Origin of the sequence: Paraburkholderia sediminicola (assembly GCF_046026855.1) — a bacterium.
In the GTDB taxonomy this organism is placed as follows: Bacteria; Pseudomonadota; Gammaproteobacteria; order Burkholderiales; family Burkholderiaceae; genus Paraburkholderia; species Paraburkholderia sediminicola_A.
In genome coordinates, this window is the sequence record NZ_JAQQET010000051.1 from 1 (window position 1) to 45,392 (window position 45,392).

The following is a 45,392-nucleotide window of genomic DNA, read 5'->3' on the forward strand; positions in this document are numbered from 1 at the left end:
TGCAGTATCAGAAACCCCACCCCTCAACGGTGGGGTTTCTGCGTTTACAGCAGCGAAAACGCCGCTCGCTCTCTCCCGATCCGCAACGCGTTCGCATAACCCGTCAGTTCCAGATAAGCGTGTCCAACGTCCGCACCGTCGCGACTCACCCGCACCGCACCTTCCCATAGTACGAACTCTGGTTTTGTTCGCTTGGCAGCAGTGCCAAAGAACAGCTCTCCCGTAGGCGAAAAACCTGCAAAAACAAAAACAGCTTTACCCCCTTTTCATTTCCTTCCTGCGCGCGGTTCGTTACGTCGCCTTGTCTTAACACTCACCTCAAAGTACTGTATAAATATACAGTGATGACTCGTCGCCCCATGCTTACCCGATGCCGGGTAGGGCCGAGCATTCCCTATTGAACGAGCGTATCTATGGCAGCAGCGATTCACCTGGCGACGACGACACTGCCGTCGCAATTGCGGCGTCAGGTGTGGCAGGGCAATGAGCTTGCCGAGGCGGACTCGCGGGTGATTTCCAGCGGCTATGCCGCGCTGGATCAACTGCTGCCTGGACAGGGCTGGTCGGCCGGTGGCCTGACGGAATTGTTGATTGAACACGAAGGAGTCGGCGAACTGCGCCTGTTGGCTCGGGCGCTTCGGCATCTTACGGCACAAGCCGAACGGCACGTCATGCTCGTGGCGCCCCCTTACCAGCCCAGTGCTTCGGCACTGAGGGCTTGGGGTATCGACGTCGAGCGTGTCTTATGGGTGCGTTCGAGTGACGACCAGGCGCTGTGGGCTGCTGCTCAGGCATTGAAGCAGGATGGCATCGGCGCAGTGCTGGTATGGCTGCCGAATGCGCACGCCGATAAGGTTCGGCGTCTGCAGGTGGCCGCTCAGGAGTCGGCATCGCTGGCATTTTTGATCCGACCTGTCGAGGCGGCTACGCAATCTTCGCCGGCGCCATTGCGAATGATCTGCGAGCCACTCTTGCCGGCTAATGCGCAGACGATCAACCGTCGTCAATGGTTGCAGGAGATTGGTATCTCGATCGACATCTTCAAGCGCCGTGGGCCACCGCTAGCTGAACCTCTGCGGCTCATTTTGCCGTTACAAAGCGTCTTGTTGCCGGAAAGCAGAGTCGGCAGCAATCAACGACGAGAGATCAAACATGTTGTGGATTGCAGTCACATTGCCACTCTTGTCGCTGGAAGCGGTGAAGCCTCTCGCGTCGCTCCCGGATGGTTCACGCGCGAAGCAGAATCGGTGTGAGCCCGGCGATGCGGCAAGCCAGCCTCCAGGTGCTGAAGACGTCACCGAGGTGCGCTGCTGCTATGCGCTGGCCGATCACGCGCACATCCTGATTCCGGATTTGGACGCCTTGCGTGCTGGTGTGCATGTGGGCCATTCGCGCTCGTACGCATTGGCTTTGGCTCCTGGTCTCAAGATGCTTGCCGCGGATGCAGACCGCGAAACCCAGGCATTCGAAGCGATGGCGCTCGCTTTGCTGACGTACACGCCGAAGGTGTCGCTCGCGCACGCGCACACCTTGTTGCTGGAAGTCGGCTCCGGTTTGCGGTTGTTTGGAGGCTTGCGCGCGTTGTTGTCACGGGTATCCGCGACGGTGGCCGAATTCGGCTATACGGCGCGCCTCGCATGCGCACCAACCGCCTGGGGCGCATGGCTGTTGGCGCAGGCGCATGCCGATCGCCAGGGGCATCGTTGGCACGTGATAAAGGAAACGTCGCTTGCACGGGTGCTCGACCGCGTATCTGTGTCGTTGCTGCCGGTTGCACAGACGCATCGCGATGCGTTTGTGCATGTCGGTTGTACGACATTGGCCGATTTGCGTCAGTTGCCAAGGTCGGGCGTTGTACGGCGTTTCGGCAGTGGCATTCTGGATTTGCTGGCGCAAGCCTATGGCACGCGTCCGGATCCGCGCGAATCGTTTCGTGCGCCGGCATCGTTTCATGCGCAGTTGGAGTTGCCGTCGCGGGTCGATAATGCCGATGCATTACTGTTCGCCGCGCGTCGGCTGATTGTGCAACTGGCCGGATGGTTGAGCGCACATCATGCAGCGCTCAGCGGTTATACGTTGGTGCTCGAACATGAATTGGCATCCAGTCATGCGCCGAAAACGTCGAGTCTGAAGGTCGCATGGGCCATACCGTCGCGTGATGCCGAGCATCTGATCTGGCTGTTGCGTGAGAAGTTGAATCAGACGACTCTGGTGGCGCCCGTGATCGAGTTGAAGCTGGTCGCGGATCAGATCGGTGAATATGCAGCGCGGTCGGACACCTTGTTTCCAATGCCTGAATCAGACGGCGATTCGATTGCACGTCTGCTCGAACGCTTAAGCGCGCGTTTGGGGCCGGAGAACGTGCTGCAGATGTCGGTACAGGATGATCATCGGCCTGAGCGGACAATGCGCGTCGAGGCCTACCAGGCGCAAGCGTTTTCGCGCAAGAAGCGTTCGTCTGCGAAAGCTAAGACAAAAATCAAAGCGGATAAAACCTGGCTGACCGATGAGTTGCAGCACGCTGCATTGGAAAGTGTGCATGCACGCGGCGATGCGGTGGAACTGGCAGAACATATATCACGACAGCCTGAAAAAACGAGTGACGCTAAAAGCAGCCGCATATTCGTAACACAACCGGCCGATGCTCAAGCTTCGTTCGATCTACCCGGCGGTGCATTGCCATCGCAACCTCGTCCCGTCTGGATGCTCGACAAACCGCTGCGCCTGATGGTGTGCGACCAGCGACCGATCTATCGTCGGCCGCTAAAAATGCTCACGCGTACCGAACGGATTGAAGCAGGGTGGTGGGACGGTAACCGCGTCGAGCGGGATTACTACATTGCGGCAGACGATCGTGGCCATATGTTCTGGGTGTATCGAGAACGTCTTGGCGGCGAGTGGTATTTGCAGGGTTTGTTCGGCTGAGCATCATGGCAAATTCCCGGCCCACATTTTTAGTCGAGCAGGCACTTGCGGCTCAATTGCCGCTGTATGCGGAACTGCATTGCCAGACTAATTTCTCGTTTCTGCGCGGCGCTTCGCATCCGTATGAACTGGTCGAGCGGGCGATGTCGTGCGGCTATAGCGCACTCGCGATTACCGATGAATGCTCGCTGGCGGGTGTCGTGCGAGCGCACACCGCGGTGAGAGAAATCAAACAGGAGCGGGACCGCCAAAAGAAGGAACGCGAAGACAAGGCGAAAGCCGAGCAAGCAGGAACGTCTTTAGAAGAAGCAACAAAGTCGACGACTACAAAGCCAGCGAGCTCACAACAGGAAGCCTTGCAGCAGGAGGCCCCACAACAGGAAACCTCACAACAGGAAACCACTGATCAGGAGGCGCTAAAACCGATCCCTCACCTCATCATCGGCAGCGAACTCAATCTGACGGACGATGCAGGCGAACCGTTCTGCACACTGGTTGCACTCGCAACCAACCGTAATGGCTACGGCAACCTCTCCGAACTGATCACGCTCGCTCGCTCGCGTGCCGACAAAGGCAGCTATCGCCTCAGCCCGTCCGATTTCACCGATACGTTGCCGCATCTCGAGCATCTCAGGACCTTGCCCGATTGCGTCCTGATCCTCGTGCCGCAACGCACGGCGACGCTCTCACACACGCTGTGCTGCGCGCATTGGCTCGCCTCATTGGCTCCGCAACGCTCATGGATCGCACTTGAACTCTGGCAAACCGGCAGCGACGATCTGCAGATCGACGCGTTGCGGATGATTTCGAAAACGAGTGGATTGCCTCTGGTGGCGGCAGGTGGCGTCCTGATGCATGTGCGCTCGCGCAAACCGTTGCAGGACACCTTGACCGCGATAGGCCTCGTCACACCGCTATCGGCGTGCGGTCACGCGCTCGAGGCCAATGCCGAGCGGCACATGCGCACTCGCGTGCGGCTCGCCAAACTGTACCCGCGCGATACGCTCGAAGAAACGCTACGTATTGCAGCCCTATGCCGCTTCTCGCTCGACGAACTCAAGTACGAGTATCCGGAAGAACTGGTGCCGGCCGGTGAATCGCCATCGAGTTATCTGCGCAAGCTGGTCATGGCCGGTGCAATCGAGCGTTGGCCGGACGGCATGAATCTCAAGCGGATCGAGCAGATCGAAAAAGAGTTACTGCTGATCGCCGAACTGAAATACGAAAAATATTTCCTGACGGTGCACGATATCGTGAGCTTCGCGCGCTCCAGAAACATTCTGTGCCAAGGTCGCGGTTCGGCGGCAAATTCGATTGTGTGTTACTGCCTGCATGTGACGGAGATCGATCCGATAAACATGAATATGCTGATCGAACGGTTCATCTCGCGTGCACGCAACGAACCGCCTGATATCGACGTCGATTTCGAGCATCAGCGCCGTGAAGAAGTGATTCAATATATCTACGGCAAGTATGGCCGTCATCGGGCGGCGTTGACTGCCTCGCTGATTACGTATCACGCGCGCAGTGCGCTGAAGGATGTCGGCAAGGCATTGGGACTCGAAGCGTCATTGATCGAACGGATCAGTAAATCGCAGCAATGGTGGGATGGTACGGATGCGGTCGCCAAATACCTGGCTGAAGCGGGCTTTGATGCCAACTCGCATATCACGCAGAATCTGATTCGCCTTACCAAAGAGCTGCGCAATTTCCCGCGTCATCTATCGCAACACGTCGGTGGTTTTGTGATCGCGAAAGACAGGCTGTCGCGACTCGTGCCGATTGAAAACGCGACGATGAAAGACCGCAGTGTAATCGAGTGGGACAAGGACGATATCGATGCGCTCAAGTTATTGAAAGTCGACGTACTGGCACTCGGCATGTTGTCGGCTATCCGGCGCGCGTTGGAGTTCGTCGCATTGCGGCGTGGCTTTCCGGAATTCAGGATGCAGGATATTCCGCGAGAGGATCGGGCCGTCTACGAAATGTGCGGACATGCCGACACGATCGGCGTATTCCAGATTGAATCGCGTGCGCAGCAAAGCATGTTGCCGCGGCTGAAACCGACCAAATACTACGATCTCGTGATCGAAGTCGCGATCGTGCGACCCGGGCCGATTCAGGGTGGAATGGTGCATCCGTATCTGCGCCGCAAGCAAGGTATCGAGCCGGTGGACTACGCAAAGGATGAATTGCGGCCGGTGCTCCAACGCACGCTTGGTGTGCCGATTTTCCAGGAGCAGGTGATGCACCTCGCGATGGTTGCGGCGAAATACACCGGTGAGCAGGCCGACCAGTTGCGACGCGCGATGGCCGCGTGGCGGCGCACCGGCAACCTGGCGAAGTATCAGAAGGATCTGAACGACCGGATGTCGGCGCGTGGTTATGAAAAGGACTTTATCGACCGGATCTGCAGACAGATCGAAGGCTTTGGCGAGTACGGCTTTCCGGAGAGTCATGCAGCGAGCTTCGCGTTGCTCGTCTATCTCAGCGCGTGGCTGAAGCGTTATGAGCCGGCCGCTTTTCTGGCGGGGTTGCTCAACAGTCAGCCGTTGGGATTTTATTCGCCGTCGCAACTGGTGCAGGACGCGAAGCGTCATGGTGTCAAAGTATTGACGCCCGATGTAACCTTGAGCGATTGGGAGTCGACTTTCGAAAGACGCGGCCATGAAGGGCAGCGGATTTCATCGAGCGAGACCTCCTTGCGTCGTCAGCAGGGCGTATTATCCGCGCAGCAATTTCGCGATCTGTCGTTGCGACGCTTCACGGTGGCCCGGACGATCCGGCACGCGGCAAAACAGCTGACCGCACGTGTATTCCAATCGTCGAAAACCTATGGGGCGCGCGGTCCGGCCGTGCGTATCGGCATGCACCTGATCAAAGGTCTTTCACAGGTGGCTGCCGAACGGATCGTGGCGGCCCGCAGCGACGCGCCGTTTACCAATGTCGACGATCTGACGCGTCGCGCAGTATTGACGCGGCGCGATCTCGAAGCGCTCGCTGCGGCGAACGCGCTGGTCAGCATCGCAGGCCATCGGCGCGAAGCGTGGTGGGCGGTGACCGCGCAGCACGCGGTGCCCAAGCTGCTGCGCGATGCGCCGATCGCCGAAGCGCCGTTGGCATTGCCGCAGGCAACCGAAAGTCGCGAGATCGTCGATGATTACGCGAGCATCGGCCTCACGCTCAATCGCCATCCGCTTGCGCTATTGCGCGAGCGTCTTGCCAAGCAGCGCTTTCGCACGGCGGCCGAACTTGCCGCGTGTAGGCACGGCACGCTGGCGCGCGCCTGCGGGATCGTCACCGTGCGGCAGCGGCCGGGCACGGCAAACGGCACGGTGTTCGTTTCCATCGAAGACGAAACCGGTTCGATCAATGTAATCGTCTGGCCATCGCTGGTGGAAAAGCAGCGCAAGGTGCTGCTGGGTTCGTCGTTGCTGGCGGTGTATGGTGTCTTGCAGCGCGACGACGGCGTGTCGATCGGGGGTGACAGCGTCGGCAATGTGGTGAACGCAAATAAAGCGGGCAGCGCGAAACGGAAACAGAACGGCGAGGTGGTTCATCTCGTCGCGCATCGACTTGAAGATCACAGCGAATGGCTCGGCGAACTGGCCACGGCGAGCCGCGATTTTCATTGATGCTGAGCTGACCCGACCCGACCCGACCCGACCCGACCAGCCATAGCCAGGCCCGCATGCCCGGGCGCCATGCCGCCGTACCGGCGGGCTATGGCCACGCGGGCAGAACGTGCCGTGGCTAGGCTTGCTGCCGGGAACTACACCGGCGTATCGCCTCGCAACGGAAACGCGGCCAGCACTTGCCGGATCGCAACGTCAAACGGCGTGCGGCGGCCAATGCCGAGTGCCTCGAGCCGATCCGATGCCAGGTGGCAGTTATGCGGACGTGGCGTAGCGTCGGTGGGCGTGTGCTGTGGTGTCAGTTGTGCATCGACTTGCAGCGCTTCTGCAAGCCGCACTGCGATTTCATACTTGTTCATCGGCTCGTCTCCCGACCATTGCACGATGCCGCGGATCGCTTCGCCACGCGCATGCCGTTCGAGCATCTGCCGGATCACGAATGCGACGTCAGGCGTAAAGGTCGGATAGCGAATCGCCCATGCATCCATGACGGCTGCCTTGCCTTCGTGTGAAGCCGATACGGCAATCGCCGGCACGAGACTCGTCACCGCCGATTCTGCCCAATCGACGATCGGCCCATATAGCAACGGCAAACGCAGCACGCAGCCGAGATCGGTGGATTCCGTCAGCGCGCGCTCGCCTTCAAGTTTGCTGCGGCCATAGGCATTGAGCGGCGCGGGCGCGGAATCGTGCTGATAGGGCGGGTGAATGCCGTCGAACACGTAATCGGTTGAGATCGAGAGCGCCCATGCGCCGCGCCGCTTTGCCGCCGCGGCCAGGGTTCGCACCGCATCGACATTCAATGCCCGGGCGAGCGCAGGATCGTGCTCGCACACATCCGGCCGGCGTTCCGCTGCGGCAATCACGAGTGCGTCCGGCGCTTCGCGTTCGACAAATTGTTCGACCGCTCGCTCGTCGCGAATATCCAGCGCGACCGTGTCTGGACCCGGCCGGCTGAACGCCGTGGCAACAACTTGCCAACCGGCCTGCTGCGTCAGTTCGTCGACGAGCGTCCGGCCGAGCAGCCCGGAAGCACCAATGACGGCAACTTTGAACATAACGGTCGCTCGCTTAGCGTGTCGAGTCGCTGGTCACGCCGGTAACCGTGTAGCCGGCCTCGTCGATAGCGGCCTTTAGCGTGTCAGCCGGTTGCGCCGATTCGACCGCCACGCGGCCGGATGCCAGGTCGACCCGGACCTGAGCGACTTCATCGTGCTCACGGATCGCGTTCGTGACCGCAGTCACGCAATGCTGGCAGCTCATGCCTTCTACCTGGAATTCGATCGTCATTGGGATTGTCTCGAAAAAATGAAGGTTGCGATGGTTGAATTATGCCTGCCGATGCGCAATTGAGTGGCTGACCTTCCCACGGTGGGAAGGTGTACGATCAAAGCCCACATTGGGGAAACAGTCATGAACATCGGTGAAGCGGCCCGCGCGTCGGGCGTCACGGCGAAGATGATTCGCTATTACGAAAGCGTGGACTTGCTGGCGGCAAAGGCGCGCACGAGTGCCGGTTATCGCGTATACGGGCTGCAAGAGGTTCATTCGTTGCGCTTCATCCGGCAGGCACGCCGTCTTGGTTTTCTGGTGGAAGACATCCGCCGTTTGCTGGCGTTGTGGCACGACCGGTCACGCGCCAGCGCCGAAGTGAAGGCGATTGCGCTGGAGCATGTCGCGGAACTCGATCGCCGCATTACTGAGCTGACCGACATGCGCGACACATTGGCGCATCTGGCCGATCATTGTCACGGCGACGATCGCCCGGATTGCCCGATTATCGAGCGGCTCGCCGACACTGGTCTGGTGTCGGGGAAGGGTTGTCATCCGATCTGAACCCACTGGGTGCAACCTGTTGCGAGACTTGTCGCAACGGATTGACCGAATGCACAATAATGGTGCTAAATAATTAGGGGTAGCATCAGTAATCTCGAAAAGGCCATCCTGAATTTAGCTAAATCAATGACTTAAGTGCACCATGGGCGTGCACCATTCCAAAACGGAATGCACGTCATGCGGGCATTTCACTAGCAAGGTTGCACCATAGGGATATAATTCGGGTTAACCCTTTTGAGGGAAATCCCTGATGCAAAACTCACCGGGGATTCAATCTGATCCTTGGAGAACATCATGTTTGCATACGTACTTGAAAAGTTGAGCACCTGGTTTGAAACTGCAGAGCGCAGCCGTCGTGAAGCCTATCTGGCGTCGTCGTCGGACATCGTTCAGCTCGAACAGCGCATCCGCTCACTCGAAACCAACGGCTACTCGCTGTAAGTTTCAGCTGTATCAGGTTTGACCTGGCAGCGTTTCGTGCGCGGCCATTGCAGTAAAGTGTTGAGCCCCGTATAAACGGGGCTTTGTCACATCTGGACCGCGAAAATTTCACGGCAGGTGGGCTGCAAGGCGATTCATGGCCAATAACGACTAGCCTGACGGTTGCGGCCGCGGTAAGGTAAGACGCTTTCTGCGCAATCCGGCATTCTCAAACTCAACCGGTCCGCCCATGCTTCCTGTCCGCTTGCCCAAATCTGTCCTGGCCACGGCCGTCGCGGCTTCGCTGACAATGGCCTTCGCAGTACCAGCGGCTTTCGCCGCGTCGAGCAACGACGCCCGTAAGCCCGTGATACTCGACTCGCAGAGCGGGATAAGCGACGGCCAGAGCGGTACTGTGCTGCAGACCGCGCCGCTCTCGCGGCAGCCGATCGTCGGGGCACAGCCCATCGCGACGCCCACAGAGTTGGCGCCGAATTCGTCGATACCGATCGTTGTCGCGCCCTACATCCCAGTGCCGGTTGGCGGTGGCAAGCCGTCTCCACAACCGCTGCCGCAACCCCGTTCAGTACCTCGTGCGCAATAAGCGTCTCCGGCGCGATATCTCCCAGTAGTTTCTTTTCCGTCCATTCACGCATCGAGCCGCGGGTCCTCTGTCGTGCCGCCACATGCGTACGCGCGCCTTCGGCCAATGCGCGAGGCAGGGCAGACGCCATTCGGGTTTCGGCGCATGGCGTGTGCGAAACCGTCCGACGACAATCGTGGCGCGCTCTCTCGCGAACGATGTGGGCCATGCACCGTGCGCAGCGCCATCGCATCGCATCGAATGAAAACAGAACAAGGAGACATCAAATGCCTACTCACTGGATGTGGCGTGCTGCCAGCACCTGTGCCACGTTGATCGCGCTGGCCATACCCGCGGCGCTGCCCGGTGTCGCGCTCGCCAAAGACCTACCGGAAAAGCCCACGTTGACGATGGCCGTCGGCGGTTTGCCGGGTCTTTACTATTTGCCGGTACTCGCCGCACAGCAGTTGGGCTACTTCAAGGACGAAGGGCTCGACGTCACGCTCGAAGATTTCGCGGGCGGATCGAAGGCGTTGGAAGCGGTCGTAGGCGGCAGCGCTGACGTCGGGGCCGGCGCATTCGAGCACACGCTGTTCATGCAGGCCAAGGGGCAGCACTACCGTGCGTTCGCGCTGATGGGCCGCGCGCCGCAGATCGTCGTCGCGGTGGTGAAGTCGAAGGCGGATCAGATCAAGACGTTGGCGGACTTCAAGGGGGCCAAAGTTGGCGTGAGCGCGCCGGGTTCGTCGACGGATCTGGTGCTCACCGTGGCTTTGCGCAAGGCGGGCGTACAGCGCAACGAGATTTCGGCGATCGGTGTGGGCAGCGGCGCCACGGTCCTGGCCGCGGTGAGCGGTGGTCAGATCGACGCGCTATCTAATGTCGATCCGATGATGACCAAACTGACGCGCAGTGGTGCGATCAAAGTGCTGGTCGATACGCGTACTGTGAAGGGCGCGCAGGAAGTATTCGGCGGGACGATGCCGGCTGCGACGCTCTACGCATCGGAGACTTTCATCCAGAAGTATCCGAAGACGACGCAGGCGCTCGCCAATGCGATCGTACGCGCGGACCACTGGTTGCAGACCGCGAGCGATGCTGACTTGCTGAAGATGGTGCCGCCGGCATATTTGCTCAACGATTCAGCTCTCTATGTGGCGGCATTTCACAATGTGCGCGACGCATATTCGCCGGACGGCTTGATGCCCGCGGATGGTCCGGCGACCTCATTGCGCGCCTTGTCGTCGTTTGATACCCGCCTTGATCCGAAAAAGATCGATCTGAACGCGACCTATACCAACGACTTCGCCCGTAAGGCAGCGGCGCAACTCAAGTAAGCGGTCTGGGGGGCGATTTACCCGGTCGCGCGCGTGTGCGACCGGGGCGCGGCTCAATCGCCGCGATATTCGACCTTGAATTGCGCGGCCTTGTCCTCGCCGAGTGTTTGGACCAGCCAGGGCATCTGGTCTTTGAGCGTTTTTGCCAGCGTATACGGCGGGTTCAGGATGAACATGCCGCTGCCGAACAACCCGAAGCCATCGGTTGGCGGATTGCTGACGGTCAGGCTCACATGCAGCCAGTTGCGCTCCTGCAGCTTCTTCAACTGATCGGGGAAGCGCTGCGATTCAAGGCGTCTTACCTGCGGATACCAGACCGCGTAGGTGCCGGTCGGAAAACGCTTCAGGCTTTCTTCGACGCAGCGCAGCGTACGTGTGTAGTCGCGCTTATCTTCGTACGACGGATCGAGCAGCACCAGCGCGCGGCGCGGCGCCGGCGGCAGCAACGCGAGGATGCCATCGAAGCCGTCGCCCGCATACAGCATCGCGCGGCGGCCCGCGTCGCGGAAGTTGTGGCGCAGCACGTCGATTTCAGTGGTGTGCAGTTCGAACAGGCGCATGCGGTCCTGCTCGCGCATCTGCCGCCACGCGATATACGGCGAGCCCGGGTAAAAGCGCAACTGGCCGTCCGGATTCAGCGCGCTCACTTCGTCGACGTAATCCGCGAAGATCGACGGCAGGTCGTTACGCGCCCATAGTTTGGCGATGCCGGTCTGGAACTCGCCAGTTTTGGTCGCGTAGCCTTCCTTCAGCGAATAGACGCCGGCGCCCGCGTGCGTGTCGATGTACCAGTAGGATTTGTCCTTCTGGCCGAGGTAGCGCAGTAGCTGTAACACAACGGCGTGTTTCAGAACGTCGGCGTGATTGCCTGCATGAAAGGCGTGGCGGTAGCTGAGCATGATGAGGAGACGCTGAAAGAGGGCGTGCCGGTCCAGGGCGGATTCGGCGATGCGAGTGCAATGCGGCAGCACAACTGAAGTGCAGCGCGGTCGCGTATTGTACGCGACGCCGCGTTGCACCCCGTAGTGCGTTGCGCGTGACACGACCCTGATGGTACGCGAGCCATGTTTCGCGGTCCGGCGAGCCGCCGGTCGGTCAGTCGTAGGCGTCGCCGATGATCTCCTCGATCCGCTGCTTGATCTCCGGTGTGATCCGCTCGGCCACATCGGCGGATTTCATGTTCTCACCGATCTGTTCGACGCGCGACGCACCGGTGATGACCGTGCTCACATGGGGATTCTTCAGAATCCATGCAATCGCCAACTGGCCGACCGTGCAGCCCAGTTCGTCGGCTACTTCGCCTAGCTTACCGACCACGTTGTTCTTGCCGGCATCGGTGACCTGCTTGCGCAGCCAGTCGTAGCCTTGCAACTGTGCCCGGCTATCGGCAGGCACGCCGCCGCGGTACTTGCCAGTGAGCAGGCCGGACGCGAGCGGACTCCATGTGGTGAGCCCAAGGCCGATATCCTCGTAAAGCCGTTTGTATTCCTGCTCGACGCGCTTGCGATGGAACAGGTTGTACTGCGGCTGCTCCATGACCGGTTTGTGCAGATGATGCCGCTCGGCGATCTCGTAAGCAGCGCGGATTTCGTCGGCGCTCCATTCGGACGTGCCCCAGTACAGTGCCTTGCCGCGCGTGATCATGTCGCTCATGGCCCAGACGGTTTCTTCGACCGGCGTGTTTGGGTCAGGACGATGACAGAACACCAGATCGACATAATCGAGCTGCAGCCGTTTGAGCGATGTGTCGATCGCGTTCAGTAAATATTTGCGGTTCAGCGTGTGGTACTGGTTCGGTGCTTCGTTGAGCCCCCAGAAGAATTTCGTCGATACCACGTAGCTTACGCGCGGCCACGCCAGTTCCTTGAGCGCCTGGCCCATGATTTCTTCGGATTGGCCGGCGGCGTAAACCTCCGCGTTGTCGAAGAAGTTGACTCCCGCATCGCGCGCGGCCGCAAGCGATTCGCGCGCCGCACGGTGATCCACCTGATTGCCGTAGGTGACCCATGAGCCGATGGACAGTTCGCTGACTTGCAGGCCGGAACGGCCCAGACGTCGATAATTCATGCATTCCTCCTTGGTAGTGATGCCGCCGGAATCCCGCCGAAAGGTCTAGTTTAAAGAGATAAGGTTCGATGTGCGTTTTACGGATGTTGTTCACACGGTTCATGCACAATAGCAGCGTTGGCCGCAGTGCAGCATTCGGCCAAACGGCCTATGCCGTTTGGCTGACTTCACGCCGCCCGCGGCCCGTGGTCTCATTGCTCATCAACTGCATGGAGGTTCTGGATGTCGTCACTGAACACGAATCTGAATGGCAAGGTTGCCGTGGTTACCGGCGCCGCGAGCGGCATCGGCAAGCAGATTGCGCTCACGCTTTCCGCTGCGGGCGCGGCGATCGCGATCGCCGATCTGAATCAGGACGGTGCGAACGCCGTTGCTGAAGAAATCAAAAAGGCCGGCGGCAAGGCAATCGGCGTGGCGATGGACGTCACGAACGAAGACGCCGTCAACCAGGGCATCGACAAAGTCGCGGCCGAGTTCGGCTCGATCGACATTCTGATTTCCAACGCCGGCATCCAGATCGTCAATCCGATCGAAAACTACTCGTTTTCCGACTGGAAGAAGATGCAGGCCATCCATGTGGACGGCGCTTTTCTAACCACCAAGGCCGCGCTCAAGCACATGTACAAAGACGATCGCGGCGGCATCGTGATCTACATGGGCTCGGTCCATTCGCACGAAGCCTCGCCGCTGAAGTCCGCCTATGTGACGGCCAAGCATGCGTTGCTGGGGCTCGCGCGTGTACTGGCCAAGGAAGGCGCGAAACATAACGTGCGCTCGCATGTGGTGTGTCCGGGTTTCGTGCGTACGCCGCTTGTTGACAAGCAGATTCCCGAGCAGGCCAAGGAGCTTGGCATCAGCGAAGAAGACGTGATCAAGCGCGTGATGCTGGGCGGCACGGTCGACGGCATCTTCACTACAGTGGAAGACGTTGCAGAGACGGTGTTGTTCCTGTCTACTTTCCCGACTGCGGCGCTGACCGGCCAGTCCTTTATTGTGAGCCACGGCTGGTATATGCAATAAGGAGGCGCCCATGGCGCAACGCAATCTCAAGCGGGCGCGCGTCGGCGCGCCCGGCAGCGAGGAAGGCGAGGGCGCCGGTCCGGCGCCCTCCGTGCATCCCGGCCGGCATCTCCGATTGCCCAACTACGAAACGGTCGCGCTGATGCTGCAAGGCGGCGGCGCGTTGGGTGCCTATCAGGCCGGTGTCTTTCAGGGGCTTTACGAAGCCGGTATCGAGCCGAACTGGCTCGCCGGCATTTCGATCGGCGCGCTGAATACGGCCATTATTGCCGGCAATCCGCCGGAGAAACGCGTCGAGCGGCTGCTGCAGTTCTGGGAGACGATCTGCCAACCGGCGTTCGGGCCACCGTTGCCGGCCTTTATCGAGCATGCGCTGTTCAATTCCAGTGAGGCCGTTCGTAAGGCCTTTACGGCGACTCAGGCGATGGGCGCGATCGTTGAAGGGCAAAAGGGCTTTTTCGTGCCGCGTTTCCCGCCGCCGCTGCCTACTGTCTCCGGGCCGCCGCAATTGGCGAGCTATTACGACACGACACCGCTCAAGGCCACGCTGGAAGCGCTCTGTGATTTCGATCGCATCAATTCCGGTGAGATGCGTGTGTCGGTGGGGGCGGTGAATTGCGGAACAGGCAATTTCGCCTACTTCGATAACAGGCACACGAAACTGAAGCCTGAGCATTTCATGGCGTCAGGTGCGTTGCCGCCGGGTTTCGCGGCGGTCGAAATCGACGGCCAGTATTACTGGGACGGCGGCTTGATGTCGAACACACCGCTCTACGAGGTGATTCAGTCCACGCCGCGTCGCGATACGCTCGCGTTCCAGGTCGATCTATGGAGCGCGATCGGGCCGGTGCCGGACAACATCACCGATGTTCAGGGGCGCATGAAAGACATCCAGTATTCGAGCCGAACGCGTCTCGTGACCGATATGCTGCAACGTTCGCAGCGTTTCCGGCATGTGCTGCGTGAGGTACTCGATCGCGTGCCGTCTGACCAGCGCGACGATCCGTGGTGCAAGCTTGCGGATGATCTATCGTGTTCGAAGCGTTACAACGTGATCCACCTCATCTACCGGCAGAAGGAATACGAAGGGCATTTCAAAGACTTCCAGTTCGGTCTCTCTACAATGCGTGAACATTGGAAAAGCGGGCTGGAAGATATCCGCCATTCGCTTGCACAACCCGATTGGCTCGACATGCCAGATAACGACGCAGGCTTTGTCACGCACGATATCCATCGGGATGCGCGCTGAAACAACCGTAGATGAGTGCGGCAGGTCACGTCAGCAATTGACGGCGGCGGGTCGCAAGCAGCGAGTCGCAACAGCAGGCCGTGTCGGTAGGTGAGAGTCACACGCCCAACAACAGCCGGCCAATAAAAAACGGCGTCCGAAAGGGCGCCGTTTCTACAAGCAATTCAAGCCGCTTCAGCTACGCAAAGCGCGCGCAACGAACACCCGCGCCCTGAAATGCCTTACTTCAACACATGAGCGATCGCGCTAGCCACCACGTCGAGGTTGCGCGTATTCAGCGCTGCCACACAGATACGGCCCGTGCCCACGGCATAGATACCGAACTCTTCACGCAGACGGTCCACTTGCGGCGCCGTCAGACCCGAGTACGAGAACATGCCACGTTGTGCGTTCACGAAGCTGAAGTCGCGATCCACGCCGCTTGCCTTCAGACGTTCGACCAGACCGTTGCGCATGGCGCGGATACGGTCGCGCATTTCGGCGAGTTCCGTTTCCCACGTGGCGCGCAATTCGGCCGACGCGAGCACCGCTGCGACCACCGCGCCGCCGTGCGTCGGCGGGTTCGAGTAGTTCGTGCGGATCACGCGCTTCAGTTGCGACAGCACGCGAGCCGATTCTTCCTTGCTTGCCGTGATGATCGACAGTGCGCCGATGCGCTCGCCATACAGCGAGAACGACTTCGAGAACGACGACGACACGAACACGTTCAGTTCCGATGCCGCGAACAGGCGGACTGCTGCAGCGTCGGATTCGATGTTGTCGCCGAAACCCTGGTAAGCGATGTCGAGGAACGGCACCAGATTGCGCGCCTTGACGACTTCGACGATCTGCTTCCATTGGTCGACAGTCAGGTCGACGCCGGTCGGGTTGTGGCAGCACGCGTGCAGCACGACAACCGTGCCTGCGGCATAGCTGTTCAGCGCGCTCAGCATGCCTTCGAAGTTCACGCCGTGCGTGTGCGCGTCATAGTACGGATAGGACACGACTTCGAAGCCGGCGCCTTCGAACAGCGCGCGGTGGTTTTCCCAGCTCGGATCGCTGATCGCGACCTTGGTGTTCGGGTTCAGGCGCTTCAGGAAATCGGCGCCGATTTTCAACGCACCCGTGCCGCCCAGTGCCTGCGCCGTCACAACGCGGCCTGCGGCGATCAGCGGCGAATCATTGCCGAGCAGCAGCTTTTGCACTGCGGCGTCGTAGGCAGCGATGCCTTCGATCGGCAGATAGCCACGCGGCAGCGCGGCTTCGACGCGTGCCTTTTCCGCGTCGCGCACGGCGCGCAGCAGCGGAATCTTGCCTTCTTCATTGAAGTACACACCAACGCCAAGGTTGACCTTGGTGGTGCGCGCATCGGCGTTGAAGGCTTCGTTCAGGCCCAGAATCGGGTCGCGGGGAGCAAGTTCGACGGCGGAGAACAGAGACATGATGGGTGGGCTGGTAGTGAAAAGAGGGCGGCTTCAAGCGCGGGCTACCCGGCCAAAAGTTGTCTGACGAACGATTCAGGCAGAAGGCGGGCATCGGCGAGCGAGCGCAACTTCGCATTGTAGCGAATCCGCGGGCGTTTTTCGGCCGACAAAGCCTGCTGGACTGAATTATTTGCTTGAAAAACAGGCACTCCGGCGTCATCTGGTCGTAGCGGATCTGCCTCTGGCCAAGCCGGCGAAGGCTGAGCAGCGGCCCCAAACCGGCGGGAAATCGCCTTTTCATCGGCCCCCTGGCGTGCACCCCTCCTGCCACGCTCCCCCTACGCAGACCCGCTCAGCCCGGGTTCCCGCAACCCGTTAGAATAGTTCTTTGCCCAAGGCCCGGTGCCGCTCCCCATGTCCGAACAACATCTGACTGAAGTCGACGAGACGCTCGACGAATCCAAATTCGTCACGTTCGAAGGCTCGCCGTTTCAGCTTTATCAGCCGTATCTGCCCGCTGGCGACCAGCCCACGGCGATCGACACGCTCGTCGAAGGCATTGAGGACGGCTTGTCGTTCCAGACGCTGCTCGGCGTGACCGGCTCCGGCAAAACCTTCACGATGGCCAACACCATCGCACGGCTCGGCCGGCCGGCGATCGTATTCGCGCCGAACAAGACGCTCGCCGCGCAGCTCTATTCTGAGTTTCGCGAGTTTTTTCCGCGCAACGCGGTCGAATATTTCGTCTCGTACTACGACTACTACCAGCCGGAAGCGTACGTGCCGCAGCGCGACCTCTTCATCGAGAAAGATTCCTCGATCAACGAGCACATCGAGCAGATGCGGCTGTCGGCCACCAAGAGCCTGATGGAGCGGCGCGACGTGATTATCGTCGGCACGGTGTCGGCGATTTACGGTATCGGCAACCCGTCCGAGTACCACAAGATGATTCTGACGCTGCGCACGGGTGACAAGCTCGGCCAGCGCGACATCATCGCCCGGCTGATCGCGATGCAGTACAACCGCAATGAAGCTGATTTCCAGCGCGGCTCGTTCCGCGTGCGCGGCGACACGATCGATATTTTCCCGGCGGAGCACGCCGAAATGGCGGTGCGTATCGAGTTGTTCGACGACGAGGTCGAGACGCTGCAATTGTTCGATCCGCTCACCGGCCGCGTGCGGCAGAAGATTTCGCGTTTCACCGTGTACCCGTCGTCGCACTATGTGACGCCGCGCGACACCGTGGTGCGCGCGGTCGAAACGATCAAGGACGAACTGCGCGAGCGGCTCGAGTTTTTCTACAGCAACGGCAAGCTCGTCGAAGCGCAGCGGCTCGAGCAGCGCACCCGCTTCGATCTGGAAATGCTGCAGGAACTGGGTTTCTGCAAAGGCATCGAGAACTACTCGCGGCACTTCTCGGGCGCGGCGCCCGGCGAGCCGCCGCCGACGCTGGTCGACTACCTGCCGTCCGACGCGTTGATGCTGCTTGACGAGTCGCACGTGCTGATCGGCCAGCTGAATGGCATGTACAACGGTGACCGGGCCCGTAAAGAGAATCTGGTCGACTACGGTTTTCGCTTGCCGTCGGCGCTCGATAATCGCCCGCTCAAGTTCAACGAGTTCGAGCGCAAGATGCGCCAGGTGGTGTTCGTGTCGGCCACGCCGGCTGACTACGAAAAGAAAACGGCAGGGCAGGTGGCCGAGCAACTGGTGCGTCCTACCGGCCTCGTCGACCCGGAAATCGAAGTGCGTCCGGCGCGAACCCAGGTTGACGATGTGCTTGCCGAGATCAACGAACGCGTCAAGGTGGGCGACCGTGTGCTGGTCACGGTGCTGACCAAGCGGATGGCCGAGCAGCTGACCGAGTTTCTGGCCGACCACGGCGTCAAGGTGCGTTACCTGCACAGCGACATCGACACGGTGGAGCGGGTCGAAATCATTCGCGATCTGCGGCTGGGCACGTTCGACGTGCTGGTCGGGATCAACCTGCTGCGCGAGGGGCTGGATATTCCGGAAGTCTCGCTGGTCGCGATTCTTGACGCGGACAAGGAAGGCTTCCTGCGCGCCGAACGCTCGCTGATTCAGACCATCGGCCGGGCGGCGCGTAACGTGAATGGCAAGGCGATTCTCTATGGGGACAGGGTGACCGACTCGATGCGCCGCGCTATCGACGAAACCGAGCGGCGGCGCACCAAGCAGATCGCCTACAACCTGGAGCGCGGCATTACCCCGCGCGGCGTGGTCAAGCGGATTCGCGACATTATCGACGGGGTGTACAACGTCGACGACGCCCGCGCCGAGTTGAAAGAACAGCAGACTCGGGCGAAATTCGAGGACATGTCCGAGAAGCAACTCGCCAAGGAACTCAAGCGTCTCGAAAAGCAGATGATGGAGCACGCCAAGAACCTCGAGTTCGAAAAGGCTGCGCAGACCCGCGACCAGCTGGCGCTGTTGCGGCAACGCGTATTCGGCGCGAACGTCGGCGACCACGTACCCGGCGTCCAATAAACTCTTCCTGTCCGTCAGGGCGCGGCGATGTGCCGCGTCTTGTCTCTCCCCCGCCTCACGCTCCGCCAGCACCTTCGCCCGCGCTTTCCTTAGGAGCGCCTTAAGGCCCTGCTGCCATAAGGCTTTGCGTGCGTCCCCGTTTGTTCTCCTTGCCGATCAATGATAAACTCGGCCAATATTGAGAATGGTTCGCATTAACGTTCGTAATGCGATTGTTTGCGGCCTGTTGCCTCAGTCGGAGGATGTCGGGATCGCGGCATAAAACGCATGTGCACCGCGCTGTTCCAATGGGTTCGATTCCAGTCTGATAAAAACAAGGAGTTTCAATGCGGATTTCTTCATTTGTGCGTGGTGGCGCAGCAGCGGTGGCCGCAGTAGCGGCGCTTTCCGCAACGGCAGCGGAATATCCGATCGGCAAGCACCAGATCCAGGGCGGCATGGAAATCGGTGCGGTCTACCTGCAGCCGATCACGATGGAACCCGAAGGCATGATGCGCAAGGCGTCGGATTCGGACGTCCATCTGGAAGCCGACATCCACGCGGTCAAGAATAATCCGACGGGTTTCGCCGAAGGCGACTGGATGCCGTATCTGCAAGTTCGTTATGAATTGACGAAAGCCGGTTCGAATCAGACCCAGAAGGGCGACATGATGGCAATGGTCGCCAACGACGGTCCGCACTATGGCGACAACGTCAAGTTGCAAGGCCCGGGCAAGTACCACCTGAAGCTGATCGTCGAGGCGCCGATGCAAACTGGCCACATGGCTTTCGGCCGTCACGTCGACAAGGAAACCGGTGTAGGCCCGTGGTTCAAGCCGATCACGCTCGAGTACGACTTCACGTTCGCGGGTATCGGCAAGAAGGGTGGTTACTAATCGCCGTAGACGCAGATCATCACAGCTCGTCACGCATCGGTGCGTAGCGAGCCGTGAATGAGTGAATGCATGCAGCAGGCGGTGCGCGGACAACAAAACCCGCTGATCCGCGTTTTCCGGAAAGGCTAATGAGAATTAACCGAAAGATCGCGATCCTCGCCATGACCGCTTTGACGGTGGGGGGCGCACACGCAGTGGATCTGCCGACCTTCAACCTGGAAATGAACGACGGCAAGCTCATTCCGGCGCGCATCGAAGTGCCGGCAGGGCAGCGCATCAAGATCGCGATACGCAACACCGGCAAGGGTGCGGCCGAATTCGAAAGCGTGCAATTGCGTAAAGAAAAAGTGTTGGCGCCGGGCGGCGATTCGTTCGTCGTAATCGCACCGCTCTCGCCAGGCGAGTACAAGTTCTTCGACGACTTCCATCAGCAGGCGCAGGGCGTGATCGTCGCGAAGTAGTGGCTTGGGGTGCGAGCGTCTGCCTTGAACAACCGGGTTACGCGTTCGCCAAAGCAGTAGAAGAGTAGAGGGGAGAGCTTGGATGGGTCAGATTCTATTCATCGTGTGGCGGGAAAGTGTTGAGGCCTTGCTGGTCGTCGGCATCCTGTACGCGTGGTTGAAAAATGGCGACGACGACGCGCGCCGTGGTTTGCCGTACCTGTGGGGCGGCGTCGCGGCCGGTGTGATCGCGGCGGTCGCGCTTGGCGCGGCGCTGGTCGGTTTCACCGAAGTGCTCTCCGGTGACGCGCAGGATTATTTCCAGACCGCAATGGTGCTGGTCGCGTGTGTGCTGATCGTGCAGATGGTGCTGTGGATGAAGCAGCACGGCCGGTCCCTCAAGCGCGACATGGAACAGTCGCTGCAAAAGAGCAAGCACGATTCGAACTGGTGGGGCGTCGCGTTGCTGGTCGCATTGGCGATCGCGCGCGAGGGCAGCGAAACGGTGATCTTCCTGTATGGCCTTGGTTTCGGCCAGTCCGGCCACGTGGATGGCAGCCAGATGCTCGCCGTGGCGATCGGCCTCGGTCTCGCATTCCTGACCTTCTACGTGCTGCAGTTGGGCGGCAAGTATTTCTCGTGGCGGCTCTTCTTCCGCGTCACCGAAATCATGCTGCTGTTCCTCGGCGCGGGTCTGTTCCAGACCGGTGTCGACAAGCTGATCGACAAGGAGATCCTGCCGACGATCATCGACCAGATGTGGAATTCGTCAGCAATCCTCGACGACTCGAGCACGTTCGGCTCGCTGGTCGCGACGCTCACCGGTTATCGTGCCCACCCGGCATTGATGAATCTGATTGCCTACGCCGTGTACTGGGCGGTCGTCTATCTGCTGGTGCGTCGCGCTAATCGCAAGCCGGCGCAGCAGGCCGCCAGGCGCGCGGCATGAGTACTGTCATGACCCGTCCGGGCCGCCTCGCCGCGGCCGGGCAGTGGATGCAGCGTCACGGTGGTTTGATCCGCGGCATTCAGTGGGTCGTGGTGGCGGTGTACGCATTCCTGATTCTCGTGCCCGCGGTGATGCCGCTGCCGGACGACACCGCGCATCTGTGGAATAACCTGACGCTTGCCGCGCAGTTCGTGTTCTGGGGCATCTGGTGGCCGTTCGTGTTGCTGTCGATGGTGATGCTCGGCCGCGTCTGGTGCGGCGTGCTGTGTCCGGAAGGCGCGCTCGCCGAATTCGCCAGCAAATATGGCCGCGGCTGGGCGATTCCGCGCTGGATGCGCTGGGGCGGCTGGCCGTTCGTCGCATTCGGCATCACCACCATCTACGGTCAGATGGTGAGCGTCTACCAGTATCCGAAAGCGGTGCTGCTGGTGCTCGGCGGCTCGACTTTTGCGGCGATGATCATCGGCTTGCTGTACGGACGCGAGAAGCGCGTCTGGTGCAAGTATCTGTGCCCCGTCAACGGGGTTTTTTCGCTACTGGCGCGTCTCGCGCCGTTCCACTACAAAATCGATGAAGACGCGTGGCGCCGTTCGTACAAGAACGGCGAACATGGGCATCGTGTGATTCCGATCAATTGCGCGCCGCTGGTGCCGCTGCGCAATATGAAGGGCGCGTCGGACTGCCATATGTGCGGTCGTTGCAGCGGACATCGCGATGCGATCGCGCTGACGTGGCGCGCGCCGTCGTCGGAAGTCGTGCAGCTCGGCGACAGGCAGGCGAACCCGTGGGATACCGCACTGATCCTGTACGGCCTGCTCGGCATCGCGATCGGCGCATTCCACTGGACCGCTTCGCGCTGGTTCGTCGACCTGAAGATGTTCTTCGCCACGTGGCTGGTCGATCACGACATCACCTGGCCGCTCGACACCAACGCGCCGTGGTTTCTGTTCACGCATTACCCCGAGCAGAACGACGTATTCTCGTGGCTCGACGGCACGATGGTGATCGGCTATATCCTCGCTACGGCGCTGGTGTACGGCACGGTGCTGCTGGTGCTGCTGATGGGCGCGACGCGCACGCTGGGGCGTTTTAGCGCCGTGCGTCTGCATCATTTGACGCAGGGCCTGATTCCGATTGCCGGCGCGGGCGTGTTTCTCGGCTTGTCGGCGACCACGCTGTCGCTGCTTCGCGCGGAACATATGTCCTTGTGGTGGGCGTCGGATATGCGTATCGCGATTCTGGCGATTGCCAACCTGTGGAGCGCGTGGCTCGCCTGGCTCGTCACGCGGCGCTATAGCGAGCGCTTCGTTCAACGCGGCCTCGCGATGGTGTGGTTCGTCGCGGCGCTGGCGGTGGTCGATAGCGCATGGTGGCTGATGTTCTGGGGCTGGGCTTCGAAGTAAGTCTTAACGATTCGGCGTACTACCGGGCCCCGCCTGGCGCTGCGCCAAACAAAAAGCCGTGGAGATGGCACCATCCCACGGCTTCTTTTATTTCTGAATCTGCGACACACGTCGTTTCGTGCATCCGCATTGGGTGAGAACCAAAAAAGCGGCCTGGCTTGCTGCGACGGCTGGCTTGGTGTCTGCACGAAGGGGTCTAGTTCTCACGTGCAAGCCGTCGTGGCTGGCTAATGCCTAACACCTCTCGAGGAGGTGGTCCCCACAATACCCGGTACTGACTTCTATTCGTTGTTGCCTGTTACTTCGTCAGGATCAGCTTGCCTAAGCGTGTCGCACGCAACTGGTAGGTCTCGCCGTTATGCATGATGCTGACGTGGCTATGTCCTTGCAGCAATGCGTCGCTGCGCACGACCCGATCCGACTTTTCGCTCGTACCGCTGGCGAGATCCGCTGCGGGCTTCGCCGCGGATGCTGTCGCCGTCGCTGCTTTCGGACGACTGGTCAGCGCGGCCGCCGGGCGGCGCAGGCTGAGTGTGGAAGAGCGCGTGAGATCGGTCATTCGTTTTAGCTGTTGGTCGATTCGATGGATTAATTCTAAATGATAACTATTCCCATTTACAAGAAAGAGAAATTCATCGGATTCGACTTTCGATAGCTGAACGACGCGAGGGAGAACGGCCAGGAAGCAGGCCGCATGAGGCCACCTTCCACACGGCGGCCTCATGCGGCGCAACGGCGCGGGCAGAGTGCCCGCACACGCATCAATGCAACGAACCGGGTTCCTGCCTGGTCTGCACGTACTGGCGGATCAGCCGCACGGTATCGATATCGTTCTCGCGATACGCCGATTTCACGATTTCCTGCGTCTGCACAGCGTCCTGATCGTCGGAGACGGGCAGGGTTGTTGTGTACTCGAAGCGCAGGAACAATTGCAGTTCGTCAGGCTGCTCGATGGTCATGGTGAGCGAGCCGCCGACATAGTCTGCCGTCGGCAGAATGTCATAGCGCACACTCTGGCGATCCCGCAGCGTGACACGGTCACGCACCGTGGCCTTGCCATAGTGCAGCTCCCGTTCGAGCGTGTCGCCTTCACGCGAAAGGATGGTGCAACTGTCGAGTCCGATCACGAACAGTTGCGGCTGTTCGGCGCGCAGCACGAGACCCTCCCACAACTGCTCGGGGGTCATCGAGTCGACTAACGGATTCAACGGATCGTTGATCTGGATAAGGTGTTCGAAATTCAAAACGACGGCTTCCTATGAAAGCGTTGCAATACCTGCGGCCCCGTTAGCCGGTGCCGGCCGATCCGGGCCATTCCTGTATCAGGCGACGGCAAGACCCGAACGGATCGTGATCGAATGCGTGAGGATCTTGTGAACCGGGCACGCATTGGCAATTTGCAAGAGTCGTTCCCGCTGCTCGTCGGACAGATCGCCTTCCAGCATGATCTTGCGGTCGATGGTCGAACCCGCGTCGCCGGTTTCAAGCGATAGCGCCACGCGCACGTCGGCGAGCGGCCAGCCCTTACGCTGAGCGTACATCTTCAGCGTGATCGACGTGCAGGCCCCGAGACTCGACAGCAACAGCGCGACAGGCGTCGGCCCGCGATCGCCGCCGCCTAGCGACTCGGGTTCGTCGGCAAGCCACGTGTGCTTGCCGTCGTCGAAAAGGACCTGAAAATTCGTCGAACCGATGTGGGCGGTGACGGTGGGCTCTGCCATGCGCGCTCCTGAACAGGGACGGAAATCGCCGCGCGCCACGGTCTGTCATGGTGAGACAGCGTGGTGCGCGGCATGAGCCGCTATTGTGAACGAATTTACCGGCCTTCGCGCCATGTGTGGCGGCGCGCGCGGTGTGGTGAGAGCGCGCCACCACAGTCGTCAGCGGTGGCGCGTGCCCACGTGGTCAGTCAGTGCGTGATCGCGCCCATGCGCCCAGCCTGATAATCGATCACGGCCTGGCGGATTTCGTCTTCCGTGTTCATCACGAACGGACCGTAGCGCACCACCGGCTCTTTCAACGGCACGCCGCCGAGGAGCAGCACTTCGAGCGGTTCGGCCCCCGCCGTCAGCGTGACCGACTCGCCGTCGTTCTGAAACACCACCATCGTCTGCGCGTCGATTTCCCGGCGCGCTTCGCCTTCGCCATAGAAACCTTTGCCGGACAGGCTGTAAGCAAACACGCGATAGTCGGACGGCACCGGCTGCTGGATCGATGCCCCCGGTTGCAGCGAGAAATGCTGGTACAGGATCGGCGTGCGCGTTTCGATCGCTGCCTTCACACCGAGCGCTTCGCCCGCAATTACCTTGACGCGCACCTTGCCGTCCGCGGAAGTCGCAACCGGAATGCTGGCCGACGGCATTTCCTGGTAGCGCGGTTCGATCATCTTGTCGCGCCGCGGCAGATTGACCCACAACTGCAAGCCGTGCACGCGTCCACCGGTGCGCACGAACGACGGGTCTGGCATCTCGCTGTGCACGACGCCCGCGCCCGCGGTCATCCACTGCACGTCGCCGGCATGCAGCGTGCCTGAATGGCCCGCCGAATCCTTGTGACCGAACTGGCCCTCGAGTACGTACGTGACTGTCTCGAAGCCGCGGTGTGGATGATCCGGCGCGCCTTTGGCCTCGCCCGGCGCGTAGTCGATTGGACCCATTTCGTCGAGCAGCAGGAATGGATCGAAATCCATCAGCATGCGGGTCGGAAACGGGCGGTGGACGACAAAACCGCCACCTTCGGTCGTGCGAACGGCGGGAAACGTGCGTTCGATCGTGCGTGCCGTGCTCATCAAAGTCACCTTGAAAAATGGGGAATAGCGTTATTTTTGAAACATGGAGCTATTATAGGGACCGTTTTTCAAGGTGCCAGCCGCTGTCACGCAATGGATTGTTCTATTACTGGAACGATGAGATGAAGATCGATTCACACAATCTGAATGACCTGATGTACTTTTCGCAGGTCGTCGAACACGGTGGTTTTTCCGCCGCCGAGCGCGTGCTGGGTATTTCCAAGTCGCGCCTGTCGCGCCGGCTGACCGAGCTGGAAGCGTCGCTGGGCGTGCGTTTGCTGCAGCGTTCTACCCGCAAGCTGGCGCTCACTGAAGCCGGGCAACTCTTCTATCAGCATTGTCAGGCGATGCTGAGCGAAGCGCAGGCTGCCGTCAACGTGGTGCAGCAACTGCGGTCGTCGCCGCGCGGCACGGTGCGCGTGAGCGTGCCGGTGACGATCTCGCAGACCATCCTGTCGCAGATCCTGCCGGAATTCATGCATCGCTACCCGGAAGTACGGGTGGTGATGCGCGTGACCAACCGCGTAGTCGATCTGTTCGAGGATTCGATCGACCTCGCGTTACGCGTGCGCTCCGATCCGCCGGAAAACGCCAACATCGTCGTGCGCCCGCTGTGGCGCACGCAGCAGATGCTGGTCGGCGCGCCGAGCCTGTTGCAGCAGAATGCGCCGCCGTTGTTGCCTGCCGATCTGGGCCGTTTCGAAACGCTCGATGTACCGACCGGCGACGGACGCCACGTTTTCGATCTGATTGCCCCCGACGGCACGCGCCACGCGCACGAACACGAGCCGCGCCTCGTCACCGCGGATCTGATGACGATTCGCGAAGCGGTGCTGTCCGGCGTGGGTATCGCCGCGTTGCCGGAGATGATGTACGGCAGCGCGTTGCGCGCGGGGCAGTTGTCGCCGGTAATGCCGGACTGGACCTTTCCGACGCCGCAGTTGTACGCGGTATTCGTGTCGCGGCAGGGGATGGTGCCGGCGGTGCGCGCATTCGTCGATTATCTGGTCGAAATGCTCGATCCGGACGAAGGTAAACACATCATGGGCGAGTGCCCGACGCGTCCAACGCAAGACGCATCACAGCCTGTTCTCGCGGTCGCGTCATAGCACTTATTACGTGCGGCAACATCGCTTTTAGCATTTAAGCGCCGCTTGTCATGAGTACTTTCAATGACGGTTTGCTTGAATGCGCGCGCTCGCGGGCCTATAGTGAAATCCCTTCGCTAAGGAGTCTCTTATGCGAAAATTCATGGCCTCTATAATAGTGGGCCTGATAGGGCTGACCGCGCTGTCCGTGTCGATCACGGCTGTCGCATGCGGTGACTCGAGCTATCAGTCATCTTCTGATGGTAAATAATCCCGCCGCCCGAAGGCGCCGAGTGCGCACAAAAAAGGCCTTCATCTGACGATGAAGGCCTTTTACTTTTAGCCCTTGTTTCAAGGGTTTTTCTGATTTTTCGGTAGGCGCGGCTTAACAGTGGCGCATTGCTACGGCGCGTCTCCTGCCTTCACTAGCGCTTATTTGCCTTTAGGCTGCGTGACGAAGCCGATCTTCGTGAGGCCGCCGGCCTGCGCCGCCGACATTACTTCAGCCACTTTTTCGTACGCGACTTTGCGATCCGCATCCAGATGCAGCTCCGGCTGCGGATTCGCTTGCGCAGCTTCTGCAATCTTCGCGCGCAGTGTCGCGTCGTCGACCTTCTTGTCGTCCCACAGCACGTTGCCGTCCGCGTCGACGGCGACCGTCACTTGCGCGGGCTTGGTGTCTTCCTTCTGACTGCTCGCGTGCGGCAGATCGATTTTGACCGCGTGACGAATCACCGGGATCGTCACCATGAAGACGATCAGGAGAACCAACATCACGTCGACAAGCGGCGTCATGTTGATTTCGTTCATCAGGCCATCATCATCGTCGCTGGCGAAAGGGCTCATTGCCATCGGAATGCCTCGTCGATCAGTTGGTGCGTGCGGCGAGGCGCAGACCGTCGCCGCGCTTGGACGACGACAGACGGGCGCCCGTCACGAAGAATGCATGCAGGCCGTGCGCAAAGCGGCTCAGCTTGGCGACAAGCGCCTTGTTGGCGCGCGTCAATGCGTTGTAGCCCAGCACTGCCGGAATCGCGACGAACAGGCCGAACGCGGTCATGATCAGCGCTTCGCCGACCGGGCCCGCGACCTGATCAATCGACGACTGGCCGCTCGCGCCGATCGCGAGCAGGGCGTGATAGATGCCCCACACGGTGCCGAACAGGCCGACGAACGGCGCCGTGCTGCCGATCGACGCGAGAATCGCCAGACCGCTTTGCATGCGCGCGACGCTTTCGTCCATCGTGTCCTTCAGGCAGCGCGTCACCCAATCCGACACGTCCATGCGATCGTGCAGATGCGGTTGCGTCTGATGATGGTGATCCGCGGCTTCCTGCCCCGACAGCGCGAGTGCGAGGAACGGATTGTCCTGCGGCGTCGACGATCCTGCGCCGAGCTTCTTCACGCCGTCGGCGAGATCATCTGAATGCCAGAACTGCTGCTCGGCATTCTTCGTGAGTCGCTTCAGGCGCATCACATTCCAGCCTTTGATGACGATCACGCTCCACGACATGACCGACATGATCAACAGTGCGAGCGCGATACCGCGCGTCACGAAATCCCCTTGCGCCCACACGTGCGCCAATCCGTAGTTTTGCATTGCATTTCCTTGTTTTTAAAATCTGCCTCAATCGTTCAGATTGAAGTTGTAAGGCTGGGTGTACGCGGCCCGAATCGGCTGGCCGTTCTCGAGATAGGGCTTGCAGGCACTCGCGTGTGCTGCGGCAACCGCGGCGTCATCCAGGCGGTTGAAGCCGCTGCTCTTTTTCAGTTCGATGTTCTCGAGCTTGCCCGTCAGTCCGACCACGAACTTCACATAGGCGGTGCCGGTTTCACCGCGTCGTTTGGACAGCGACGGGTACTCTGGCGTGACCATGCTGCAGTCAATGTGCGAAACGTTTTTCGGCGCGGTGATTTCCATCGTCGGACGGCCGACTGCCGGCGCAGCCTGAGCGGGCGGAGCAGCCGGCGCGGGCGGTGTCGGATCAGCCGCCGCAACGGGCGTGGGCGACGGCGCGGCGGCCACCGGCAATGGCGTAGGCGTCGGCTTGGGCGCCGGTGTTGGCTTGGACTGGACTTTGGGCTTGGTATGAACCGGTGGTATCGGCCTGGGCGGCGGCGGTGTGGTCGATTGCAGCGCAACGGGCGCGGCCACCGGCGCCGGCGCCAGCAACTGCGCGGTCATGACGCGCGATTCGAGCGGCGGCGCGACGGGTTCATGACGCAACGTCAGGATCACCGCAAGCAAAGCGACGTGAATCGCCGCGACAGCGGCAGTCGCGGTCAAGGCACGGGAGTTCATTCGGGCGGACGAAGCCGGCGTGGCGCCGGCTGAAACGGTATGCGAGGCCTGCATGTTAGCGTGGCGACGTGCCGTCGATGCGGCACGTCAGACAAGACATCGTCATGTTCGGAAGATCAGCAACGAAATGAACAAAGTAGTCACGAAACCAATCAACAATTCCATCTCAAACTCCTTTTAACGGGTGAGCGGGTAGCTGGCTGGTACGGATACTGGCTTGCTGACGGCAGTGGGATAAGGCTTGAAGCAGCGCATACAACAAGCGCATGAAGCAGTGAAGCGATAAAGCGTTGATCACCCGGGACGCGGCGTGGACCGTGTCCTGAAACCAGCCTCAGGCGGCCTTGCGTTCGTAAAACGTCAGCGGCATAGCCTGCGGGTGATGATCGAAGCCGCAGCGGCTCGCGCACACGCCGCTTTCCATCATGACGCCGCGCACGGATTCCGCGCACTTGCCACAGCAGGAAGCGACGCCGAGTTCGAACTGGAGTTCGTCGAACGAATCGACGCCTTCCGCGATCGAGGCACGGATCTTTCGGTCAGAAACAGACTTGCAGACACAGACAATCATGGCAGGGCGTCATAGCTAACGTTAATGCGAACTATTATCATTTTGATTGGCTGGTTTGGCAAGCGTCCTGCATGATTTTTTGTAACAAAACCAGACTCTTAGAAGGGTTTCGTCTACGGGACGGGATTCGTCGCAGGTGGCGGGAAGGGTGCAAAAACGCCTAAGAAGCGCGCAAAACAGCCATGGGGCGGCCTAAAAGGCAGCTGGCGAGGGTTTTTATGCGGCTTGGGAGTCCGGCGCTGCCGTGCGGCGCGAAGGGATCACGACCTGCTCGACTGTCGCGTCGATGTGCAGCAGGCTCGCGGCGAGCTGTTGCTGATGCGTGCCGTCGCCGGTGGAATAAAAGCGGGGCAGAGCAGGTTCGGCGCTTTCGGGGGCGGCGCGCAGCCCGTGCTGGTCGAGTACCCGTTCCAGCTGGCGTGCGATGGCCACGCTCGTATCGATTAGCACCAGCCGGTCGCCGACGATGTCGCGGATCGCCGCATCGAGAAACGGGTAGTGGGTGCAGCCGAGCACCAGCGTGTCGGCGCCGGCATCGAGCATGGGCTGCAGGTAGCTGCGCAGGAGCGCACGCAGTTCGGCGGAGCCTACGTCGCAGCGTTCCACTGCCTGCACGAGCCCGTGGCCAGGCTGGCAAAGAAAACGGCAATCGGCGGCGTAGCGCTCCAACAGTGTCTGAAAGCGGGCGCTGCGCAAGGTCACTTGAGTGGCGAGCACGCCGGCGACACGCGCTTTGGACTGCAGCGCGGCCGGTTTGACACCCGGCTCGACACCCACCAGCGGGATCGCCAGTTTTTCGCGGACCAGCGCGATCGACTGCGCGGTTGCCGTGTTGCATGCGACCACAAGCGCCTTGGCACCTTGGCTCGCGAGCCATTCGCAGATCGCCAGGGTGCGGTCGGCGATGAAGTCGTCGTCGCGTTCACCGTAGGGAGCATAGAGCGAGTCGGCGGCGTAGATGAGCGCTTCACCCGGGAGTTGCGTCCGGACCGCTCGCAGTACCGACAAACCGCCCAGACCCGAATCGAAAATGCCGACCGGCGCCCGCGAACCGCCACCTGAGAGGGCAATCCGGGCACTCGAAGACGGCGATTCTACGGGCATAGGCGATAAGGAGACGCGCGGCACAGCGGTCACGGAAAACTCACGAAAACAGGAACGTGCGCAAGTATATCGCCCGCACGGCGCCTATCCTGGCAAACAGGCCGGCCAACAAGATGGCGTATGAGCCGGTTCATGTGCCGACGCACGGGCGTTTCCAACCTGATTCGATCAGGACTCGATCGAACCCATTGCAGTTTGCTGGTAGTTCTGGATGCCGACCTTGTCGATCAGGTCCAGTTGCGTTTCGAGCCAGTCAATGTGTTCTTCGGTGTCGTCGAGGATCTTCACGAAGATTTCGCGCGAGATGAAATCGCGAACGGATTCGCAATACACAATCGCTTCTTTGCAGGTGCTTTGCGAAATCTGTTCGAGCTTCAGATCGCATTCGAGGATTTCTTTAGTTTCTTCGCCGATCAGCAGTTTGTGCAGGTCTTGCAGGTTCGGCAGGCCGTCGAGCATGAAAATGCGTTCGATCAGCCAGTCGGCGTGCTTCATTTCACCGATCGATTCGTCGTATTCATGCTTGCCGAGTTTCTCGAGGCCCCAGTGCTTGTACATCCGCGCATGCAGGAAGTATTGGTTGATGGCGGTGAGTTCGTTCTTCAACTGGGAGTTGAGATACTCAATGACCTTCTTGTCGCCTTGCATGATGTGTCCTTGTAGGGGCTTTGAATTTCCCAGAACAATAAACGGCGAAAGGCAAAAAGCCAAGGCAAAAACACAGATTTTCACCTTGATTTGCAAGGTTTTTTGCGTGATGCGTACCGTTCTCATTCCAGGATAAAAAAGCCGGGGTTTAAGGCCCCGGCTTGCACTTTCTTAGCTGATGCTAGTACCGATCAAACCGTCGCGACCGGAATTTTGCCGATTTTGGCTTGCCATTCCTTCGGGCCGGTCTGATGCACCGACGTGCCGGTCGAATCGACGGCGACCGTCACCGGCATGTCCTGCACGTCGAATTCGTAGATCGCTTCCATGCCTAGGTCTTCGAACGCGAGAACCTTCGCGCTGCGAATCGCCTTCGACACGAGGTAAGCCGCGCCGCCCACCGCCATCAGATACGCGGCCTTATGCTTCCTGATCGCCTCGATCGCAACGGGGCCGCGCTCCGCCTTACCGATCATCGAAATCAGACCCGTTTGCGACAACATGGTCTCGGTGAACTTGTCCATGCGCGTTGCGGTGGTCGGGCCTGCGGGGCCGACAGCCTCGTCACGCACCGGATCGACCGGGCCGACGTAATAGATTACGCGGTTCGTGAAGTCGACCGGCAGCTTTTCGCCCTTCGCGAGCATATCGGCGATGCGCTTGTGCGCGGCGTCGCGGCCCGTCAACATCTTGCCCGACAACAACAGCGTCTGGCCCGGTGTCCAGGCCGCCACTTGTTCCGGCGTCAGCGTGTTCAGATCGACGCGCTGGCTCTTTTCCGTGTCCGGCTCCCACTGCACCTTCGGCCATGCGTCGAGCGACGGCGCTTCGAGCTTCGCCACGCCTGAGCCATCCAGCGTGAAGTGCGCGTGACGCGTTGCCGCGCAGTTCGGGATGATCGCGATCGGCTTGCTCGCAGCGTGTGTCGGTGCAGCCATGATCTTCACGTCGAGCACGGTGGCAAGACCGCCAAGACCTTGCGCACCGATACCGAGCGCGTTGACCTTCTCGTGCAGTTCGATACGCAGTTCTTCGATCCAGTCCTTCGGGCCGCGTGCGATCACGTCCTGAATGTCGATCGGATCCATCAGCGATTCCTTTGCCATCACCATCGCTTTCTCAGCGGTGCCGCCGATGCCGATGCCGAGCATGCCGGGCGGGCACCAGCCTGCGCCCATGGTCGGCACGGTCTTCAGAATCCAGTCGACGATCGAGTCCGACGGGTTCAGCATCGCGAATTTCGACTTGTTTTCCGAGCCGCCGCCCTTCGCTGCAACCTGCACGTCGACCTTGTCGCCCGGCACGATCTCGTAGTGGATCACGGCCGGCGTGTTGTCTTTCGTGTTCTTGCGCGCGCCTTCCGGCGGGCTCACGATCGACGCGCGCAGCACGTTGTCCGGGTTCAGATAACCGCGGCGCACGCCTTCGTTGATCATCTCGGTGACGCCCATCGTCGCACCGTCCCAACGCACGTCCATGCCGACCTTCACGAACACCGTGACGATGCCGGTGTCCTGGCAGATCGGGCGCTTGCCTTCGGCGCACATGCGGCTATTGGTCAGGATCTGCGCGATCGCATCCTTCGCGGCCGGGCTCTCTTCGAGCTCGTAAGCGCGGCCTAAGGCCTGGATGTAATCGAGCGGGTGGTAATAGCTGATGTACTGAAGCGAATCAGCGATGCTCTGAATCAGATCTTCCTGTTTGATGACGGTCATGATGGCTAGCTCAGTGGGGACAGTGGCGCTTGTTATCGGACTCGCAGGGCAGTGCGGTCAGTCGTGCGCGTTCAGGGGAGTGGAACCGTTAGAACCCAGCGGATGCAATCCTGCGGGCTCCTGAAAATGTTTCGGGTGCGTATGCGTGGTAAGGCGGTCGACCAGTGCCATTACCACCGCCGAGAGAAGGAAGGCGATGTGGATGATGACCTGCCACATGATGGTGTGCGTCGAATTCTGGTCGGGGCTGATGAAGGTTTTCAGCAGATGGATCGACGAAATGCTGATCAGCGCCATCGACAATTTGACCTTGAGCACCCCGGCATTCACGTGGTCCAGCCATTCCGGTTCGTCTGGATGACCCTCCACGCCCAGGCGCGACACGAAGGTTTCATACCCGCCGATGATCACCATGATCAGCAGGTTCGAGATCATCACCACGTCGATCAGGCCGAGTACCACCAGCATGATGTTGGTTTCGTCGAGCGTCATGGACGCTGTAACCAGATGCCAGACTTCTTTCAGGAACAGGACGACGTAGACACCTTGAGCGACGATCAGGCCCAGGTAGAGCGGCACCTGCAGCCAGCGGCTCATGAAGATGATGGCGGGCAGCGGGCGCATTGGGCGGCGCTGACGGGCTGAGTCGGGTCGCGGGGCGGACATAGGCAAGAGTCAGATGAAACGCAGGTGACGGAACACGGACTAAATGCGCTGACCCGAAGCGCAAACCAAACGCGCGGGTCGAGCACGCAAACCAGGGCGCAGACGGCGCGGTACGCAGCCAGGGGAGGCCGGAAAAGCTCGCGTCAGGCGCGCTATTGTACAGCGCCGGATGAATTTGCTGCGGCGCGGCGGGCAGCGGTGGCGCTCAGGAGGCCACTGGCGGTACTCGCTTCACCTTCAGGCTCGCCAGCCCGATCCCCGCCACCACGCACGCGAGCGCGATGCCGTGGGCGAGCGTAGGCCGCTCACCGAGAAACACGATGCCGTAAATCGCCGCGGCCACCGGCAGCACGGCGCTGAACACGCCCGCGAGACTGCCCGGCACATGACGAATGCCCTTCATCCACAGCCAGAACGAGAAAATGCTCGCCGACAGCCCGTACCACAGCACCAGCGTCCAGACGCTAACAGGCACCGCGCGATAATCGAAGTGCAGTAGCGCGGTGGCGCCGAGCGGCAGCATCAGCAGCAGGCCGAACATGTGCGTGTAGGCACAGATGTCGATTGGCGCGAGCGTCTGCGTCAAACGGCGCGACAGGATGATGTAAAGCGATTCGCAGCACACGGCGCCCAGCACCATCAGATTGCCGGTGAACGAAGTCTCGCCGCCCGCACTCTCATCCACGTGAGCGAGATTGATGACGACCACGCCGAGGATCGCCAGCGCGATCGATGCGAGTGCCCGACCGTTCGGTCGCTCTTTGAGGATCAGCCACGAGAACAGTGCGACGACCGCGGGGATCGTGCTGGTGATGACGCCGGCTGCGACCGCGCTGGTGCGCTGCACGCCGCCCAGCATCAGCAGCGTGAACCCGAAAGTGCCGAACAGCGCCTGCAAAAACAGATTGAGCCATTCATCGCGTTTGACGCGGCGCAGCTTGGCGACGCGCAGCAACGGCCACAACACCGCCATCGCAATGACGAAGCGCAACAGCGCGAACAGGGGGACGGGGACAAACTCGACGATCGATTTACCGATTCCGACATTGCTGCCGACCAGCAGCATCGAGGTAATGAGAAGCAGGGAGTAACGATTCAAGCTGGAATCCAGACGGCTAGTTCAGTTAGCATTGTAAGAGGGCGTGCGAGTCAGCGTAAAGGCGCGGCGCCTGTGCGGCGTGCGTGATGCGCCGCGGGTGCCCGATTTCGGCATGGATCCGTCGTATCGGTAGGTCGATCAGCACGCGTGAACGGAACGTAGCGCGTAGCATGCCGTGCGTGACCCGTCTGAACCGCGTAAGGGTTTTCGCCCGTCACGCGATGCGCCTCGCGTAAGTGGCTGGTAAGTTGCAAAGTTTATGTTTGACCGTGGGAGCGGAACGTCGGCCATTCATTTATGTTGCGGTGCCGCATGAATGAAAGTGAAAGGCGAACGGGCCGCGGCGCAGCGATCGGCGATCGCCGCGCGAGGGTTGGAGACAGCGCGCCGCCTGTTGATCACGAATGGCGGCGCCATCATGACAAGGCGCGTCACAGGCGCGCCAGCACAGGTTTTTAGTTTCATCTTCACCAAGGGGTTGTCGATGTCTGCGATTGAATCTGTTCTTCACGAACGCCGTGTTTTCCCGCCCTCCGCTGAAGCAGCGGCTGGTGCGACGATCTCCGGTATGGACGCGTACCGGGCGCTTGCCGCCGAAGCGGAGCGTGATTACGAAGGTTTCTGGGGGCGCCTCGCTCGCGAGACGCTAAGCTGGAACAAGCCCTTCACCAAGGTGCTGGACGAATCGAAGGCGCCTTTCTACACATGGTTCGAAGACGGCCAGCTGAACGCGTCGTATAACAGCATCGACCGTCATGTCGAAGCCGGCAACGGCGAGCGGGTTGCGATCATCTTCGAAGCCGACGACGGCACCGTCACCAACGTCACCTATCAGGATCTGCTGCAACGCGTATCGCGCTTTGCGAACGCGCTGAAAAAACGCGGCGTGAAAAAGGGCGACCGCGTCGTGATCTATATGCCGATGTCGATCGAAGGCATCGTCGCGATGCAGGCGTGTGCGCGCATCGGTGCAACGCATTCGGTGGTGTTCGGCGGCTTCTCGTCGAAGTCGCTGAATGAGCGGCTGGTGGATGTGGGCGCGGTCGCGCTGGTTACTTCCGACGAACAGATGCGCGGCGGCAAGGCATTGCCGCTGAAGAACATCGCCGACGAAGCCATTGCCATGGGCGGCTGCGAAGCGGTGAAGAGCGTGATCGTCTACAAGCGTACCGGCGGCAAGATCGCATGGAACGAAAGCCGCGATCTGTGGATGCACGAACTCACGCAGTCCGAATCGGATCAATGCGCGCCTGAGTGGGTCGGCGCCGAGCATCCACTTTTCATCCTCTATACGTCCGGTTCGACCGGCAAGCCGAAGGGCGTCCAGCACAGTACCGGCGGCTATCTGCTGTGGACCGCGCAGACCATGAAGTGGACCTTCGACTGGAAGCCCACGGATGTGTTCTGGTGTACCGCCGACATCGGCTGGATCACCGGCCACAGCTACATCACGTATGGCCCGCTGACGCTCGGCGGTACCCAGGTCGTGTTCGAAGGCGTGCCGACCTATCCGAACGCAGGCCGCTTCTGGGACATGATCGCCAAGCACAAGGTCACGTTGTTCTACACCGCGCCGACCGCAATCCGCTCGCTGATCAAATACGCCGAAGCGGACGAGAAAGTGCATCCGAAAAGCTACGATCTGTCGACGCTGCGCATCATCGGCACGGTCGGCGAGCCGATCAATCCGGAAGCGTGGGTCTGGTATCACGAGAACGTCGGTGGCGGCCGTTGCCCGATCGTCGATACGTGGTGGCAAACCGAAACTGGCGGCCACATGATCACGCCACTGCCGGGCGCCACGCCGCTGGTGCCGGGTTCGTGCACGCTGCCGCTGCCAGGCATCATGGCGGCAGTGGTCGATGAAACCGGCCAGGACGTGCCGAACGGGCAGGGCGGCATTCTGGTGGTGAAGCGCCCGTGGCCGGCGATGCTGCGTAACGTGTGGGGCGATCCCGACCGTTACAAGAAGAGCTATTTCCCCGAAGAACTCGGCGGCACGCTGTACCTCGCCGGCGATGGCGCGGTGCGCGACAAGGAAACCGGCTACTTCACGATCATGGGTCGCATCGACGACGTGCTCAATGTGTCCGGTCACCGCCTCGGCACGATGGAGATCGAGTCGGCGCTGGTGTCGAACCCGATCGTGGCAGAAGCGGCTGTGGTTGGCCGTCCTGACGATACGACCGGTGAAGCCGTGTGCGCATTCGTGGTGCTCAAACGCGCTCGTCCTGAAGGCGAAGAAGCGGTGAAGCTCGCCAACGAACTGCGCAACTGGGTCGCCAAGGAGATCGGTCCGATTGCCAAGCCGAAGGACATCCGCTTTGGCGAGAACCTGCCAAAGACGCGTTCGGGCAAGATCATGCGCCGCCTGTTGCGCTCGCTAGCTAAGGGTGAGGAAATCACCCAGGACGTATCGACTCTGGAGAACCCGGCGATTCTCGATCAGCTCGGCGAGTCGCTCTGAGCCTGGGTTTGCCTGGGTTGACGGCAAGAGCGCGTCGTCCGACCCGCTCTTGACTGGACCCAGGTATTGACCATTTAAGTTAGCCTGTGAAAGCCACCGCGCGGACAATCCCGATTGCCTGCCCGGTGGCTTTTTGATACATAGGCGCATGGCCGCGCCACACCACACCTCTCACGCTACGCTCAATCCCGCGCCCGAACCCCCTGCGGTATCGGCAGCGATGGCGCGCGCGCATCAGAAGTATTGGCGCTTCAATCTTGCGTTGATCGCGACGTTGATGATGGTGGGCTTCGTGGTGTCGTTCGTTTTACCGCTGGTGGCGCCGACGTTGGATCAGGTGCGCTTCGGCGGTTTCCGGTTGCCGTTCTATTTCGGCGCGCAAGGGGCGATTCTGATCTACGTCGCGTTGATCGTTGTTTATATCGTGCTGATGCAGCGTGCCGACCGCCGTCTGCAACGCGCTTTCGACGCCGATGCGAGCGCCACCAGTGCCGGTGCCGATTCCGGCGCGCCCACTGCGCGCGGAAACTGAGCCGATGACGCTCACGCACCGCCTGATCCGCTCATACGCGCTCTATACGCTTGGCTTCCTGCTATTCATCTACGTGATGTGGCGCATCGAGCGCACCACTGGCCCGGGTGTATGGATCGGCTATGTGTTCCTGTTCGTGCCGATTGCGGTGTATGCGGTGATCGGCTTGCTGTCACGCACGTCTGATCTCGTCGAATACTACGTAGCGGGGCGGCGCGTGCCGTCCGCCTTCAATGGCATGGCGACCGCGGCCGACTGGTTATCCGCCGCGTCGTTCATTGGCCTTGCCGGTTCGATCTATACGACCGGATATGACGGGCTCGCGTACCTGATGGGCTGGACCGGCGGCTATTGCCTCGTCGCGTTCCTGCTCGCGCCGTACGTGCGCAAGCTCGCGCGCTACACGATTCCGGACTTTCTCGGCACGCGCTTTTCGAGCAATGCGGTGCGTGGACTCGCTGCGTTATCGGCGATCCTGTGCTCGTTCGTCTATCTGGTCGCGCAGATTCAGGGCGTCGGCCTGATTGCGACGCGTTTTATCGGCGTGGATTTCGCGGTCGGCATTTTCTGCGGACTCGCGGGCATTCTCGTGTGCTCGTTTCTGGGCGGCATGCGTGCCGTAACGTGGACCCAGGTCGCGCAATACATCATCCTGATAGCGGCAATTCTGATTCCCGTGTCGATGATCGCGCATAAGGATGGCCTTGGCTGGGTGCCGCAGTTCAACTACGGCCGCTTGATGGAACGCGTCGAAGGCCTGGAGAAGCAGGTGCGCGAGGCGCCGCTCGAACAGATCGTACGCGACGACTATCGGCGGCGCGCTGCGCTGATGCAGATGCGGCTCGATACGTTGCCGCAATCGTTCGTCGATGAGAAGCTGCGCCTCACGCAGGAAGTCGCGGACTTGCGTCGCCACAATGGCCCGCTGCGCGATATCAAGGAGCATGAGAGGGAGCTGGAACAGTTTCCGCGCGATGCCGCGGCCGCACAGATCGTCTGGACCCAACGCCGCGACGAGATGCTGATGCGCGCGGCCGCGCCGGTGCCGATGCACGAGCCGTTTCCTGTCACGAGCGAAGAAGACAGGCGCACCCACGAACGCAATTTCCTGTCGCTGCTGCTGTGCCTGTCGCTTGGCACCGCGAGCCTGCCGCACATCCTGACGCGCTACAACACGACGACCTCGGTGGCGTCCGCGCGACGGTCAGTCGGCTGGACACTGTTCTTCGTCGCGCTGTTCTATCTGACGGTGCCTGTGCTGGCCGTGCTGATCAAGTACGAGATATTGACCAATCTGGTTGGCCATCACTTTGCCGATTTGCCGCAGTGGCTCACGCAGTGGCGCAAGGTCGAGCCGAGTCTGATCAGCCTTGCCGACACGAATGGCGATGGCATCGTGCGCTGGAGCGAAATCCAGATGCAGCCGGATATGGTCGTGCTCGCCGCGCCCGAGATCGCTGGGCTGCCGTATGTGATGTCCGGGCTGATCGCGGCCGGCGCGCTGGCCGCGGCGCTCTCGACCGCGGATGGTTTGCTGCTGACGATTGCCAACGCGCTATCACACGACGTCTACTATCACATGGTCGATCCGACGGCTTCGAGTCAGCGGCGCGTGACGATCTCGAAGATTCTGCTGCTGGGGGTGGCATTGTTCGCGTCGTATGTGGCGTCGCTCAATACGGGGAATATTCTGTTTCTGGTGGGCGCGGCGTTTTCGCTGGCGGCTTCGAGCCTGTTTCCGGTGCTGGTGCTGGGCGTCTTCTGGAAGCGCACGACCCGCCTTGGGGCAGTGGCCGGCATGGTGGCGGGGCTGGTGGTGTGCATTTACTACATCGTGTCGACGTATCCGTTCTTCACGCAGATGACGGGCTTCGCCGGTGCGCGGTGGTTCGGGATCGAGCCGATCAGCTCAGGCGTGTTCGGCGTGCCGGCGGGGTTTCTCGTGGCGATCGGGGTGAGTCTGGTCGACCGGAAACCGGATGCTTATACGAGGGCGCTGGTGGACTACATCCGGCATCCTTAGGTGGGTTTGCGCATGGGTGTGGCGCAGGGCGCGAAGTTTGCTATAATTCGGCTCCCCGCCGGAGAGATGGATGAGCGGTTTAAGTCGCACGCCTGGAAAGCGTGTATAGGTTAATAACCTATCCGGGGTTCGAATCCCCGTCTCTCCGCCACCGAACTCCAAAGCCTTATCCCATAAGGCTTTGCGGGAAGTCAGAGAAATCGGCGTGTTGGACACCGGCTTGGACACTTCAAGCCATCATGCGCCTGCCGCATCACCTTGTCCGGCACCCCTCGGGCATTTTTCACTACCGCCAGAAAATCCCGCTTGAACTTCAAGCTGTCACTGGTCGCAAAGTCATCAAAAAGTCGTTGCGCACGCGTTGCCCGAAGACTGCCCAGGCTTGGGCCTATGTCTTGGCTGCACGGTATGATGCCGTTTTTCATGCCGTGAGATCTGGTGAGATGACGAAACCAACTGTTGCCGATTTGCTCGCGCATGTTGATCCAGCCGACACCCGCCCATATGAACTGGCATTACCCAATGGGGTGTCGATCAAAGCGACTGACCGCGCGCGTTGCCCGAAGGGCAATGCATAAGTGCGCTCTTGCAGAGAAAACCTTCGCGCTGCTCCGGTTTGGCGGCTCGCTGTCGCTCGCGTCGCCCGTTACTAACTTGACAGTTTTTCCAAAAAGCGCAAGGTGGGTTCTGGCGTTTCAACGGAGTGACATATGTCGGGCGAACTGCACGAGCGCATCGAAAAACTGACCTCACAACTTGCGCGAGCGCAGGCGCTCGCCATGCTCAAAGAGCAGGCGGAAGCAAAGCGCGTGAAAGATGCGGCACGCAAAGCCGACACGCGCCGCAAAATCGAACTCGGCGGATTGATGCTTATCGCCCTGCGCAAAACTGGCGTGAACCCGACGCCTGCTGCGTTGGTAGGTGCGATCACCGAAGCGCTGGCGAACGGCGATGCCGAGCGGGTTGCCAGGTGGGAAAAGTTCGGGCACGTGCTCATGCGAAAGCGCCCGACAGGCACGCAAGGGCAAAACGATGCGTGACGATGCCAGAGCACAACACGCCTGCCAGCGCCGTCGCAATAGCGGCTGGTGGCGGGTGCTGGCGTTTCTGCACGGGTTCAATCTCGACAGCAGATTACAGGGCGAGAAAACGGAGCAGGGGTCAAGGCTCGCGCAGCGACCGCATCGCGGCTTGGCCTTGACGCCTGTGCAGTGCCGATACGCTCTGCGATGGGCTCGGGGTAGCCGTCGCTACCCCAAGCCCATGCAGGCAATCAGGCGGCTTTTTGTTGAGTTGTCTTCGCCGTGTTTTTCAGCACCTTCGGTTTATCCTCATCGGAGAGGTGGGCGTGCTTCCGGATGTAGGTATTCGCGAACTTCACGCGGTCGCCATTGAAGACCAGATTAGGGTTCACGAAAAACATATGCGGACGGTTTTTCTGTTTCGAAATAAAGCCATGTTGGGCCAAATCGGGAATGGCCCGGTAGAACGCACTACGGCTGAGGATTTCAGCGCCGGTTTCCACGTCAGTAACGGTGTTGGCGTGCAGGTAGATTTCGTCCTTGCCCGGTGATTTCGCCAGTTCCGATACGATCAGGATGAGCAGTTTGAACCCGTTGTGCGAGAGGGTAAGAAAAGGCGTCAGGTCTTCGGTGAAAAGTTTGATGAAGGGAGCGGTGTCAAGAAACTCGACGAGGTTGGTTTCGGCATCGTGTTCGCGCCCGTCTTCGTCGGTGAAGGTCTTGCCCTCGACGGTGCTCCGGCGCTTTTTCGTTTTGATGGTCATGCCCGCCACGAATGGGTTCTGTTCTTCGCCTTTCGTCTTGGGTTTCGGTGGCAATCTTCTGACGTGGGCGTTCAGGTCGAAGACCTGCGCGCGCGGGACTTCTGTGCTGCCTGCTGCGAGGTTTTGGGGCTGGTTGGGCATGGCAAGTCTCCGGTTGATGGGGACTTGTACGGTCGCAGTTCGCGGGCAAGTCGTCAAATAACGCGGTTTTTTGACAAAGGGCCAACGTCAGGGTAAGAGGCGCAAGCAGGAGCCCCCAGCGGGGGCGGGATGCCGCACGGCGGCATCCGGGGGAGATGCGGCCCGCCGTCCCGGCGGGGTGTCGCGAGTGTGGGAAAAACGTCCCGGAGCAGACACGGCAAAGCGTTCCGGCTGGGACGTTTCGTCCCAGATTTGGGACGTAAAGTCCAGGTTCTATAAGGAGAAGCAGGCTACTCCTCTTCCTCTTCTGTCTTTCCCTTCTTTAAAGGGAGACTATCTCCAAGACACAGGTAGTGCCTTTTGCACCTGCATGGAGAGGGAGCTTGCCATTGATTGTGTCAGACCACCAGCAAGCCAGTGCTCTACCCCACGAACCTGAACTACCACCTGCCATGATCTGGCCGCCAGTCCTGCATTGACACCACCACTGCTGCTCACGCCCGTATATGTTCCTCCCGCTCCAATCGCCGTGTGGACGGTGAGTTCTCCCGCCTTCGGTGCAGTGATATACATCCGCTCGATTTCAGCGATCGGAAAGGTTGTCGCTGTTGCTCCGTTTTCAAGCATGGTGATGCCGGTAGGCCCGACCGTGAACTGCGTAAAGCGCCGTCCACGGTTCCACGAAGCCCCCTTCATCATCCAGAACAGAAAAAGGAGAAGAAGAGCGGTTGCGACAAAACCCAACCGGGGATTGATCGCAGCGAAGGCGGCGAACTCGGCAATCACCAGCAGCGCCACTACGATTTTTTTAAACACGCCCAAAGCTGACAATGGGCGAACCGTGAACTTCACCGTTTCCGTATCTAGTTTTTCAACGTCGTAGAGTGATTTAGCCATTTTATTCCCCGTTTGTGGCGGTGTGATGGAGAGCGGGCACTATGCCGACTGCGTTTATTGCAAAAAACCGTTTAACCTGCTGTAAAGCGTTGCTTCGAGTGAGGAGTTCGCGCTGTCTGTGGTGTGCAGTAACAGGGGTTGTCCGTTGCTGTCTTTAAATGTTGCATTGAACGTCTGGTCAAAGACGGTTTCCAGGCGTGGATCGATTTCGCCGTTCGGCGAGCTGCATTGGTTCATCTGCCCGGCAGGCATTCCCACTGTCAGGTATGCCGGTGGGGTGTTGCCTTGGGGATACGTTGCTCCGCATACTGCGATTGCGTTTTGCTTGAACGCAGTCACGAATGCGGGAATGTTCGTCAGGCCGAAGTTCAGCGCGCCTGCCGCATTTGAAGTCAAATAACCGATGGTGGCTTCATAAGCTGGATAAACGTTGCCATTGGTGTTCGCGTTATTGGCACTGATGAGATCGTTGCTGCTCACATAACCCAGCACGGTCGCTTTTGCTGGCATTGGCAACTGAGAAATCGTCGTTGCCATTCCTTCCTGAAACCACGTTTCAAGTCCGGTAAAGGGTTCGCTTAACGAAAACAAAGCCGCATGTGTAGTTTCGTGGCGGAACAGGTCGTAATAGGATGTCCCTACGGGTGCGTTATAACTGCTTGCACCCGGATACCGGATGTCGAACGCCGGGGCGTCGGCTGACATCAGTTGCATTACCGGGCCGACACCAGAACCAGTCTGGCCGACAAGTGACGTCCCGGTTTCGCCGTCGCTCTGGCCCAAAGTGGTATCGACGCAAAGCTCGATCCGGTTTGTTCCGTCGAATGCCGTTCCGGTGGTTGGCAGATTGAGCTTTGTGCGGATTTCAGTGACGGCCTGCTCCGTCAGGTCTGCGGCCAGTTCCTGCGCTTTCACGCTCGCACCGGCGCTGAATACGATCACGTCCGGGGCGACCACAACGGTACTGCTGACAATGCTGGGACTTGCACAGCGCGCCTGGACAGCGGAGTCGTAGCCGCTGAAAGCGGGGCCGGTGTAGTTTTGCACCACATCCGCGACTATCGCCGCAGGAGGGTTATATGCGGCGAGCAACGCCGCGCCGTTACTGCTGGTTGTAGGGCTGCTCATGCTACCGGATGATCCGCTATTACCGCTGCCGCCTCCACCGCCGCAGGCGGCCAGTGAAACCCCGAGAACTGCTATTGCTGCAAACTTGACAGACATTTCGCACCCATTTTCTTGTCGATTGGACGGGGCACGGCACGGGCCATGCTGGGCGCGATAATAACTCGAAAAAGTCGGGAATGGACTATTTTGAGTGTGCAGGGAGCATTCCGCCATGCTTCCATCCGTCCATCATCCTCGCTATCGGGCTCTCCGAGCTCATTTGAAAACTTTGCGTAAAAACGCGGGACTTACCCAAGTGCAGTTGGCCGAACGCTTGAAAGTAGGTCAATCGTATTTGTCGAAAATCGAGCGTGGTGAAAGCTATATGGACGTTTTGTTTTATCTCGATTGGTGCAAGGCGTGCGGCATCGATCCAGACAAGGCCGTGGTTATCCTCATGGAAGTAGGCGGATAGATCCGGGGATATGTCTACTCCCAGTCACCGCAGCATCCGACAAGAATGCTGTGGTAACCTCGTTTCCAGTTGGACACCGCGAGGGGACACTTTTCGCCGGAGCCCATACGCTGTAAGGCTTTCGTGGCGAAGAGGCAACCGTGTCCCCGTCTCTCCGCCAGGAAACTATTTTGCCTATAAATATATGATTTATAAGGCTTTATTGTGATGGCGAATTCTCGCTTACCACACATCTTTACCACACACCCCCACCACACGTAGGCTATCGTCAGGAGACGGTGCGTGAGCCAATCAACGTCCTTTCTGGATGAGGTGAGCTGCTGCAAAACATCCTCGTATCGCACGCGACCAACGGCCCTGCCTATGATGGCGACTATGCGGCTTTGAGGGCTTCCCTGCTGGGGCGCGCGGACTATGCGCCGCTCGTACCAAAATTCGTACGCACCTGCCGCGACCTTAGCCAGTTCTGGCAATTCATAAAGCACAAGTTTCCGAGTTACGCTGAGCGGCGCTCATACATCTGGGATGAGTTCCGGCCTCTCTTGGAGCGAATCGAAGGGTCCGGGGTGAGTCCTGCCGATTCGGCAGTCACGGCAGCCATCGAGAAGTTCGATGGTGAGTACGTATTGGCTGCGTGGCACAAGGCATTGGAGAGGAAGCAGACGGACCCAGAAGGTGCAATAACGATGGCGCGTACTCTTCTTGAGACCGTGTGTAAGTATATTCTCGATGAGCGCAGCGTCGCTTACGGGGAGTCTCCTGACCTGCCGGAACTCTACAGGTTTACATCCAAGGCATTGAACCTTGCTCCCAGTCAGCACACTGAGGGTGTGTTCAAGCAAATCTTGGGCGGCTGTCAGTCGGTGGTGGAAGGGTTGGGTGCCCTCCGCAACAAGCTGAGCGATGCGCACGGAACAGGCAAGCGCGCAGTAAAGCCCGTAGCAAGACATGCTGAACTCGCGGTGAACCTGTCGGGGGCACTAGCGCTCTACCTGCTGGCCACACTAGACGCCACCGGCGCGGCTCAATCAAGGCGATAAGGCCGAAGCAGATAGTCTGTTCAAGTTCTGCTGGGCTACTGCTCACTCATCTGCTTTGCCCTTCCCAAATTCGAGTTCGGCTTTTGCGGGGAGGATGTAGACATCCATCAGGAGGTGCTCTACCACCTCCATCGCAAGCATGAGCTGAGCCGTGCTGTGAGGTTTCACCTCGTGGGCAGCGGCGTTTCCCAAGTTCCTTATATTGTGAAGTACGGCCGCGCCATGCTTGGTTAAGACGCCCTTGTCCCTGAGATTGTCAATCTTGGCGAACAGATTGTCCCCCTTGGCAGTCT

45 protein-coding genes and 1 tRNA gene are annotated in these 45,392 nt (G+C 60.1%); 24 read left to right on the top strand and 22 right to left on the bottom strand.

All coding sequences use genetic code 11. From position 1 onward, the window contains the following. Window positions 1-413 precede the first annotated feature (413 nt). The 3 genes from imuA to PQR40_RS36470 are packed head-to-tail and all read left to right on the top strand — an operon-like array spanning window position 414 to window position 6,560. The gene (gene imuA / locus PQR40_RS36460) at window positions 414-1,253 is read left to right on the top strand and encodes a translesion DNA synthesis-associated protein ImuA (RefSeq protein ID WP_408511073.1); all 840 of its coding nucleotides are present in this window, start codon (window positions 414-416) and stop codon (window positions 1,251-1,253) included. Further along, window positions 1,153-2,925 carry a Y-family DNA polymerase gene (locus PQR40_RS36465; protein ID WP_408511074.1) on the top strand — a complete coding sequence of 591 codons (1,773 nt, stop codon included), beginning with the start codon at window positions 1,153-1,155 and terminating at the stop codon, window positions 2,923-2,925. Before imuA ends, PQR40_RS36465 begins: the two co-directional genes overlap by 101 nt. A gap of 5 nt (window positions 2,926-2,930) precedes the next feature. Then, entirely contained in the window at window positions 2,931-6,560 is a 3,630-nt protein-coding gene (locus PQR40_RS36470; protein WP_408511075.1) for an error-prone DNA polymerase, read from the top strand. Window positions 6,561-6,697: 137 nt separating this feature from the next. Here PQR40_RS36470 and PQR40_RS36475 read toward each other — a convergent pair whose 3' ends face one another. Further along, window positions 6,698-7,618, bottom strand: a complete 921-nt coding sequence (locus PQR40_RS36475) for a dTDP-4-dehydrorhamnose reductase family protein (protein WP_408234541.1) — start codon at window positions 7,616-7,618, stop codon at window positions 6,698-6,700. Between the two features lie 13 nt (window positions 7,619-7,631). Next, on the bottom strand, window positions 7,632-7,850 hold the full coding sequence (locus PQR40_RS36480; protein ID WP_408234538.1) for a heavy-metal-associated domain-containing protein: 219 nt from the start codon (window positions 7,848-7,850) through the stop codon (window positions 7,632-7,634). A gap of 123 nt (window positions 7,851-7,973) precedes the next feature. Here PQR40_RS36480 and cueR point away from each other — a divergent pair, with 123 nt between their 5' ends. The 4 genes from cueR (at window position 7,974) to PQR40_RS36500 (ending at window position 10,736) form a co-directional block, all read left to right on the top strand. Next, complete coding sequence (cueR, locus tag PQR40_RS36485) at window positions 7,974-8,396, top strand: Cu(I)-responsive transcriptional regulator (RefSeq protein ID WP_408511076.1); 423 nt, start codon at window positions 7,974-7,976, stop codon at window positions 8,394-8,396. Between the two features lie 294 nt (window positions 8,397-8,690). Then, window positions 8,691-8,837: a DUF3563 family protein gene (locus PQR40_RS36490; protein WP_074284875.1), complete on the top strand. Its 147-nt coding sequence runs from the start codon at window positions 8,691-8,693 to the stop codon at window positions 8,835-8,837. A 229-nt stretch (window positions 8,838-9,066) separates the two neighbouring features. Continuing rightward, a complete protein-coding gene (locus PQR40_RS36495) occupies window positions 9,067-9,420 on the top strand; it encodes a hypothetical protein (protein ID WP_408234532.1) in 354 nt (117 codons plus the stop codon). Between the two features lie 266 nt (window positions 9,421-9,686). Further along, a complete protein-coding gene (locus tag PQR40_RS36500; protein ID WP_408234529.1) occupies window positions 9,687-10,736 on the top strand; it encodes an ABC transporter substrate-binding protein in 1,050 nt (349 codons plus the stop codon). A gap of 53 nt (window positions 10,737-10,789) precedes the next feature. On the opposite strand, the gene PQR40_RS36505 is transcribed toward PQR40_RS36500, so the two are convergent. Then, window positions 10,790-11,635 carry a 23S rRNA (adenine(2030)-N(6))-methyltransferase RlmJ gene (locus PQR40_RS36505; protein ID WP_408234526.1) on the bottom strand — a complete coding sequence of 282 codons (846 nt, stop codon included), beginning with the start codon at window positions 11,633-11,635 and terminating at the stop codon, window positions 10,790-10,792. On the opposite strand from PQR40_RS36505, the gene PQR40_RS36510 reads away from it, so the two are divergent. Further along, window positions 11,579-11,713 carry a hypothetical protein gene (locus PQR40_RS36510; protein ID WP_268959067.1) on the top strand — a complete coding sequence of 45 codons (135 nt, stop codon included), beginning with the start codon at window positions 11,579-11,581 and terminating at the stop codon, window positions 11,711-11,713. The genes PQR40_RS36505 and PQR40_RS36510 overlap by 57 nt on opposite strands. Before the next feature lie 118 nt (window positions 11,714-11,831). Here PQR40_RS36510 and PQR40_RS36515 read toward each other — a convergent pair whose 3' ends face one another. After that, on the bottom strand, window positions 11,832-12,803 hold the full coding sequence (locus PQR40_RS36515) for a potassium channel beta subunit family protein (protein WP_408234523.1): 972 nt from the start codon (window positions 12,801-12,803) through the stop codon (window positions 11,832-11,834). A 222-nt stretch (window positions 12,804-13,025) separates the two neighbouring features. Here PQR40_RS36515 and PQR40_RS36520 point away from each other — a divergent pair, with 222 nt between their 5' ends. Both PQR40_RS36520 and PQR40_RS36525 read left to right on the top strand, forming a co-directional pair. Next, window positions 13,026-13,823: a 3-hydroxybutyrate dehydrogenase gene (locus PQR40_RS36520; RefSeq protein ID WP_408234520.1), complete on the top strand. Its 798-nt coding sequence runs from the start codon at window positions 13,026-13,028 to the stop codon at window positions 13,821-13,823. 10 nt (window positions 13,824-13,833) lie between these two features. Then, entirely contained in the window at window positions 13,834-15,072 is a 1,239-nt protein-coding gene (locus PQR40_RS36525) for a DUF3734 domain-containing protein (RefSeq protein ID WP_408511077.1), read from the top strand. A gap of 221 nt (window positions 15,073-15,293) precedes the next feature. Here PQR40_RS36525 and PQR40_RS36530 read toward each other — a convergent pair whose 3' ends face one another. Beyond that, window positions 15,294-16,493 (bottom strand): amino acid aminotransferase, encoded by a 1,200-nt coding sequence (locus PQR40_RS36530; RefSeq protein WP_408511078.1) that lies wholly within the window; start codon window positions 16,491-16,493, stop codon window positions 15,294-15,296. 396 nt (window positions 16,494-16,889) lie between these two features. Here PQR40_RS36530 and uvrB point away from each other — a divergent pair, with 396 nt between their 5' ends. The 5 genes from uvrB to PQR40_RS36555 all read left to right on the top strand — a co-directional run bounded on the left by uvrB (window position 16,890) and on the right by PQR40_RS36555 (window position 22,650). Beyond that, window positions 16,890-18,983 (top strand): excinuclease ABC subunit UvrB, encoded by a 2,094-nt coding sequence (gene uvrB, locus PQR40_RS36535; RefSeq protein ID WP_408392262.1) that lies wholly within the window; start codon window positions 16,890-16,892, stop codon window positions 18,981-18,983. 326 nt (window positions 18,984-19,309) lie between these two features. Next, window positions 19,310-19,858 carry an iron transporter gene (locus PQR40_RS36540; protein WP_120347004.1) on the top strand — a complete coding sequence of 183 codons (549 nt, stop codon included), beginning with the start codon at window positions 19,310-19,312 and terminating at the stop codon, window positions 19,856-19,858. Window positions 19,859-19,986: 128 nt separating this feature from the next. Next, a complete protein-coding gene (locus PQR40_RS36545; protein WP_408234505.1) occupies window positions 19,987-20,319 on the top strand; it encodes a cupredoxin domain-containing protein in 333 nt (110 codons plus the stop codon). Window positions 20,320-20,401: 82 nt separating this feature from the next. Next, window positions 20,402-21,247, top strand: coding sequence for an FTR1 family iron permease (locus PQR40_RS36550; protein ID WP_408234502.1), 846 nt, complete (start codon window positions 20,402-20,404; stop codon window positions 21,245-21,247). Beyond that, window positions 21,244-22,650 carry a 4Fe-4S binding protein gene (locus PQR40_RS36555; protein ID WP_408234499.1) on the top strand — a complete coding sequence of 469 codons (1,407 nt, stop codon included), beginning with the start codon at window positions 21,244-21,246 and terminating at the stop codon, window positions 22,648-22,650. Before PQR40_RS36550 ends, PQR40_RS36555 begins: the two co-directional genes overlap by 4 nt. Window positions 22,651-22,948: 298 nt before the next feature. On the opposite strand, the gene hemP is transcribed toward PQR40_RS36555, so the two are convergent. From hemP to PQR40_RS36575, 4 genes are all read right to left on the bottom strand, one after another. Beyond that, window positions 22,949-23,209 (bottom strand): hemin uptake protein HemP, encoded by a 261-nt coding sequence (gene hemP, locus PQR40_RS36560; protein WP_408234496.1) that lies wholly within the window; start codon window positions 23,207-23,209, stop codon window positions 22,949-22,951. 202 nt (window positions 23,210-23,411) lie between these two features. Further along, window positions 23,412-23,894: an SRPBCC family protein gene (locus tag PQR40_RS36565; RefSeq protein ID WP_408234493.1), complete on the bottom strand. Its 483-nt coding sequence runs from the start codon at window positions 23,892-23,894 to the stop codon at window positions 23,412-23,414. Window positions 23,895-23,972: 78 nt separating this feature from the next. Then, complete coding sequence (locus tag PQR40_RS36570) at window positions 23,973-24,371, bottom strand: OsmC family protein (RefSeq protein WP_408234490.1); 399 nt, start codon at window positions 24,369-24,371, stop codon at window positions 23,973-23,975. A gap of 188 nt (window positions 24,372-24,559) precedes the next feature. Then, window positions 24,560-25,438 carry a pirin family protein gene (locus PQR40_RS36575; RefSeq protein ID WP_408234487.1) on the bottom strand — a complete coding sequence of 293 codons (879 nt, stop codon included), beginning with the start codon at window positions 25,436-25,438 and terminating at the stop codon, window positions 24,560-24,562. A gap of 122 nt (window positions 25,439-25,560) precedes the next feature. Between PQR40_RS36575 and PQR40_RS36580 the strand changes: the two genes are divergently transcribed. Continuing rightward, the gene (locus PQR40_RS36580) at window positions 25,561-26,547 is read left to right on the top strand and encodes a LysR family transcriptional regulator (RefSeq protein WP_408234484.1); all 987 of its coding nucleotides are present in this window, start codon (window positions 25,561-25,563) and stop codon (window positions 26,545-26,547) included. 411 nt (window positions 26,548-26,958) lie between these two features. Here the strand turns inward: PQR40_RS36580 and PQR40_RS36585 are convergent, their stop codons facing one another. The 9 genes from PQR40_RS36585 to PQR40_RS36625 form a co-directional block, all read right to left on the bottom strand. Continuing rightward, the gene (locus tag PQR40_RS36585; RefSeq protein WP_408336913.1) at window positions 26,959-27,378 is read right to left on the bottom strand and encodes an ExbD/TolR family protein; all 420 of its coding nucleotides are present in this window, start codon (window positions 27,376-27,378) and stop codon (window positions 26,959-26,961) included. A gap of 16 nt (window positions 27,379-27,394) precedes the next feature. Beyond that, complete coding sequence (locus PQR40_RS36590) at window positions 27,395-28,126, bottom strand: MotA/TolQ/ExbB proton channel family protein (RefSeq protein ID WP_408234478.1); 732 nt, start codon at window positions 28,124-28,126, stop codon at window positions 27,395-27,397. A gap of 27 nt (window positions 28,127-28,153) precedes the next feature. Further along, window positions 28,154-28,882 carry an energy transducer TonB gene (locus PQR40_RS36595; protein ID WP_408392255.1) on the bottom strand — a complete coding sequence of 243 codons (729 nt, stop codon included), beginning with the start codon at window positions 28,880-28,882 and terminating at the stop codon, window positions 28,154-28,156. Between the two features lie 280 nt (window positions 28,883-29,162). Further along, a complete protein-coding gene (locus PQR40_RS36600; RefSeq protein ID WP_408220589.1) occupies window positions 29,163-29,399 on the bottom strand; it encodes a (2Fe-2S)-binding protein in 237 nt (78 codons plus the stop codon). Between the two features lie 216 nt (window positions 29,400-29,615). After that, window positions 29,616-30,503 carry a glutamate racemase gene (gene murI, locus PQR40_RS36605; RefSeq protein WP_408511084.1) on the bottom strand — a complete coding sequence of 296 codons (888 nt, stop codon included), beginning with the start codon at window positions 30,501-30,503 and terminating at the stop codon, window positions 29,616-29,618. Between the two features lie 168 nt (window positions 30,504-30,671). After that, window positions 30,672-31,151, bottom strand: a complete 480-nt coding sequence (gene bfr / locus PQR40_RS36610) for a bacterioferritin (RefSeq protein ID WP_090685707.1) — start codon at window positions 31,149-31,151, stop codon at window positions 30,672-30,674. A gap of 191 nt (window positions 31,152-31,342) precedes the next feature. Beyond that, entirely contained in the window at window positions 31,343-32,866 is a 1,524-nt protein-coding gene (locus PQR40_RS36615; protein ID WP_408511079.1) for a fumarate hydratase, read from the bottom strand. Window positions 32,867-32,923: 57 nt separating this feature from the next. After that, window positions 32,924-33,490 carry a TIGR00645 family protein gene (locus tag PQR40_RS36620; protein WP_408234469.1) on the bottom strand — a complete coding sequence of 189 codons (567 nt, stop codon included), beginning with the start codon at window positions 33,488-33,490 and terminating at the stop codon, window positions 32,924-32,926. Window positions 33,491-33,737: 247 nt separating this feature from the next. After that, window positions 33,738-34,631, bottom strand: a complete 894-nt coding sequence (locus tag PQR40_RS36625; protein ID WP_408234466.1) for a DMT family transporter — start codon at window positions 34,629-34,631, stop codon at window positions 33,738-33,740. A gap of 484 nt (window positions 34,632-35,115) precedes the next feature. Between PQR40_RS36625 and acs the strand changes: the two genes are divergently transcribed. The 6 genes from acs to traD all read left to right on the top strand — a co-directional run bounded on the left by acs (window position 35,116) and on the right by traD (window position 40,693). Continuing rightward, window positions 35,116-37,098, top strand: a complete 1,983-nt coding sequence (gene acs, locus PQR40_RS36630) for an acetate--CoA ligase (protein ID WP_408234463.1) — start codon at window positions 35,116-35,118, stop codon at window positions 37,096-37,098. Between the two features lie 148 nt (window positions 37,099-37,246). Next, entirely contained in the window at window positions 37,247-37,630 is a 384-nt protein-coding gene (locus PQR40_RS36635; protein WP_408234460.1) for a DUF4212 domain-containing protein, read from the top strand. Between the two features lie 4 nt (window positions 37,631-37,634). Next, window positions 37,635-39,653, top strand: a complete 2,019-nt coding sequence (locus tag PQR40_RS36640; RefSeq protein ID WP_408234457.1) for a sodium:solute symporter family protein — start codon at window positions 37,635-37,637, stop codon at window positions 39,651-39,653. 60 nt (window positions 39,654-39,713) lie between these two features. Continuing rightward, a tRNA-Ser gene (locus tag PQR40_RS36645) sits at window positions 39,714-39,804 on the top strand. 88 nt (window positions 39,805-39,892) lie between these two features. After that, window positions 39,893-40,231: a DUF6538 domain-containing protein gene (locus PQR40_RS36650; protein ID WP_408511080.1), complete on the top strand. Its 339-nt coding sequence runs from the start codon at window positions 39,893-39,895 to the stop codon at window positions 40,229-40,231. 132 nt (window positions 40,232-40,363) lie between these two features. Next, on the top strand, window positions 40,364-40,693 hold the full coding sequence (gene traD / locus PQR40_RS36655) for a conjugal transfer protein TraD (RefSeq protein WP_144154414.1): 330 nt from the start codon (window positions 40,364-40,366) through the stop codon (window positions 40,691-40,693). 233 nt (window positions 40,694-40,926) lie between these two features. On the opposite strand, the gene PQR40_RS36660 is transcribed toward traD, so the two are convergent. From PQR40_RS36660 to PQR40_RS36670, 3 genes are all read right to left on the bottom strand, one after another. Next, entirely contained in the window at window positions 40,927-41,580 is a 654-nt protein-coding gene (locus PQR40_RS36660; RefSeq protein WP_408511081.1) for a hypothetical protein, read from the bottom strand. A gap of 333 nt (window positions 41,581-41,913) precedes the next feature. Beyond that, complete coding sequence (locus tag PQR40_RS36665; RefSeq protein ID WP_144154410.1) at window positions 41,914-42,477, bottom strand: hypothetical protein; 564 nt, start codon at window positions 42,475-42,477, stop codon at window positions 41,914-41,916. Window positions 42,478-42,531: 54 nt separating this feature from the next. Next, entirely contained in the window at window positions 42,532-43,605 is a 1,074-nt protein-coding gene (locus PQR40_RS36670; RefSeq protein WP_408511082.1) for a hypothetical protein, read from the bottom strand. Window positions 43,606-43,816: 211 nt separating this feature from the next. On the opposite strand from PQR40_RS36670, the gene relB reads away from it, so the two are divergent. Together relB and PQR40_RS36680 are read left to right on the top strand one after the other, a co-directional pair. Next, window positions 43,817-44,059 (top strand): type II toxin-antitoxin system RelB family anti-toxin, encoded by a 243-nt coding sequence (gene relB / locus PQR40_RS36675; RefSeq protein WP_144154408.1) that lies wholly within the window; start codon window positions 43,817-43,819, stop codon window positions 44,057-44,059. Between the two features lie 542 nt (window positions 44,060-44,601). Beyond that, window positions 44,602-45,099, top strand: a complete 498-nt coding sequence (locus tag PQR40_RS36680) for an abortive infection family protein (protein ID WP_408234229.1) — start codon at window positions 44,602-44,604, stop codon at window positions 45,097-45,099. A 42-nt stretch (window positions 45,100-45,141) separates the two neighbouring features. On the opposite strand, the gene PQR40_RS36685 is transcribed toward PQR40_RS36680, so the two are convergent. Next, a partial coding sequence (locus PQR40_RS36685) for a DUF4145 domain-containing protein (protein WP_408511083.1) occupies window positions 45,142-45,392 on the bottom strand: 251 nt, incomplete at its 5' end.

Bases quoted from the DNA above. Each gene is read 5' to 3' on its own strand.
- imuA (WP_408511073.1), top strand. From the start codon at position 414: ATGGCAGCAGCGATTCACCTGGCGACGACGACACTGCCGTCGCAATTG.
- PQR40_RS36465 (WP_408511074.1), top strand. From the start codon at position 1,153: ATGTTGTGGATTGCAGTCACATTGCCACTCTTGTCGCTGGAAGCGGTG.
- PQR40_RS36470 (WP_408511075.1), top strand. From the start codon at position 2,931: ATGGCAAATTCCCGGCCCACATTTTTAGTCGAGCAGGCACTTGCGGCT.
- PQR40_RS36475 (WP_408234541.1), bottom strand. From the start codon at position 7,618: ATGTTCAAAGTTGCCGTCATTGGTGCTTCCGGGCTGCTCGGCCGGACG.
- PQR40_RS36480 (WP_408234538.1), bottom strand. From the start codon at position 7,850: ATGACGATCGAATTCCAGGTAGAAGGCATGAGCTGCCAGCATTGCGTG.
- cueR (WP_408511076.1), top strand. From the start codon at position 7,974: ATGAACATCGGTGAAGCGGCCCGCGCGTCGGGCGTCACGGCGAAGATG.
- PQR40_RS36490 (WP_074284875.1), top strand. From the start codon at position 8,691: ATGTTTGCATACGTACTTGAAAAGTTGAGCACCTGGTTTGAAACTGCA.
- PQR40_RS36495 (WP_408234532.1), top strand. From the start codon at position 9,067: ATGCTTCCTGTCCGCTTGCCCAAATCTGTCCTGGCCACGGCCGTCGCG.
- PQR40_RS36500 (WP_408234529.1), top strand. From the start codon at position 9,687: ATGCCTACTCACTGGATGTGGCGTGCTGCCAGCACCTGTGCCACGTTG.
- PQR40_RS36505 (WP_408234526.1), bottom strand. From the start codon at position 11,635: ATGCTCAGCTACCGCCACGCCTTTCATGCAGGCAATCACGCCGACGTT.
- PQR40_RS36515 (WP_408234523.1), bottom strand. From the start codon at position 12,803: ATGAATTATCGACGTCTGGGCCGTTCCGGCCTGCAAGTCAGCGAACTG.
- PQR40_RS36520 (WP_408234520.1), top strand. From the start codon at position 13,026: ATGTCGTCACTGAACACGAATCTGAATGGCAAGGTTGCCGTGGTTACC.
- PQR40_RS36525 (WP_408511077.1), top strand. From the start codon at position 13,834: ATGGCGCAACGCAATCTCAAGCGGGCGCGCGTCGGCGCGCCCGGCAGC.
- PQR40_RS36530 (WP_408511078.1), bottom strand. From the start codon at position 16,493: ATGTCTCTGTTCTCCGCCGTCGAACTTGCTCCCCGCGACCCGATTCTG.
- uvrB (WP_408392262.1), top strand. From the start codon at position 16,890: ATGTCCGAACAACATCTGACTGAAGTCGACGAGACGCTCGACGAATCC.
- PQR40_RS36540 (WP_120347004.1), top strand. From the start codon at position 19,310: ATGCGGATTTCTTCATTTGTGCGTGGTGGCGCAGCAGCGGTGGCCGCA.
- PQR40_RS36545 (WP_408234505.1), top strand. From the start codon at position 19,987: ATGAGAATTAACCGAAAGATCGCGATCCTCGCCATGACCGCTTTGACG.
- PQR40_RS36550 (WP_408234502.1), top strand. From the start codon at position 20,402: ATGGGTCAGATTCTATTCATCGTGTGGCGGGAAAGTGTTGAGGCCTTG.
- PQR40_RS36555 (WP_408234499.1), top strand. From the start codon at position 21,244: ATGAGTACTGTCATGACCCGTCCGGGCCGCCTCGCCGCGGCCGGGCAG.
- hemP (WP_408234496.1), bottom strand. From the start codon at position 23,209: ATGACCGATCTCACGCGCTCTTCCACACTCAGCCTGCGCCGCCCGGCG.
- PQR40_RS36570 (WP_408234490.1), bottom strand. From the start codon at position 24,371: ATGGCAGAGCCCACCGTCACCGCCCACATCGGTTCGACGAATTTTCAG.
- PQR40_RS36575 (WP_408234487.1), bottom strand. From the start codon at position 25,438: ATGAGCACGGCACGCACGATCGAACGCACGTTTCCCGCCGTTCGCACG.
- PQR40_RS36580 (WP_408234484.1), top strand. From the start codon at position 25,561: ATGAAGATCGATTCACACAATCTGAATGACCTGATGTACTTTTCGCAG.
- PQR40_RS36585 (WP_408336913.1), bottom strand. From the start codon at position 27,378: ATGGCAATGAGCCCTTTCGCCAGCGACGATGATGATGGCCTGATGAAC.
- PQR40_RS36590 (WP_408234478.1), bottom strand. From the start codon at position 28,126: ATGCAAAACTACGGATTGGCGCACGTGTGGGCGCAAGGGGATTTCGTG.
- PQR40_RS36595 (WP_408392255.1), bottom strand. From the start codon at position 28,882: ATGCAGGCCTCGCATACCGTTTCAGCCGGCGCCACGCCGGCTTCGTCC.
- PQR40_RS36600 (WP_408220589.1), bottom strand. From the start codon at position 29,399: ATGATTGTCTGTGTCTGCAAGTCTGTTTCTGACCGAAAGATCCGTGCC.
- murI (WP_408511084.1), bottom strand. From the start codon at position 30,503: ATGCCCGTAGAATCGCCGTCTTCGAGTGCCCGGATTGCCCTCTCAGGT.
- bfr (WP_090685707.1), bottom strand. From the start codon at position 31,151: ATGCAAGGCGACAAGAAGGTCATTGAGTATCTCAACTCCCAGTTGAAG.
- PQR40_RS36615 (WP_408511079.1), bottom strand. From the start codon at position 32,866: ATGACCGTCATCAAACAGGAAGATCTGATTCAGAGCATCGCTGATTCG.
- PQR40_RS36620 (WP_408234469.1), bottom strand. From the start codon at position 33,490: ATGCGCCCGCTGCCCGCCATCATCTTCATGAGCCGCTGGCTGCAGGTG.
- acs (WP_408234463.1), top strand. From the start codon at position 35,116: ATGTCTGCGATTGAATCTGTTCTTCACGAACGCCGTGTTTTCCCGCCC.
- PQR40_RS36635 (WP_408234460.1), top strand. From the start codon at position 37,247: ATGGCCGCGCCACACCACACCTCTCACGCTACGCTCAATCCCGCGCCC.
- PQR40_RS36640 (WP_408234457.1), top strand. From the start codon at position 37,635: ATGACGCTCACGCACCGCCTGATCCGCTCATACGCGCTCTATACGCTT.
- PQR40_RS36650 (WP_408511080.1), top strand. From the start codon at position 39,893: ATGCGCCTGCCGCATCACCTTGTCCGGCACCCCTCGGGCATTTTTCAC.
- traD (WP_144154414.1), top strand. From the start codon at position 40,364: ATGTCGGGCGAACTGCACGAGCGCATCGAAAAACTGACCTCACAACTT.
- PQR40_RS36660 (WP_408511081.1), bottom strand. From the start codon at position 41,580: ATGCCCAACCAGCCCCAAAACCTCGCAGCAGGCAGCACAGAAGTCCCG.
- PQR40_RS36665 (WP_144154410.1), bottom strand. From the start codon at position 42,477: ATGGCTAAATCACTCTACGACGTTGAAAAACTAGATACGGAAACGGTG.
- PQR40_RS36670 (WP_408511082.1), bottom strand. From the start codon at position 43,605: ATGAGCAGCCCTACAACCAGCAGTAACGGCGCGGCGTTGCTCGCCGCA.
- relB (WP_144154408.1), top strand. From the start codon at position 43,817: ATGCTTCCATCCGTCCATCATCCTCGCTATCGGGCTCTCCGAGCTCAT.